Raw genomic sequence first — 57,671 nt, 5'->3', positions numbered from 1 at the left:
ATTTTCGCAGTCGCTATCCCAATGTGCGCCTGACAGAAGACAGGATCTTCGTCAAAGACGGTCACGTCTATACTTCGGGCGGTGCGACTGCGGGCATGGATCTTGCCATCGCCCTTGTCGAAGAAGATCTCGGCGCAGAACTCGCCCGCAAGGTCGCGCAGGCCATGGTCGTGTTCTTCAGGCGCCCGGGAGATCAGGCGCAGTTCAACGCTGCGCCAAACCCCGACCATGATGAGGCGCGATTGCATCCCATCGAGAGTCACATCAGAAAAAATCTGGACAAGGATCTTCGGCTTGAGACCCTTGCGCGGCAGTTCGGCTACAGCCTGCGCAGCTTCAATCGCACGTTTTCAAAGCTATTCGGCTTGCCTCCGGGCCAGTTCATCGAGCAATGCCGTCTTGACAATGCGCGCTACCTGCTCGAAGAAACAGACAAATCCATCTCATGTATTGCTGCCGAATGTGGCTACGCCTCGTCTGAAGGGCTGTATCTGGCCTTCGACAGGCGTCTCGGTGTCGGTCCACGAGATTATCGAAACCGTTTCGGCCAAGACCTGCGGGCAGTTGATCGGGGTTGAAACAAGCATAGGTTTCGCAACGACATTCGACTGAGACTGTTGCCCGTGGTCAGAAATCGATTCTGAACAAGGTGATCCTTCAGCCTGAGCGAGAGTATACACATCTCAACCTGTCGCAATGGGGACAGAACCGATCATCGCCCCATATGGTGCTCTCGAGGAAAAGCCGCGCTTGACGTTCAGTCGGCATCTTCGTCCAGACATCGCAGACGGACTTCAGTTCGGTGATCATGGTGCGGCCTCGCTTCGGAGGGAACCGAAAAGATTGGCCGATTTCTTCCAACCAAAAGCAGCTACGTTAATGGCTTAGCCGGGGCCTTTGCGAGGCAAGCAGGCTTAGCATTTCCAAAAAGCCTGCTTTTTCTTGTCGATAATTGGGAATAGTTTTGTTGGTCGAAGTCGTGGTTGGGTCACTGATGGCGCTGATCGCAACCCAAGTGAATGGCAACGCGGGAATATTTTACATGGAAATTCAGGCATCCTACACAAGCGTCTACCGGCTATCTTTCACACCTGTTCCTCATACCAAACAACTAGGTACACACGTGCGATGTGGCATCTGATACTTGATGCAGGGTCGTCCATTTGCGACTGGGCATTCACTTCACTCTTCTCAAAAAACGCTTCAACCGCTCATCTCTTGGCTGACCCAGCACTTTCTCGGGCGGACCTTGCTCTACAATACGCCCCCCATCAATGAATATGACGCGATCCGCAATCTCGCGCGCGAACTGCATTTCGTGGGTTACAATCAGCATGGTCTGACGACGCTCGGCCACCCGTCGAATGAGGTCGAGGACTTCTCCTACCCATTCGGGGTCAAGCGCAGAGGTAGGCTCGTCAAACAGCATCAGAGACGCATCAAGTGCCATGGCGCGGCCGATCCCGACGCGTTGCTGTTGCCCGCCTGAAAGGGCCGCCGGGTAGCTGTCTGCCTTCTCGGCCAGCCCTGTTTCGGCCAGCACCTCCATTGCGCGACGCTCGGCCTCGTCTCGGGGACGCTTCTGGACGGTTATCAGCGCCTCCATGATATTCTGCTTGGCGGTCTTGTTGGCAAAGAGGGCATAGTTCTGGAACACGAATGCCGTGCAGCGCCGAAGGGTAAGGATATCGGCGCGCGATGCACGTGCCGTATCCACCGTGAGGCCGCCGATCGAGATGGTGCCGGATTGCGGCCGGTCGAGAAAGTTGACGCAGCGCAACAATGTGGATTTGCCCGTGCCCGATGGTCCGATCACGACGACGCGCTCACCCTCTTCAATCGTCAAGTCGATGTTGTCCAGCACTGGTGTGCCATTGAAGCGCTTGGTCAGTCCCTCGATCTTGATCATCGCACGTATCCTTTGTTCAACCAGATCTCGAGCCGTTGCTGACCCTGATTCAGTATCTCGACGATGATCCAATAGATGATTGCCACCACGAGGAAGGCTTCGAAATAGAGGAAGCTCCCGGCCGCCTCCTTCTGTGCTGCGCCCATCATCTCGGTCACGCCCAGAGTGAAGGCAAGCGAGGTGCCCTTGATCATGTCGATGAAGTAGTTGACCAGCGTCGGCGCGGCGATCCGTGTTGCTTGCGGAAGAACAATTCTGCGCATCATCTGGCCCTGAGTCATACCGATGGATTGCGCGGCCTCCCATTGGCTGCGGTCGACGCCTGCAATGGCCGCGCGGATGCTCTCTGCCATGTAGGCGGAGAAGTGGAGCGTCAGCCCCATGATCGCCGCGGTCACGCCATTGATCTGGGTCAGGAAGGACAACACCTGAGGCAGCCCGTAATAGAACAGGAAGAGTTGAACGAGCAGCGGTGTGCCGCGAAAAAAGCTGATGAAAAGCATCACCAGCCAGTCCAGAACCGGCACCTTAAATACCCGTTCAACCGCCAGAAGCGACCCGAGGATGAGCGCCAGCACCATGCCGGCCCCGGCCATAATTAGGGTGAGCGGTACATAGCCCAGGATAACGGGCACCAGCCCGAGCATGTAGTCGAGGTCAAGTGCCCGCATGGTTCAGTTCACTCCGCCGATTTCGTGATATCGCTGTCGAACCACTTATGCGAGATCTCGGTCAGCGTGCCGTCTTCCTGCAAACTTGTCAGCGCGGCATCGACACGGTCGCGCATGGCCTGTCCCGCCTCGTCACTGCGAAAGGGGAGCGCATTGCGGATTTCGGAAAATGGCGCGCCCGCCAGTTCCAGCGGGAGAGGGCTCTCCGCGATCACTTGCGCCGAGGAAACGCGGTCCATCACAAAGGCATCAACACGCCCGAGCGCCGTATCCTGCTCTATATTGGACTCATACGTCCGTATGTCGATTTCATCGGCGTTCGGCAGATCGCGCAGCAATTGCTCGAAGTTCGAGCCGAGGTTGACGGCAACGGTCTTGCCAGAAAGATCCTCGATGCCTTCGATTTCCGAGTTGCCTTCACGCGTCACGACCTGGGCGCCATCAACCACGTAGGGCTGCGTGAAGATGAACTTGGCCTCTCGCTCGGGCGTGATCGTGATCTGGTTTGCGATCGTGTCGATCCGCTCAGCTTCAAGCGCTCCGATGAGGCCCGAAAAGGACATCGTCTCGAACTCGATCTCGAGCCCGGCTTCTTCTCCGACGGCATTCATCACATCGACTTCGAACCCTTGCAATTCGTCCTGGCGCACGAAGGTGAAGGGGAAGTAGCCGCCGGACATGCCAACGCGCAGCGTTTCGGTGTCTTGCGCCAAGACCGGCGCACCAGCGATGGTGGCTGCGACGGAGATGGCGGGGAGGATCTGTTTCAGCATTTTCTGGCTCCTTGTGGCCGTTTGAAGGGCATACGTGCCCATGCAATTGTCGACCCACAACCAAACTGGTGGAAAAAGGATGCTGTCCACGTGATAAATACCTCCGGCGCACTTTGGTTCCCTGAAAGATCTTAGGTAGGGTGTAATGTTCCATGCCCTTCGGAAAACCCAGAACGGAAGAAGTGCTGCATACCTGAACTTCACGTACCACTTAATTGAGCGTGAGCTGGTCCAGCGCACCTCGGCATTGGCAACGACCACTAAGCCCGGCACTCGCGCTGTTCATCGGGATCACGCGAAGCATTGATCTCGTAGGCGTGATTGAGCAAATTGCAGCGCGGCGAGCCTTTTGGGGGTTCTCGATCTAACGCGGGTGCGCGAAGAGCGCCGAAAGACTGGAAGCCTGCGAATAGCGATCATCTTCCAGACAACGACGTATAATTGCCGTTGGCCGCTCTCATCTACGCTTGCAATCGCGGAACCGAAGCTGTTGGGTTCGCCCGCGGATGCCTGGCCCAAGGGTCCGTGAACAGCCGCCCGAATGCCGCGAGGTCCGGAAATGACAGTCATCCTGCACGTCTGGGCCCTGCTTTTCGGCGTGTTTCTCATCATGATCGGCAATGGCATGCAATCCACACTGATGGGTGTGCGCGGCGGGCTGGAAGGGTTCTCGACATTCGAGCTGTCGATCGTGACCTCTGCCTATTTTGTCGGCTTCCTGATCGGCTCTCGGATGGCGTCGAGTTTTATCCGCAGTGTCGGTCACGTGCGGGTCTTCGCGGCTTTGGGCTCCTTCATGTCCGCGGGCCTGATTGCCTTTCCGATATTTGTGGAACCCTGGGCCTGGGCGCTCATCCGCCTGTTGCTGGGGTTCTGTCTGTCGGGGGTCTACGTCTCTGCCGAAAGCTGGCTGAACGACAAGGCGACGAACACGACGCGCGGGACCATCCTGTCGGCTTATATGCTGGCGCAGACCTTCGGTATGGTCGGCGCGCAGGTGTTGGTCGGCGTGATACCCGTCGAGACCTTCACGGTGTTCGCGGTCGCCTCCATCCTGGTGTCTCTCTCCTTCGCGCCGATCCTGCTGTCGGCAAGCCCCGTGCCATTCGCGGAAAACATCAAGCCGATGAGCCTCAAGCGGCTCTACTACACTTCGCCTCTCGCGACGGTAGGAACACTGCTGCTGGGCGGCGTGTTCGCGGCTCAGCTCGGCATGGCCTCGGTCTATGGCAGCGAGATCGGTCTTTCGACGGGCCGGATCACGCTCTTCGTGGCCTCCATCTTCGTTGGCTCCATCCTGTTCCAGGTCCCAGTGGGCTGGCTGTCGGACATCTTTGACCGGCGCCTGCTGATCCTCGGGGTCGCCGTGGTCGGCGGCGTCGCCAGCTTGATACCGTGGCTCTTTGGTCCGAGTTTTCCGGTCCTGCTGGGCACGGGGGTTATCATGGGCGGCATGGCCTCGCCGCTCTATTCGTTGCTGATCGCCTATTGCAACGACTATCTGGAGCTCGAGGACATGCCCGCGGCCTCGGGCGGAATGATCTTCATTTATGGCCTCGGCGCTATTGCCGGGCCACTTGTCACGGGCCAGATGATGGATTTCATCGGCGATGATGGGTTCTGGCTGTTCATCGCCGGCACCTTCCTCGCGATCGCTGCCTGGTGCGCCTATCGCATGACGGTCCGCTCTGCGCCCCCTGCGGACGAGGCGGGAGACTATGTTTCGCTTTCGCCGAACGCGTCGCAGGTGGCCGTGACCGCGGTAACCGAGTGGACGACCGAGCAGGAAGGGGAAGGGGAGAACGAGTGATGATCCCTCACGCAACTGGTCTATAGTCAGCCATGACGTCCGTCTGGCGTTTGGAACGCGATCTCCGCGCTTCGTTGTGAGGGTGTAAATCATGCTGTGAGCTCAACGAATGACTGAGATCTCGATAATTCAGTAAAGCGACATCTGTGTCCATCAACGGCCGGATCGGGCCGAGACCTTCACAACGGAGAGCGCGCTTCGCCCTTCCGACTATTCCTTCAAGGCGCTACGCAAGACCGATTGTCGAGGATGCACCGCAGCGTTGGCAATTTGAAGGTTCGTTAGTTGTGAGAAGAATTGCGCCTCAGGATGCAGAGTAGTCCTGCGGGGAAACGCCGAAAATGTCTCTGAACCTTCTTGAAAAATGGGATGCAGAGCTGAACCCGCAAGCGGCCGCTGCGTCGGTGACGCTTATGTTTGTATCGGACATGAGCGACCGTGCGCGATAGAGCCGTGACAAAATTACGAATTTCTTCGGCGTGGTCGCCATATACTTTCGGAAAAGCCTTTCCATCTGGCGACGAGATATCCCGAAACGATAAGCAACATCGTCCAGGCTTCCCAATTCGTCCAGATGCGTTTCCATAAACTCGGCGATCTCAATCAGCTTGCGGCTCTTAACGTTGAATGTAGCAGCCAAGCTGGATTTTTGCCTTTGCTGGCGGTGCCTGGCAACGTCGTGCAAACACATGCTGGAAATGGTGCCCGCTAGCAGGCTGCCGTAGCATCGGCGTATATGGCAAATCATCATATCCGTAGGGGCGCTGCCTCCGGCACATGTCCAAATCCGTCGGTCAAAGGTATAGATTTGATCTGACGCTTCGAGCTGAGGATACCGCTCCTGAAACGCGAGAAGGTTTTCCCAATGCAGTGTGAACGCGCTGCCTTGCAGGATGCCTGCTTGCGCCAATGTATAGGCGCCCGTGCATATGCCGCCAACTGTTTGGCCTTGCCGCCACAGGCGTCGGATGTGGTCGGCGACCTTTCTCGAAGCATTTTTTTCCGGGTTCACGCCCGAGCATACGAGAACGGCGTCGGTGGCGGAAATATCTTCCATGGTTCCGTTCACTCCGACGGTTACGCCATTGGAGCATTCTACCGGTTGTCCGTCCTCCGATACGCAACGCCAGTGAAATATTTCCTTGCCCGTTAGCTGGTTGGCGAGACGCAGTGGTTCGACGGCGGAACTGAAAGCGTTCATTGAGAATTCGGGCAACAACACGAAGGTGAAGCTTTCCGTTTGGAACTCCTGTTCGAATTCGCAGAATGCGATCCCGCGCGGTATCCAGTTCTTTGTCATATCGTGCTTCTGCTATTGTCTGCCTATTTTCTTCAAAGCCCGAGGGCTCGACGTTTTTCCGTTGCGAACCCCTGGACGAGCCTGTCGGCCACTATCGCAAGTACCGCCATCGCGGCACCGGCAGTAATGCCGAGACCGACATCCGCCTGACCAAGAGCCAAGTAGATCGACTGGCCCAGACCAGTCGTGCCGATAAGGGCTGCTATTACGAGCATTGCGAATGCGTACAGGATCGTCTGGTTCAGCCCCAAGAGGATTGTCGGGACAGCGTAGGGGAGGCGGATTTCGAAGAGTGTCTGCGATTGCGTTGCGCCAGAGGAAACGGCTGCCTCGACGAGTTCGTCCGGGGTACTGATCAAGCCGTGCCGCGTGTAGCGGATCATCGGAACAATCGCGTAAAGGCAGATCGCCAGGAATGCCGAAAACTCGCCGATCTGGAAAAACATGAGAACTGGAATGAGAAAGACGAAAAGCGGAATGGTCTGAAGCATGTCGCAAACCGGTCGCATCACGCGCCATGCCAAGGGACTGACAGCGCAGATCAGTCCGATGCCGCCGCCGAGCAGGGCGCACGTGAAAACGGACGCGCCCGAGAGGTAGATCGAAAGCAGAGCCTGGTCCCAAAGACCGCTGAATAGGATGAACGCAAGCATAAGTGCCGAGAAGACCGAGAGGCTTCGTCCGCCCGCGACCCAACCGATCATGGCCGCGGCGATCAGGACGAACGGCCAAGGGAGGTCGGTGATGCCGGTTTCCAAGACGCCTGCCAGGATGAAGATCACAAGACCGAGCGTTATTTTTCCGCGTAGGATGCCAAGGATCGCGAGGATGGCTGCGCCGGCGAAAAATGTCGCGCTCAACGGGGATGTCCATTGGAAGCCCCATGTAAATGGCAGGACAGCGCCGTCGAACCCGATGCGTAGAGGAAGCAGGACGTAGTACATCGCCCCGTTCTTGATGGTGTCGAGTGTCGCTGCATTTGCAGCGAGGACTTTCGACAGCGTGGTGTCAAGCCAGCCTGCAACTGGTTGCAGAACATTGATCGTGCCGCTTTCCGGAATGATCCCGCCGAATACAAGCGCGGCGCCGACGCCGAGCAGGAATAGCGCGAGGGCGACACGGATGTCGTGGCGTTGCTGGTCCTCGGCAAGCTTGCCGCTCATCCGGTCGATGATCACCGCGAAGACGACAATCACGAACCCGGCCAAAAGGCTGGGGCCAAACTGCGCTTTGCGCATGGTCAGCAGAACTTCCCAGCCGATATCGTCGAAGCCGCCAATGACTGCCGCGATGATGACCATGCTAAGGGCTGCCATGAGGCATTGGTTCACGCCCACCATGATCTGTGCTTTTGCCGAAGGGAGTTCGACGAGAAACAGTTGCTGAATGCGGTTGCCACCGCTCATGACTGCCGCTTCCTTGATGTCGGGCTCGACCCGCTCAAGGCCGAGTAGCACGTTTCGCGCCATGGGCGGTGCGGCATAGATTGCCGATGCGATCAGGCCGACGACCGGGCCGAAGCCGAAAAGAACGAGGAGCGGTGTGAGGTAGGCGAATGTCGGGACTGTCTGCATAACGTCGAGGGTCGCCTGAACCGCTGGTTTCAAACGGGGAATTTCGTTCGCCAAGATGCCGGTGGCCGCGCCGGCGATAAGCGCCAGTGGGACGGAAACAGTGACGAGTGCCAGCGTACGCATCCCCTCGACCCAGAAACCAGTCGCCAATACGAAGATCATTCCGATCAGGCCAAGGACGGCGTAGCCGGTGCCGCCAATGAACCATCCCAGGGCGGTAATCCCCGCCACGATGGTGAGCCAATGAGTCTGGGTCCAGAACGCGTTTGCCCAGTCCATCGGATAGGTCAAAAGTGATGAGAACACCCTGGCGAGTGGCTTGATCAGGTTGAGGAACCACCCGACGCCAGCATCCACCCATTCGGTGACGGGGAGTGTCCATGCCTCGGGAAACTTCACGAGCCACGAAAGGTAAGGTGTCAGCGCCATGCAAATCGCTCCGGTTGCAAGAACGATAAGCGCTGCAAGGGCACCACGACCGAGGCGTCGCGGACCATCGGGCACTGTGGCGATATCACTCTGGATTGTCATGGATCCTCGGCTTGAAGTGCAGATGCCAGATCGCTGGGATCGACCGTGCCAATAAGGTTGCCACCGGCATCGTGGACCGGAACGGGCGCATACTTGGCGATACAGGTTGCGAGTGCCGCTTCGAGTGTCATGTCCTGCCGCAGGGCCGGACCATCCGGAATGACTCCGTTGACGGGTCGCATGACCGATTGGACCCGGGCGTGCCGCCCCTTGGCCACATCCTTGGAGAATTCTCGGACGTAATCATCAACCGGGTTGAGCACGATTTCAGCGGGCGTACCGATCTGCACGATTTTGCCGTCGCGCATGATCGCGATCCGGTCGGCGATCTTGAGCGCTTCGGCTATATCGTGTGTGATAAACACGATGGATTTTTTCAGCCTGGCCTGGATTTCGACGAATTCGTCTTGAAGCTGACGGCGGATAAGCGGGTCGAGCGCGGAAAATGGCTCGTCCAAGAACCAGATATCGGGGTTGGCGGCGAGGGACCGCGCGATCCCGACACGTTGGCGCTGACCGCCCGAGAGCTCGCGGGGGTATGCTTTCTCGCGTCCGGCCAGTCCCACGAGCTCCAGGACTTCGTGGGCGCGCTCGACACGGTCCGCCTTGGCGCGGCCCTGCATCTTGAGCGGAAACGCAACATTTTCGGCGACTGTCATGTGCGGGAACAAGCCGAAATGCTGGAACACCATACCAAGCTTTCCCCGGCGCAGCTCGGTCATGCGGGATTTGCTGGCTTCCAAGATGTTGTCGCCGTCTATGAGGATTTCTCCGCCCGTCGCTTCAATCAGGCGGGAGATACAGCGTATCAATGTTGACTTTCCCGACCCCGAAAGCCCCATGATGACGAACAATTCACCACTCTGGACGTCGAAGGTTGCATCTTGTACGGCTGGAACGAGGCGCAGGCCGCGCAGGGACTGCGCGGCAGCTTCGGCATCATGGCCGGTTTGGGTCAGTGCCTTGTCCAGATGGTCTCGGGCTCCGGATCCGAAGACCTGCCAGACGGAGTTGCACCGAATGGCAGGCCGGGTGGCATCATTTTGGGTCATCACCACGTCCGAACCTTCAAGGTGTGGCCGCGTCGACGACGGGGCGCCATTGGTCTTCGTTGTCGGCCATCCATTTTGCAACGACGTCTTCGACGGCGACACCGTCGACGTCCACCTTTCCCATCAGCGGTTGCTGCACTTCGACCGAAAGCTGGAACTCGCTGAGAATCTCGTAGGCGGCGGGCCACTTGTCCTCGAAGCCCGCCCAGGTGGCCTTGAATATACGTGTCGGCGCGAAATCGCAGTCATGAGTGGCATTGGGGTTCACTCCCCAGGATGCATCTTCGAAACACTGCTCGTTGCCTTCGGGCAATTCAACGAATTCCACGTCGTAGGCGGCCATGGCCCAGTGAGGTTGCCAGAACGTAATCAGCAGTGGCGACTGTTTTTCGGTGGAGGCGCGAAGCTCTGCAATGAGCGCGCCTTCGGATCCCGCGGGCACGGCCTTGAACGGAAGACCAAAGCCGCTCATTCTGTCGGCGCCAGGTGTGCCCCAATCGGCAGGGTAGTCTACGAGACGTCCATTCGGAATCGTTTCGGCAGTTGCAAACCTCTGCGCGCAGTCGTTCAGTGCTTCCCAGGCTGGCAGGCCGGGACAGAGATCTGCCACGTGCGATGGGTATGCAATTCCTTCTTTCGCATCTAGTCCAAGATCGCCGATCTCGCTCAGGGTATTGGCTTCCAACTGTTTGGCATAGTCATCAGATACGTTCGAAGACCAAATCTCGAGCGCTGCGTGGATCTCGCCATCAGCCATTGCTTGGTACATGTTCATGTACCCCGCGGTTGTGTATTCGACCTCGTAGCCTGCTTCCTTAAGCATCTCACCGGCGATATGGGTCGTGATATGCTGTCCGGTCCACTCATTGATTGCCAGCTTGATCGGTTCGTCGGTTGCGCCAAGTTCGGCGGCGTTCGCCACGCCGGCGGCGGTCGAAAGGACGATACCTAGTGTCGTCGCGCGCATTGTTTTCTCCCTGTCGTGATGTTTTTGATTAATTGATTGTGGCGACGAACACCTTTTGGGTTTATGTATTTTCGACTGATTTTTAACATGAGTCGTCGTATGAAGCTGCTCTCCGACACAATGCTGAATGTGATTGTGGTCACGACTCCGCATTTTAACATGTCGGCGACCGCCGGTTTTCTAGACCCGTTTCGCGCCGCGAATTATTTGGAGGCAAAGGCGTTGGTCCGGTGGTCGATCCTGTCCGAACAGGGCGGTGCCTGTACCGCCAGTAACGGGATGACGATCAATACGCAGAAGTTATCGGAGGCGAGAGAAAGCCGGCCAGATATCGCGATTATATCGAGTAGTTGGACTCCGGAAGCCAACCGCAGCACGCAACTTCATACCATACTCTGGCGATGGGAACGCCAAGGTGCAACGCTGGGAGCCCTAGACACAGGTGCGTTCATTCTTGCCGAAGCCGGGCTTCTCGTGGGGCGGCGCGCCACGGTTCACTACGAACATATTGATGCGTTTGGCGAGATGTATCCCGACTGCGAGATATCGGAGGAACTTTTTGTATACGACGGCAATCGAGTCTCGTGCTGTGGAGGTAGCGCATCGGTAGATTTTGCTCTCAATCTGCTGCGCGGCACACATGGCGACGAGATCGCAAATGCGACCGCGCGATATATTTTTCATCAAAGTGTGCGGCCCGTGGGGACAAAGCAGCATGTCGGGGATCTTGAGCCGCTGGGCAATACCGCACCCTCGACAGTGAAGCGTGCCATTGCCTTGATGGAGACTCACCTCGAGACGCCTTTGTCTATCGAAAATATCAGCAAGCAACTTGGTGTCTCTCAACGTCAGCTAGAGCGGCTGTTTCGCGAGTATGTCCGTAAGACGCCATCTCTTTATTACAGAGACATCCGGCTGGATCGAGCGCGCGGACTTGTCACGCAGACGGAAATGCCGCTGTCGCAGGTGGCACTTGCGTCGGGCTTTGCCAGCCAGGTTCACTTCAGCCGGGCGTACCGTGAACGTTTCGGGCTGCCGCCGCGCACGGACCGAGTAGAGGGTCGTGTGCCGTTTGAATTCCGGGCTTGGCCGATGCACCGGCGCAGCGAATAGCAACACTGCTGCGCCACGGCGAATCGAGTTTTGTCTGTGTCGATCTGCGCACATTTCGATGCATTTTCTCGGGCGATGCTTCTACGCATATCACTTAACGCACGCCGTCCGCGCAGCGGACCTCGCTAGGGAGCACAAAGATGACGGAACTGCCTTCGAAAGCCGATTTCTCTCTCATCCGGCTGGGCTACTCGCAAGACTCCAGCCGGTCGATGTCGTTGCATGCTGATTGCTATACCAAGCCAGCCTGGTACGAAGCAGATTTGCAGGCGATAATCGCCAAGACCTGGCAGTGGGTTTGCCATGTCGAGAAGCTACGCGAGCCGGGATCCTATGTGACGGTGACCATAGCGGAGCGGCCTATTGCCGTGGTGCGCGACCGCGAGGGTGTCTTGCGCGCTTTCTACAATGTCTGCAAGCACCGGGCACATGAACTGCTGCGGGGCGAGGGCCAGACAAGCCGGATCATGTGTCCTTATCACGCTTGGGTCTACAAGTTGGACGGGCAACTGGTGCGCGCACCGGAGACTGATCACCTGGAGGGTTTCCAACCGAAAGAGATTTGCCTGGACACAGTGCAGGTGGAGGAGTTTTGTGGTTTTATCTTCGCTAATCTGGATCCGGAAGCAGCCTCGCTGCGGGAACAGTCGGGCAACCTGGAAACCGAAATCCGCCACTGGGCACCTGGTCTGGAGGACCTGACTTTCGGGCACCGGCTGACCTACGACATCAAGTCCAACTGGAAAAACGTGGTCGATAATTTTTTGGAGTGTTATCACTGCCCCACGGCCCACAAAGATTTCTGCGACCTGGTGGACATGGACACCTACAAGGTCACCACGCATGGTATCTATTCCAGCCACATGGCGGATGCAGGCCAAGGGGCGAATTCGGCCTATGATGTGTCAAATGCCACGGTCCGAACTCACGCCGTCTGGTGGCTTTGGCCGACGACCTGCCTGATGCGATATCCGGGTAGGTCGAGCATGATCATTCTAAACATCATTCCCGCCGGGCCGGACCGGACGCTGGAAACCTACGACTTCTTTCTGGAAACGCCAGAGCCGGATCCGATGGAGTTGGATGCGATCCGCTACCTCGACGAGGTGTTGCAAGTCGAGGACATCAGTCTTGTGGAAAGTGTGCAGAGGGGGATGAGCACCCCTGCCTTCACGCAGGGGCGTATCGTCAACGATCCGACGGGTTCAGGCAAGTCTGAGCATGCTGTTCACCATTTTCACGGCCTTATGCTGGATGGTTATGAAAAGGCATTCGGAGGATGATGCGCAAAATGAGCCGACCCAATATCGTCATCGTCATGGCGGATCAGTTGGCGCCACAGTTCACAGGCGCCTATGGTCACAAGGTGGCGAAAACCCCGCATATGGACGCGCTGGCAGCACGGGGCATGAGGTTTGACGCAGCCTACTGCAACTCTCCGCTCTGCGCACCGTCGCGATTTTCCTTTATGTCAGGGCAGCTTATCAGCCGGATTGCCGCATATGATAACGGGTCCGAGTTTCGCGCCTCGGTGCCGACTTTCGCGCATTACTTGGGAAGCCTTGGCTATCGGACTTGTCTATCGGGCAAGATGCACTTTGTGGGCCCCGACCAGAAGCACGGGTTCCGCGACCGGATCACGACGGATATCTACCCGGCCGATTTTGCCTGGACACCGGATTGGGAAGCCGCCGACGAGCGCATCGATAAGTGGTACCATAACATGCAGACCGTGAAAGAAAGCGGGCTCGCACAGGCCACTTTCCAAATCGACTATGACGAGGAGGTCGGTTTTGCGGCGCGGCGGTGGCTCTATGACCGCGCGCGGGACAAGGCGACAGGTGAAGATCAGCCATTCCTGATGGTGGCGAGCTTCATTCATCCGCATGATCCCTATGTGGCGCGGCCAGAGTGGTGGAACCTTTATTTCGACGACGAGATCGACCTGCCGACGCCTTTTGCAAAGGAAGACCACGACCCCTTCTCGCAGAGGTTGATGGACGGGATCGAGGCATCGACCGTGATGCTGACTGAGGAAGAAACGCGCCGGGCGCGGAGGGCCTATCTGGCCAATGTAAGTTATTTCGACAGCAAATTGGGTGAGGTGGTGCGGACCCTGGAAGAGATCGGTTTGCTGGAAGATACCATCGTGATCGTCACTGCCGATCACGGCGACATGCAAGGCGAGCGCGGCCTATGGTACAAGATGAATTTCTTCGAGCATTCCTCAAGAGTTCCGCTTATCGCCGCCGGGCCGGGCGTGTCGACGGGGAGTGCGCAGAACGCTTGCTCGCTCGTGGACATGCTGCCGACGCTAATCGAGATGGCGGGCGGCGACGAAAGTATTCTGGGTGAGCCGGTGGATGGTCGCAGCCTAGTGCCGATGATGCAGGGGCAGGCAGATGAGATCGACGAGGCGATTGGAGAATACTGCGCCGAAATGACACCGGCGCCGGTCTTTATGATCCGGCGAGGGGATCTGAAATACATTCATTGCGACATCGACCCACCGCAACTGTATGACCTTGCGAAAGATCCTGGTGAACGGGTGAATCGCGCAAGCGACCCAGATTACCGCGAGCGCGCGGCGAACTTTGCCGAAGAGGTCGCGCGCCGATGGGATGGCGAGGCCCTTCGGCAAAACGTCATCGCCACCCAGCGCGCTCGCCGTGCGCTCCATCGCGCGATGGAAGTGGTGCCCCAGGAAGGCTGGGACTACGCGCCGCGCCGCGATGCGACGCAGGAGTATGTGCGCAACCACATGGATTGGACGGTGGCTGCAGCACGTTACCGGTTCCCGCCGTTTGAGGAAGATATGCAATGAGAGCGGGAAGGTTTTGCTCGGAAGATGCGGGCGTGTTCTGGATCGGCAACTATTGCGCGAGCCGAAATGAAGCCAACAACCGCGGCAAATCCCCAAAAGACATCGAAGGTTAGACAACAGCATGAGCAAGCCCGTCATCATCACATGCGCGCCAACGGGCGGCATCCACACGCCGACCATGTCGGAGTATCTGCCGGTCACGCCAAACGAAATTGCCGAAGCAAGCATCGAGGCCGTCGAGGCAGGGGCCAGTATTGTGCATTTGCACGCGCGGAATCCCGAAGACGGGCGGCCCGATGCACGCCCTGAGACTTTCATGCAGTTTCTCCCACGCATCAAGCAGTCGACGGGTGCCGTGATGAACATCTCGACCGGTGGTGGGTTGGGAATGACCCGAGAAGAGCGGCTTCGGGCAGCGGTTCATGCGAGTCCGGAAATGGCCAGTATGAACATGGGAAGCATGAATTTCGGCATCTTCCCGATGAAGGACAAGTATTCCGACTGGAAGCATGAGTGGGAACCCGAGTTCCTCGACATGACGCGGGATTTCATTTTTCGCAACACGTTTGCCGACATCGAATACGCGATGAAGGAACTGGGTGAGGGGCACGGCACGAAGTTCGAATTCGAGTGTTACGATGTAGGGCATCTTTATAATCTGGCCTGGGTCATCGACCAGGGATGGGTCAAGCCGCCCTTTTTCGTTCAGATGGTGTTCGGAATCTTGGGCGGGATCGGGGCGGATTTGGACAACCTGATGCACATGCACCGGATCTCCGAGCGCCTGTTTGGCGGCGACTACGAGTGGTCGGTTCTGGCGGCGGGGCGCCACCAAATGCCCTTCGCGACCCAGGCGGCTTTGCTGGGCGGCAACCTGCGGGTCGGGCTTGAAGACAGCCTCTATATAGGTCCGGGTCAGAAGGCCAAGTCGAGCGCCGAGCAGGTGCGCAAGATCAGCAGTATCGTGGAAAACCTAGGTCTCGGTGTCGCCACGCCAGACGAGGCACGCAAAAGACTTGGACTTAAAGGCGGCGACAAGGTCGCGTTCTGAAATATGGGAGGGAGTACATGCAGACAAGCATGCTGATAAATGGTGAGCTTGTGCAGGGGGACGGCGAGGCCTTGCCGGTTCTGGACCCGGCCACGGGCGAGACTGTGATAAGCATCAAAGAGGCGAGCGCCGAACAGGTCGAGGCCGCGACACGCGCATCGGAAGAGGCCTTCGAGACCTATCGATTGACACCTCCGGGCGAACGCGCAGCGTACCTTCTGGCCATCGCCGACCTTATCGAAACCAATATCGAGGAGTTGGCCGAGCTTGAGACACTGGACGTGGGCAAGCCTTGGCCCATGGCGCGGGACGAAGAAATGCCATTGGTCATCGACGTCTTTCGCTTCATGGCAGGGGCGGCGCGAACGCAGACAGGATCGGCTGCCGGCGAATACGTTCGGGATCACACATCAATGATCCGCAAGGATCCGATTGGGCCGGTGGCGTCGATAGCGCCTTGGAACTATCCGTTGATGATGGCCTCTTGGAAAATCGCAGCACCACTGGCCGCCGGTTGTTCGATGGTATTGAAGCCTTCGGAGATCACGCCGCTGGCGACATTGCGGCTGGCGGAGCTGATGCAGGATGTTCTGCCGAAAGGCGTATTCAATGTGATCCACGGGCGTGGACCGACCATTGGTGATCAACTCATCAACGATCCGCGCATGGAGGGCATTTCGATCACTGGTTCTCCAGCAACGGGCATGGCCGCGTTCAGAGCGGCGTCCAACCAGGTCCGGCACGTGCACCTTGAGCTTGGCGGCAAAGCACCTGTCATCGTGTTCGATGATGCCGATGTGGAGGCTTTGGCTGAGACCATTCGTTTCGGTAGCTTCTTCAATGCCGGTCAGGATTGTGCCCAACCTTGCCGGATCATGGTTCAAGACAGTGTATATGACGCGGTGGTCAAGGCGGTCACGGACCAGGTCGGTAAAATTCAAATTGGCGCGCCGCGTGGGGAAGGGACTGAAATGGGTCCCATCGTTTCGGCAGCGCAACTGGAGCGCGTGGCGGAGTTCGTTGATCGGGCCCGTGGCAGCGCCGAGGTTTGTGTCGGAGGTGCCGCCGGCGGCGGGGCAGGTTTCTTCTACCAGCCAACGGTGGTGGCCAACGTCGAAAACGATGCGGAAATCGCGTGTAACGAGGTATTTGGGCCCGTTGTAACACTATCGCGTTTCGCGGACGCGGAGGAGGCGCTGCGGGTTGCGAATGCAGGACGGTACGGGTTGGCCTCGTCCGTCTGGACGCGAGATGTGTCTACAGCCATGAAGCTTTCCTCGCAGTTGCGCTATGGCATGACGTGGGTGAACACGCATGGGATGCCCACGGCGGAGATGCCTTGGGCAGCGATGAAGGGATCCGGGACGGGCTGTGACATGAGCGTCTATGCGCTCGACGCGTACACCTCGATACGGCATGTGATGGTGGCACACTGATGGCGGGTACATCTCATGCTGCGGTCCTGGGAGCGGGCGTTATCGGCGCAAGCTGGGCCGCGCTGTTCTTGGCCTCCGGGCGCTCTGTCACGGTATACGATCCGGCGACCGACGTCGAAGAGATGGTGCAGGACTATATTGAAACCGCGTGGCCCGCAATGACCGAGCTTGGTCTTACCTCACGCGGTGTGCCTGACAATCTGAGTTTTGCCGCGTCGGCCGCGGACGCGGTTGCAGGGGCTGGTTTCGTTCAGGAAAACGTGCCGGAACGCCTGCAGGTAAAACATGTGATCTTTTCCGAGATCGAACCGGTTCTCGAGAAGGGCACGGTTGTCGCAAGCTCTGCCTCCGGGTTGACGCTAGGGCAGATGCAGGAGGGTTGGCGCGATCCGTCGCCCTTGGTGTTGGGACACCCGTTCAATCCTCCGCACCTTATTCCGTTGGTTGAGATTATGGGGAACGAGAGGACCGGCGACGGCGTTCTGGCCGCTGCGGACGCATTCTATTCGGACCTCGGAAAGACAACGATCCGGCTACACAAGGAAGTGCCCGGTCACGTGGCCAACAGGTTGCAGGCGGCAGTCTGGCGCGAGGCAATTCACCTGGCCGCCTCGGGGGTGGCCAGCGTTGGTGATATCGACAAAGCGATGTCGGCGGGACCGGGTCTCAGGTGGGCTGCGATGGGTCCGACCACACTGTTCGGACTTGGCGCCGGCGCGGGCGGGCTTGCCGCGTTCTGCGATCACTTTACGGACACGTTTCACGGCTGGTGGGAAGACCTGGGCAAACCTCAGCTCGATGATGACACCAGAAGAATACTGGTCGAAGGCCTGTCGGAGGCAACAAATGGCCAGTCTTTAAAGCAATTGGCCCGCGAACGGGACGCAATGATAGTCGCCATGCAGAAGGCGTTGCTTGGAACTCGGAAAGGCTAGGCAACGGACGGTTAGGACGGGGCACGAGTGGCGGCGCAGAACAGGGTTTTGACGCTTCTCATGCTGACACCTCTCGAGAGAAGGACCATTCAAATGACGCTTGAAGGAAAAGTGGCTCTGATTACGGGCGGGCGCGGCGGTATCGGTCGCGCGATTGTGGCCCGGTTCCTGCGAGAGGGCGCAAGGGTCTATGCTGCCGATCTGTCCGAGGAAGGATCTTTAAAGACGCATGACGACGATGGCAGCGTTTTCGTAAAGTTGGACGTAAGCCAGGAGGCCGATGCCGTTGCCGCAATGGAGCGGGTCGGCGAAGAGGCGGGACGCCTCGATATCCTTGTTAATGCGGCGGGAATCGAGATCGAAAAAACCATCGAGCATACCACGCTGGAGGAATGGAACCGGTCCTTTGCGGTGAACGCGACCGGCACGTTCCTCACATCGAAATACGCGCTGCCGCTGCTGCGAAAGTCGGCGGAAAGTGGCACGAGCGCCAGCATCATCAATTTCGGATCCTATGACGGGTTCATCGCCGACCCGGGGCTTGCGGCCTATTGCGCCACGAAGGGCGCGGTGCACGCGCTGACCCGCGCCATGGCCTGCGATCATGGACCGGAGGGAATTCGGGTCAACGCGATATGTCCCGGATACATAGACACGCCCATGTTGCAGAGCTTCTTTTCCGGGGACGGTTCTGGCGGGGGCGGCAAGACAATAGATCAGTTGCAGCAGGCGGTGCGTGATGTGCATCCGATCCGACGCTACGGCACGCCGGACGACATCGCGAACCTCGTGAACTGGCTGGCGTCCGACGAAGCACGCTATGCCAGCGGTCAGCTTTGGGTGCTGGACGGAGGGCTGTCCGCGCAGGTGCAGCAGATGAAACTGTGAGCAAACCGATGCGACTTGAGAACAAGACGGCGTTGGTCACCGGGGGGCGTCAGGGCATCGGCCTTGGCATTGTGCAGGCCTTTCTGTCGGAGGGGGCGAAGGTCACGACCTGCGGACGCGGGCCACGGCCCGACAGCCTGCCGGACGCTTGTGATTGGGTTCAGTCGGATGTCTCCGATACCGAGCAGGTGGCGAAACTGGCAGACGCGTTCCCGACGTTGGACATCCTTGTGAACAACGCGGGAGTGCAGGTTGAAAAGACCGTCGTCGACAGCACGGACGCGGACTGGGACCTGGTGATCGGTGCCAATTGCCGGGGGGTGTTCAACCTTTGCCGTACCTTCATCCCGCGCATGTCCGAAGGCGGGTCAATCATCAATATCGGCTCGATTTCCGGCCATGTCGCCGACCCGTCGATGGCGTTGTACAATGCATCCAAGGCGTTTGTGCACGGATTGACCCGCTCGATTGCGGTGGATCACGGTCCAAAGGTCAGATGCAACGCGATCTGCCCGGGCTGGATAGAGACCGGCATGCTGGATGCCGGTTTCGAACTATCGAAGGATCCGGATGCTGCACGGCGCGACGCGCTGTCCCGCCACGCGGCACGTCGTTTCGGAAAGCCTTCTGACATAGCTGCGATGGCGGTATGGCTTGCTTCGGATGACGCCGGGTACGCCACCGGCCAGATGTTCACGATTGACGGGGGCATGACAGCCGCATCGCCAGTAAATCCAGGTTTGTATTAGTGGCGACACGTTATGCCTCGTCGCCAAAATTCAAGGCGGAGTACTATGCAAAAGCGCCGGGCCAAGGCTACCAGCATTAACATAAGATAAATTATGCGCCTTTCCTATGTACTCTGGGCACATTCTAAACTGGGTTGCGACAAATCCCCTATCTTGCTGAAAAGCAAGGAGAACGGACATGGCCCACACAGAGCTGGATTTGCGTGAAAGACGCGCGATTGAAGACATGCTGAATTCAAAAGTGCCTGTGAACAAGATCGCGACCGAGCTCGGCAGGCACCGCTCGACCATCTATCGCGAGATCCAACGGAACGGATTTCAAGACGACGAGTTGCCGGAGTTGAACGGCTACTACGGCATCGTCGCGCAGCGTGAAGCCTCCAAGCGCCGCGCTCGAAGACGCAAACTGGTTCGCCTTGAAGACTTGCGCGCGCATGTCGTCACTCAATTGAAGATCGGCTGGACACCGGAACAGATTGCGGGTCGCCTTGGCTTTGATGACCAGCCTGTGCGTGTCAGCCACGAGACGATCTATGCCTACGTCTACAGCGCCGAAGGCCAATCAGAACAACTCGCCCGCCATCTGCCCAGTCGAAGAAAAAAACGGCAGCCACGTTATGCCAAACGCCCCAGAGGACAAGTTTTTCCGCCGGATCGGTCAATCCATGAACGACCCGACTACGTGAAGGCGCGCGAGACTTTTGGCGAATGGGAAGGCGATTTGATGATCTTTGAGCGCTCGCAGGGCACGATGAATGTCGCCTCACTGGTTGAACGCAAAACCCGGTTTGCCGTCCTGTTCCGCAACAACGACCGCAGCTCGACCCACTTCATAAACAAGCTGATGGATGTGATGGAACCCCTGCCCCAGCCCGCCCTCAAGTCGATCACCTTCGACCGGGGCTTTGAATTCCGGGCCTGGCGCAGGCTGAGGTCGGGCATCGGCACGGAGAGTTGGTTCTGCGATCCGCAAGCGCCCTGGCAGAAAGGCTCCGTCGAGAACCTGAACAAACGTGCGCGCAGATATCTGCCACGAGACACCCAGCTCGCGGCGCTCTCAAATCGCAATATGAAGGCGATTCGTGACCGCCTGAACAGCACACCCAGAAAGTGCCTCGGCTGGCGAACCCCAACCGAAGCCTTCAGGGAAGAGATGATGAAACTGAGATAGCGGAAACCGTCGCAACGACCCTTGAGCCATCACCATTGAATTCACACCCCGAAATGATCGCCCTTCCGTCTCCCGTTGGGCGATCCTGTAGCGACACCGGCATCGCCTTTTCTAAGGGCGCCTTGTGAGAACAAAAATCAACGCGAAATCACGTAAGGCTTTGATAATTATGTAATATACTGGGTTTCTCTCAGAACTTTACAACTCTTTAAGATTTCGAGCCCAAATGCTTCTCATAACAATTATGGAGACGCATATGGCCTGCCACTTTACTCAATTTTCAAGCAGCCTGGTACTGAATTCGGAAGCTGAGGCTTCGTACGCTTTAACTCTTCTGGACGCGCTACGCGATGACGAAACAACGTGCACGGGTATGCACAGTTTCGATGTTTCTGTGCTCGAGGCAGAGGACGCATCGAATGTTCTGTGGTTGCGCGACGCCTATGGCGATGCGGATATCGAGGCGGTGATCGCGTTCGTGCGGCGACTTGCCGAAGAGCTCGGGTGCACCGGATACTGGGGATTTCCCTACAGCGAAAGCTGCAGCAAACCACGTCTCAATGAATTTGGTGGAGGGGCATTCCTTCTCAATCTGGGAACCGGGAAACTTGAAGACCGGGTCACGACGGCGGATTGGTTTGAAACGACTTTGCAAGATATCGTTTCAAAGTTGCGGTAGCACGCTGCCTTATCGATGAAAGTGCCTTCGCTCGAGCGTACATGATGGCCGAACGCAACCTAATTCTGGCTTGTTCGCACCGCGCTCCGTGCGAGCGCTGCGATCAAATCCGTTCGAGCATCATCTCCTCGACCTCTCGCAGGCTCAGATTGAAACGGACGTACAGCCAGACCGCGTGAGCAAGGATATCGGGCGGGTAGCGGTGGCGTTTGTGGCTGATCGAGGGTTGGGTCATGCACTTCGAATACGCTAATGTCGGCACACCGCAACCGACGCCGAGTTTACGTGACAACACCGTTGAGATATATGTAGAGGTGATCGCTGGCCGTGGTGCATCCCGAAATGCGCAGCTCGGCCATCGCAAGTTCCGTTGAGACGTTCACCATTTCGGGCGTAAGGCCCGACCACATGGGAAAAGGGGTTCGAGCCAGCCGAAAAACTCCTTGTCCTGCACCGATCCGACGACCCGTATCAGGGACTGGTAAATGCGGTGATGGGTACTCACGAGCCCGGGCAGAACCATGTGACCCGTCAGATCCGCAGTTTCATCCGCGGCAGACGGAGGGTCTTCGTTGAGGCCTACGGCCACGATGCGCCCATCCTCGATGTAGACACCGCCACCCGCGATCTCGCGCCGCTCCGCATCCATCGTGACCACGCAGTCGGCGTTTTTCAGCAACATGGAGGTCATTCCTGCAACCCGGTTCTATTTTGGCCCGGCTTCGACGATCTTGCAGAGCAATTCGAACATGATGGATGCGCCCAGGAAGGCCGTGTTGCCCGACGGGTCGAAAGGCGGCGATACTTCGACAACGTCAGCACCGACGATGCGCACTTCTTGCAAATGCTGAACCACCTGGATTGCCTGATAGCTGTTGGGCCCTCCGATTTCCGGGGTGCCCGTACCGGGGGCGAAAGCCGGATCGACGAAATCGATATCGTATGAGACGTAGGTGTCCCCGTCCCCCGCGATGTCGCAAGCCTCGCGCATGACATCAGTTACACCACGATCATGAAATTCTTCGATAGGAATTACACGGACGCCAGCTGTCTTGGCAAAATCGCGATCTTCATTGTCATAGGTGGTGCCGCGGATGCCGATCATACAAACTCGGGCCGGGTCCAGCAGCCCCTCCTCGACGGCCCGGCGGAAAGGGGTGCCATGAGTGTATTTCGTGCCGCCGAAATAGCCGTTGAAGAGGTCAGTGTGGCTGTCGAAATGGATCATGCCCACCGGTGACTTTTCCGCGACTGCCCGCAGGATCGGAAGCGAGGACAGGTGATCGCCCCCCGCCGTCAGCGGCACGACGCCGGCGGCGATAACCTTTCGGTAGAAACCTGTGATCCGCTCCATGGTGTCCAGGATGTCGGTGGGGTTGGGCGGCACATCGCCCAGATCGGCGCAGCGGGCCATTTCAAAGGGGCGAACACCCGTGATCCCGTTTTGCGCGCGGATCATCGTGGATAGGTCGCGCAGCTGGCGCGGCCCGTGCCGAGGGCCGGGGCGGTTAGTGGTGCCGCTGTCCCAGGGCACTCCGATCAGGCCAATCTGCACATCCCTGAGCTTGGCGTCATCGACTCCCACATGCGGCAAGCGCATGAAGGTGGGAATACCTGCGAAGCGCGGTAGGTCGAAACCCGAAACGGGTTGGTAGTCCAGATCGCTCATGACGGTCCCCTTCAGTCTTTCTTAGCGGAGTGGCGTTCAGGGCGTATCCTTACCGCCCTGCTCGCGCATAAGGCGCATGATCTCTTTTTCAAGGTCTGAGTATCCGTCGAGGTCAAGAACCTCTTCCTTACTTTTATAGCGCTGGCCCTTTTTGAATTCTGGCGTGATGATCTTGTGCACGCGGCCCGGGTGGCTCGACATGAATACGATCTTGTCACCGAGGAAGATGGCCTCTTCGATGTCATGGGTCACCATGACGGTGGTGGTGTTGGCCGCCTCGGCGATGCCGACGAGCAATTCCTGCATGTGCCAGCGAGTTTCGGCGTCCAGTGCGCCGAAGGGTTCGTCCATCAGCAACAGCGCCGGATCGTTGGCGAGGGTGCGCGCGATGGCGACGCGCTGTTTCATGCCACCCGAAAGTTGCGACGGGTAAGCATCCTCGAACCCGCCAAGATGCACAAGATCAATGAATTTTTGTGCTCGTGCCTTGCGCTCCTCGACCGGAACGCTGTTGATGCGCATTCCGTATTCCACGTTGCCGCGCACGCTCAGCCAATCGAAGGAGGTATAGGCTTGAAACACCATCCCGCGTTCGCGGTCCGGACCAAATATTTCCGTGCCGTCCAGCTTCAAAACGCCTGTGGAGGGCCGCTCCAGTCCGGCGATCATCCGCAGAACCGTAGACTTGCCGCAGCCCGAAGGGCCGAGGATGATGCAAATCTCGTTCTGCTCCACCGTGAAGGATGCCTCTTCGATCGCCAGGATCTCGCGCCCGCCGCCTAGGGGAAAGCGCTTGGAAATGCCCTCGATACGCAGCTTGGCAGCAGGGCCGCTTTCGGCGGTGCCGGCCGATTTCAATTTCAGATCGGCCACGTCAATGCCCCCTGTGATAGAGATATGGGAAAAGCCAGCGATGCAGCTTGCGGAACAAGATGTCGAAGCTGAGCCCCAGCACGCCGATTACCACGATGCCCGCCATGATCTCATCGGTGTGCAGGAACCGGCGGGCGCGCATCATCATCGCGCCGATACCGGTGGTGGAGGCCACGATCTCGGCGATGACCAGGTAGGTCCATGTCACGGCTAGCATCTGGCGCATGGCGATCAGGATATTGGGCATGACCGCCGGGAAGATGATCGTGCGCACGATGGTCAAGCGATTGCCGCCCAGTGTCAGACCGGTTTCGACAAGTTCGGCCCGCACCTGCCGCGTGTGATCCATGATCAGCGTGATCAGGAAGAAGACCACCCCGATCACTAGAAGCGCGATCTTGGGGGTCTCTCCGGTGCCGAACCACATCAACAGGATCGGAATGAAAGACGGCGCGGGCAGATAGCGCCAAGCCGAGACGAACGGGTTGAACACCGCTTCGATGGAAGGAAACGCACCCATCGCAACCCCCAGCGGAACAGCAACGGCGCAGGCGATGCCGAAGCTGAAAACCACGCGCCAGACGCTGATCAGGATGTCGGAAAGAAGATCGCGGTTGATCAACATATCCACCAGCGTCGTCAGCACCGTGTGGGGGGCGGGCACCAGAAGATCGTTCACCAATCCGGCCAAAGACACCCCCTCCCAGATCGCGAAGAACAGGGTCCAAATGAAGATGGCCGAGATCAGGGACTGGCTCTGAGAAACCGGTTCGCGCAATGCCAGCCAGCGCTTGCGCGGAGCGGCCTGTGAGGTGCGGGGCATGAGATAAGCCTGTGCTGTCTGGTGTGGGTCCTGTCGGAGGCCGGCGCGTGACCGCCCCCCGATTGAGATGTTGAGAGCGTTACTCGTTTGCCTCGATGGACTGGCGATAACCCGCCTCGACCAGATCGCCCATGAGCGAACAGTCGACGCCTTTGGATGCGTCCTGCACCTCCGACATCAGCCCGATCCGCACCCAGTACTCGTTGATCGTGGTAATCACATCCTCGATCGAGCCATTCCCGATGTTAAAGGGCGGCTCTCCGTCCAGAACGCCGCAAAGTTGCGCGGATTCGTCGAAGTCGTACATGTAAATCCCGCCTTCGAGATACTTGCCGTTTGTACCGATCACCGATTCTACATCGGCCAGCGGCCAACGCAGGAAATCCGACATAATCTGGTTGCCTTCTTCGGTGTTTTCGTTCCACCAACCAACGGCGTCGAAGCGCGCTTTCAGCATGTCGAGCGCAACCTGGCGGCGGTTTTTGATGAAATCACCGTTCATGTAGATCACGTCGGTGAAGATGCCCGTTTCCAGCATCCAGTCCTCGCCGGTGTCGACTGCCGAGCTGGAGCCGGGCAAATTTTCCATGACTCTGGTGATCCACGGTTCGTAGAGATAGGCCGCCGCCAGATCGCCTGACAGCATGGGGCCTACCGCCTCGTCTGCCAGAAGATTGACCCATTCGACCGAGTCGAATGGCACATCAGCGTTGTCGAGCCACACACCCATCTGCAACTGGCCGATATAGGCTTGCGGCGCACCGATGCTTTTACCTTGAATATTCTCGACCGTCAAACCTGGAGCCAGGATGATGTGATCGACACCGTAGGACGGGTTCGCGAAGCCCACGTTCACTACACCTGTGCCGCGCTCGATTGCCAGCGGTGTATAATCGCCAGTGCATTCGTAGATGTCTATCTGGCCCGCCGCCAGCGCCGCATGTCCGCCCAGCGGGTCGTCGAAGATGACCGAATTGATCTCGTACCCTTCGGCCAGCCCCTTTTGCTTGGCCAGTTCCAGCATAGCATAGCCCGGCCAAGACACGCACAGGCCGACATTTACTTGTTCCGCTACCGCTCCCCCGGCTGTGGCAGCCGCCACGGCCATCCCTGCGACCCAAGTCGCCTTCATTCGTCCAAGCATTCCGATCTCCCAGTCTATCGTTTAATTTTTAGTTGACTAAGAATTTATAGTAACTAAAAATAATTTCTGTCCAGAGTTTTTTTAACGCCTGCCGCGCCGGGTTCCTGAAACAGAACCAACAGCGTCAGAATCGAGGGAGGCGCAGCGCGCGTGGGACTGAGGAAGCAGCAGAAATTGGATCGTTCGATGCGCATTCTTGAAAGCGCGCGAACACGTTTTCAGAACGAAGGCTACGACGCGGTCACCATTGAAAGCATTGCCACCGATGCCGGCGTGTCCGCCGTGACCGTCTACAATTATTACGGAACCAAGGCGAACCTGCTTCTGGAACTCGTCCGCGAAAGCGACGTGCGCCTGATCGACCAACTGCGTGGCCTCACCGGCGATTTGCCGAACAGTATGGTCGACGCTGTGGCGCGGTTCGGCTCGATCATGCGCCATCACGCGATGAATTATCTGGCCAAGCCGACCTGGCGCGAGGTCGTGGCGGCCAGCATCCTGCAGGGCGGAAAGCAGTTCGGCGTCACCTATCGGAGTCTCGACAATGCGCTGACCGACATCATGACCGAACTGGTGGAAGCCTATCAGGCGCGCGGCACGCTCAACCGTGACCTCGACGCGCGCGCCTTTGCCGAGATGTTGTTCGAGATGCAGAACATCCGGTTTTTCCTCTTCGTCTCGGATGACAACCAGGATGAAGAAGGCGCCGACCGGCAGTTTCGCCGCGATCTGTCGGTCATATTTGCCGAGAAAACACCCCGCAAGGCGAAGGAAAATACTGCATGACCCAACACGGATACGAAACTGGCCGCCTGGATCTGCCTTTCGTCGGCATTTCCACCTTTGGCAAGAACCCCTATGTGCAGGATTGGGATGCCATCGACGCCGATGTGGCCATTCTGGGCGCGCCCTTTGATTTCGGCACGCAATGGCGCGCGGGTGCGCGATTTGGACCGCGCGGTATCCGCGAGGCCTCGACCCTGTTCTCCTTCGGTCATGGCGGCGCCTATGACCACGAGGATGACGTGACCTATCTGCCCGCGGACAAGGTGCGCGTCGTCGATATCGGAGACGCGGATATCGTGCATACCGACACCGAGACAAGCCATGCCAATATCGAACTCGGCGTGCGCAAGATCCTGGCCGCCCGCGCGCTACCCGTCACGTTGGGGGGCGATCATTCGATTAACATCCCCTGCATCAACGCCTTTGACGATCAGGAGCCGATTCACGTGGTGCAGATCGATGCGCATCTGGATTTTGTGGACGAACGGCACGGCGTCCGCTTCGGCCATGGCAACCCGATGCGCCGCGCGGCGGAAAAGGATTATGTGACCGGGCTGACTCAGCTTGGTATCCGCAATGTTTCGTCCACCGCGAAGGACGGCTATGACGTGGCGCGGGAGATGGGATCAGATATACTGTCGGTCCGCCAAGTCCGCGCGGCAGGCGTGTCCGCGGTGCTAGAGCGCATTCCCCAGGGCGCGCGTTATTACGTGACACTGGACATAGACGGGTTCGATCCCTCCATCGCGCCGGGTACCGGCACGCCCAGCCATGGCGGGTTTCTCTACTACGAGGTCCTCGAACTTCTGGACGGGCTGACCAAGCGGGGTGACATCGTAGGCATGGACCTGGTCGAGGTGGCGCCGGATTACGACCACACCGGCACCACCGCGATCCTCGCCGCGCAGGTGCTGATGAACACGATCGGCCGGATCATGCACAACCGAAAGGCTGGATAATGGGGAAGGTTTCTTATGATTTCTCGGGCAAATCCGTTCTGATTACCGGGGCCAGCCGGGGCATCGGGCTGGGCGTGGCGCGCGGCTTTGCCCGGGCGGGCGCCGATCTGAAAATCCTTGCCGATGACGCGGGGGTGTTCGAGGCGGCGGACAGACTTTCTTCAGAGACCGGGAATGCCGTCACCCCTATCCGTTGCGACATCACCGACACGGCCCAGATCGACGCGGCCCTAGACGGGATCGCGTCGCTCGACGTGCTGATCAACAATGCCGGGCTGGAGCGCACCACCCCACTGGAAGATCCCAATCAAGTGGTCGAAGACACCTTCCGCCGCATCATCGACATCAACGTGATGGGCACCTATCTGATGACCCGCCGCGCGCTACGCCGGATGGACAAGGGTGGGCGCATTATCCTGACTGCCTCGATCTGGGCCCGCACGGCGGTGGCGGAATTTTCGGCCTATTGCGCTTCGAAACACGCCAATCTGGGCTTCATGCGCTCCATTGCGCATGAACTGGGCCCGCGCGGCATCAACGTGAATGCCGTCTGCCCCGGCTGGGTCAAGACCGAGGCCGCCGTGCTGACGCTGGAGCGCATGGTCCAAAGCAGCGGCCGTTCCGAGCAGGAAGTGATGCAGGAAATCATCGACGGCCAGGTGCTTGACGGGTTGCTGGAGCCGGATGACATGGCGGCGATCTATCTTTTCCTCGCCTCGGACGGCGCGCGCGACATCACCGGGCAGGCCTATCATCTCGACCGGGGCGAGGTGATGGCATGAACTGGCTGGACCGGCAAACCGTGGTCATCACCGGCGCCGGGCGTGGCATCGGCGCAGCTTGCGCCCAGGCGTTCGGCGCGGCCGGAGCCGAGGTGATGTGCGCCGATCTGAACGATCCCGCGGACACCGTGCGCGCTATCCAGGATGCGGGAGGTCAGGCCAAGGCCGTCCAGTGCGACGTCTCGGACGAAGGCTCCGTACTGTCCCTGTTCGAAGAGGCCGCGAAAGCCGGGCCGCTGAATGCCGCGGTCAACTGCGCGGGCATCATCGACGAGCGCCCGCTGCTGAAAACCTCCGCCGCCGATTTCGACCGCATGATTGCCGTGAACCTGCGCGGGTCGTTCCTCGTGGGGCGCGAGGCCTTGCGCGCGATGCAGGGGCGGAAAGGCCGGCTGATCATGGTGGCATCGGACCTTGCCTATTACGGTCGCGAGACCTTCTCGCCCTATGTCGCGTCCAAGCACGGCGTGCTCGGCCTTGTCCGCTCCTGGGCTAAGGAGTTTGCGCCCGAGGTTCTCGTAAACGCGCTCTGCCCCGGTCCCATCGACACCGCGATGCTCGCGGCTGAGCACATGTCGCCGGAATGGCGCGAGAAAGAGCTGTCGATTCCGCTGGCCCGGTTCGGTCAACCCGAGGAAATCGCCCAGATGGCCCTGTTCCTGGCGGGGCCCAACGCAAATTACATCACCGGCCAGGGGATCGGTGTGAACGGTGGGAGTATAATGCCATGATCGCTAATCCAGTACCCTGGCCCAACGGCGCCAAGTGCGCGGCGTGCGTCACCTTCGACATGGATGCCGACAGCCTTGTACATATCAGCCATCCCAAGGATAGCCATCGAAAGGCGGCCACAACCTCGATGCTGCAATACGGCCCCGAAGTGGCCATTCCGCGGATCGTCGAGACATACAAGCGGCTGGGCATTCGCCAGTCCTTCTTCATCCCTGCGTGGTGCGTTGAGCGGTATCCGCAGGCCGTCGAGACCATCTTGGAGGGCGGAAACGAGATCGGCCATCACGGCTATATTCACGAGCATCCCAATGAATTGACGCCCGATGAGGAAGCCCATTGGCTGGACGTGGGGATAGACATTCTCAAATGCGCTACCGGTCAGGCGCCGCGCGGCTGGCGGGCGCCGCTCTACAACATGTCGGACGTGTCTTGCACCCTGTTGGCCGAGCGCGGATTTTCTTATGACGCCTCGCTGATGGGGGACGATCAGCCCTATATGCTGGACACGCCCAAGGGCAGCCTGGTGGAACTGCCGACGCATTGGGGGCTGGATGACTGGCCGCAGTTCGTGCAGTCCGAAGACTTGGGATACATGGGCAATATCATGGCCCCAACCATAGGGTTCGAACCCTACATTCAGGAATTCAACGCGATCCGGAAATATGGCGGGCTGTGGGTGGCAGTTGTGCATCCCTTTGCCACTGGACGATTGGCCCGGTGGGATGTGGTAGCGGGCTTTCTCGAAAAGGAGGTTGATGCAGGAGACGTCTGGTTCGCCCCGATGGAAGAGATCGCCGCCCATTTGCGTAAAGTCACCGAGTCCGGTGAATATGTCCCGCGCCGCGTCGTTATGCCTTCTTACGCAGGCCCGGTTTACGACGTGGCCGTAGCCAAACACGCCCCCTAGTGTAAAGATTGCTAAGAAATTCAAACTCATTATTCGGCGCTTATTTCGGCGCATGTTACAGTGTGCCGAAGAGATCAAGCGAAGTCGAAAAACCATTAGACTGGGTCTCGACGGCGGACTGGTCTGAGACGACTTTTCAAGAGATCAATTTCCGGCAGAGATCACCTTAGAGTGATCTCGTTCACCGCAGGTTTGCATGACGCGAAACCATGTCTTCGCCAAATCTAGGAAAGCACGTGAAATGTCCTTTGATCCCTCGATACCCGAAAGTACCGAGGTTTGTTCAACCGGTTCTTCAAAATGACTGTTTTTGAACGCGGACCAAACGTTCTCTGCGCAGGTGACAAGGAGGTCGGGAGCAGTGCTCAAGCCCGACCGCCCTACCCCAATTGCAGACATCGCACCGTGCCGAGACCAATATCCGGATTGGGAAACAACTCCGATTAATAAATCAGTCCTGGTTCCTGGTGGTCTGTTGCTCGTCCTTATGTCCGAGTTTACTCTCTTTGGCGGGCGTGGACACCGAAAATAAAGGCGCTGCCAGCTCGTGAGCGACAACGGAAGTACAGACGAATAGCAGGACCGATCCTTATTTGATTTGCTGCCCTATCCCCCGGTGATGCAATCCTGCGGTTCACTCTGTCTCTGGAGCATTGGGATTCCACTCGGGGATAGGTGGCGCGGAGGCCGGCCAACTTTGGAAGCTCTCTTGGCTTTCTGCATCCGGACGCCCTCGTTGGGCCAAGCGCCAGAGAACGAAAGCAGCAAAGAAGCTTGCTTCCGCCAAGAAGAATGCCCAAAGCCCCGACGTACCGGCAAACTCAAGAGCCGCAGTCGCCACCGCAGGACCAATTGTTGCTCCGCTCGCCCACATAATCAGAACCGTGGATGAAACCATCACGTGATCAGCCGGGTCCGTGTGGTCATTGGTGTGAGCGGTTGAGATCGTGTAAAGCGACTCCGCGAGCCCACCCCAAATTGCGAACAGTACGAGAAGTGCCCAAAAACCTTCACCGCTGAGTGCTGCGCCGCCACCCGCAATCACAATCGACACCGCCGAGATGCCAAGCCCTGCGCCAAGAATGACTTTACGTCGATCCATGCTGTCGCTGAGCCAGCCCAGTGGCCATTGTATAACCATGTTACCGCCCTGAAGGGCTGCAATCAGAAGAGCGATGTCGCCCGGCTCCAGTCCGACCTCGGTGCCATACATCGGGCCAACGCCCATCATCGTCATGCCAAGCCCGCCCGACACGAATGCCCCTACAAGGCCGACGGGAGAAATCCGGTAAACCGCAATCGGGCGGACCGCTATGCGCTCGGGCGGCGCTGGCTGCTGCAATCGCGTAAGCCCAACCGGGATCACGGCCGCTGCATAAAGACCCGCAAGCAACATCAGCGCCGCCGTTCCGTCGATATCCACCACCCGCATAAGAAGTGCGCCGCCGGCGAGTCCAAGCGTGTAGCTTATGTAAAACAGCGCCATGACCCGCCCGCGCCAATTCGTGATGGTCACGGCGTTCAGCCAGCTTTGAGCCACCATGAACATTCCTGTCGTGCAGAATCCGCCCAATACCCGCAGTCCGCCCCAGGAATACAAGCCTACGTCGAGGGCCAGAAGAAGCGCCGAAATCGTGCCGATGGCCGCCAGCGATGTGAATGCACGCACGTGACCGCTACGACGCACCATATGCCCCGACAGAAGGCATCCAAGCAACATGCCCGCAGCATACGCCGTCACCACGAGCCCAACGTTGCGCTGCCCGAGCCCCGCCTGATCGAGGCGTACCGGCACGTAAGTTGCCATCAGTCCGTTGCCAAGCGCAATTAACGCCATTCCGGCGACGAGCCCTCCAACCTGAATATAAGGCCTCGGCCACGCTCTCTTGGCTTCGGAAACGTCGCGCGTTTTACTCATCTCGCTCCTGATTTGACTGCAAGTTGGGCCAGTTCTACATAGACGCGGCCTCCGCCATCGCCCGATCTATTGAGTAGATCAAGTACTTTTGCCGCAACCGAACTCCGTAGCCGCACGTCTATCTAATTCGGGTTTGTTCGCACCACGTTTCTCGCCAGCGCCGCGACAAGGTCCGTTTGTGTAACGATGCCGATGATCTTGTCTCTTTCGAGAACCGGAACCGCATCCGTATCTCCGTCGGCCATCATCGGCAACAACGCCCCGATCGGCGTATGTGCCATCGCGCGCGGACCGGCAACACTCATGATGTCCCCGGCCTTCGTCGGATTTTCGCGATTTCCATCCAGCAGGCGCCGCAAGGCCGCAGCGTATCCGCGGTCAAGGCGCAAGGCATCCTGTCTTGCCTGGCTGATCAGGTGGATCTGGAAAATGACCCCCAGGAATCTCTCACCCTCCCCGGCGACGGGAAGGGATGTGAAACGGTGCTGCCGGAAAAGGTCCGCGACCTCGCTCAGGGACGTTTCGGGACGGATCGTGACAAGGTCGCGGGACATGATGTCCTGTGCCGTCACCGGAACGGCGTGATGTGCCGCGGCCTGCATCTCCGCTGCCCCGATCAGGCGCGCCAGGTCCTCGACCCCAAGGTTGAAGGACTGGCTGTAGCGCTCTAGGATGTTTGTCAGTTCTTCCTCGGACAGCCCTAGCCGTTCGGTCGGATTCCGGTCGCCAGTCCCGTGCTGGCTTGGGTCATCGAACTGCCGAAACGGGTAGTGCCGCCCCGTCAATCGCGCATAGATCGTCGCAAGAACCACAAGCGCCACGGTACCCACGCCAATCGGCGCAATCGCGAACCAGAACCCCAGATGCGCGATGGCATCGGGCGACAGGGCCGCCGTCATGGCCACCGCACCCGCCGGCGGGTGGACGGCGCGACACAGCATCGTCGCGGTTACGGCCAGTCCCACGGCAAGGCCGACCCTCAAGGCGGGATCGTCGACCCATAGGCAAACGGCGACTCCGACCAGTGCTGCTATCGTATTGCCGACAATCGCGGACCAGGGTTGCGCGAGCGGGCTGTTCGGAACCGCGAACAACAGAACGGACGTGGCGCCGAAGGGTGCGACAAGGTACAGCCCCAGTTCCAGGTCGACAGTCGGCGACAGCACGAAGAGACCGGTCAGCCCGAGCCCGATCAGGGCGCCAAGCCCTGCCCGAAAGGCCTCGACGCCGGAAACGCGTGCGACGGCTGGACCAAGTGATTTCAGAATGTGCACGTATGCGTCTCCAGGCAGGATGCGCACAAACTTTCATCACAGTGCCGCAGATTCAACACGGCAGTTGATCGAACCGTCAATCCGGCCGTCCCATCATCGGAATGCACGAAGCTGCTTGAGGATCGGGTCGATCACGTCAAAGTCGCGCTCCTCGCGGATCAGCACCCAGGCGGGAAGGTCGAAAACCGGCGCGCGCGCCACCGTTTGCAAGTTGCCTTTCCGGAGGTGTCGCTCGACCAGCCTCTCCGGGAAATAGCCGCAGCCACGGCGCACCAGCAGATGCTGCAACCCCAGCCAGCCGATATTGACGGACAGAACCGGGCTGGGAAAACCCGGGAACCCCGCACTAAACTGATCCGAGAATTCCGGCCCCCAATCGACGTGGATATACGCGTCGGGTGTCATCGCGCCCTCGGGGTCGGAGGTCACCATGACAAGGCGTTCGGTGAATAGCGGCAGCAGTTCCAGGTTTGGCCGCCGTTGCGGTGTATACATTGCCGCGATATCCAAACGACCATCGACGATCCCCTGCATCAGTTCCGGCTCGAATCCGATCTCCGCGCGAAAGGACAGATCGGGCCGGGCGACACTGATGTCCGCAATCCATGGGGTCAGGAACGACTCCCATAGACCGATGCGCGCGCCGATATTGATACGTGCGGAAAACCTCCGGGGCAGGCCGATCTCGCGCTGCGCCTGCTCCAGCGCGCGCACCATCTGCCCTGCGTGGACCAGGAACCGCTCGCCGTCATGCGTCAGAACCGCGCCGGCCTTGCTGCGGGTGAAAAGCCGTCGGCCCAGCAACTGCTCCAGCGCGTGGATCCGGGCACTGACCGTCGATTGCGTGATGTGCAGCAGGTCGGCGGCGGCAACAAAGCTGCCGCTGTCCGAAACCGCAAGGAACGTGCGTGCATGTTCAATGTTCAATGTTCGTACCTCACGATAGTATCTCGAATTCCGATTTGAAATATCAATTAAATTCGCTTTTCCGATTGCAATATGTGGCCGATAATTGCGTTGACGCTGCGACATTCGCATCATGCGGCCCACCACCCACGCGACCAAACGTTTTCAGTTCCCACAGCAGACGGAGACCGAAATGACCGACAGAGGATACGCATCCTCCCCCTGCTACATGCACGAGTGGGACGACAGTGCGCGTGCCGTGTCACCTCCAGATCCCGATAACTGGTCGGAAATCGCACGTTGGCGCAAGCTTCAGCGCGAGGATTTGATCGAGAAACGCCTCGAACTTTCGGTCAGCACCCGGCAGGCAACATCGCGTAGCATCGCCGCGGCGCTGTATAACGCCGTCGATGTCGACTCGAAACCTGTCATCGGCGTCTACTGGCCTTTCCGGGGCGAACCCGATCTGCGCGACTGGATGCGCCGCGTTACAGAGCGCGGCGGCCGCATCGCCCTACCCGAAGTCGCGGGTAAGGCAAAGCCGCTCGTGTTCCGGGAATGGACCCCGGGATGTTCCATGCGGCGCGGTGTCTGGAAAATCCCGGTTCCGGACAATAACACGTGCCTTCTGCCGGACATCGTTATCTCGCCAGTGGTCGGCGCCGATGCGGCAGGATTCCGGCTGGGATACGGTGGCGGCTTCTACGACCGGACGTTGGCCAGTCTCTCACCGCGAGTCCGCGCAATTGGTGTGGGGCACGTTGTCTCGACACTCCACACGATCTATCCGCAACCCCACGACATCGCGATGGACGACATGATCCTCGTCGACCCGGCCCGGGACCAAGCGCAATGACGCAGATCTGGACCAAGCGCGCCTATGCCGAGGCGCATGCGAATGACGGCACGCGCATTCTGGTCGACCGGGTCTGGCCGCGCGGCGTGTCCAAGCATGACCTGAATATCGCGGCATGGGAAAAGGACGTCGCGCCGAGCAAGGACCTGCGCCAGTGGTTCAACCACGACCCCGGCAAATGGGATGAGTTCCGCGACGCGTATTTCGCGGAACTCGACAAACGGCGCGACGCGGTCGAACGGATTGCCGGTCAGGTGCGCGAAGGCCGGGTCACGCTGATCTATGGCGCAAAGGACGAGCGTCACAACAACGCCGTCGCGCTCAAGGACTATCTCGAACGAAGATCCGTTACCTGATGCGCGGCATACTGCACCAACCGATCTGCGACATTCTTGGCTGCGATTACCCCGTCCTTCAGGCGGGCATGGGCGGCGTCGCACGCGCCGAACTGGCGGCGGCGGTCTCCGGTGCGGGCGGGTTCGGATGCCTCGGCATGGTGCGCGAGCCTTGCGACCTGATAAGGCGGGAAATCGCGGAGGTGCGACACCGAACCGACCGCGCCTTCGGGGTCAACCTCATTCCGGCTGCGACCGACCCCGACCTCTTCACCGAACAGCTGAAGACCTGCAAGGACGAAGGCATCGAAACTCTGGTCTTCTTCTGGGATGTCATGCCCGAGGCCGTCGCGCACGCCAACGACCTTGGCATGCAGGTCCTCTACCAGGTGGGCTCGGTCGACCAGGCCTGCGCCGCGGAAGCGGCCGGCGCGGTCGCGGTCATCGCCCAGGGCGTCGAGGCCGGCGGGCATGTTCACGGCACCGTATCCTCGCTGGTTCTGGTGCAGCAGGTGGCCGCCGCAACCGACTTGCCTGTCATCGCTTCGGGCGGTTTCGCAACCGGACGCAGCCTCGTCGCGGCCATGGCGCTGGGTGCGCAGGGCATCCACTGCGGCACGGCATTCCTGGCGACAACGGAATCCTTTGCGCACGATCTGCATAAACAACGCGTCGTACAGGCGGCGTCGGACGAGACGGTCCATACGGACGCCTTCGTCATCAACTGGCCCAAGGGCGCCGCGGTCCGCGTGCTGCGCTCTGAAGTCACCAACCTTTTGGGCGACCGACTCTTCGCCCACGACCCCAACACGATCCCCCGCCACCAGATCGCCGACGAGGAAGGCAAGCCGATCTATCGCTGGAGCACGGACTCCCCGCTGCGCTCAATGCAGGGCGATCTGGATCAACTCGCCCTCTTTGCCGGTCAGTGCGCAGGCTCGGTACACAGTATCCGACCGGCAAAGGAAATATTGCAATCTATCTTGGATGAAGCGCACGCATGTATAGAAAGGAATGGAATGGGCACGAAACTGTCATAGCGGACTCAGACCCCGCTATTGGAAAATTTTTGGATATTGTGTCATAAGGATGCGCTGAATTTTGGTGAAGCGGCTTCAAAGAAGAAACTATCTGCTGGAGTGATGAGAGGTGACAAACGAAGATCGTATCGTCGCCCTTGAGCGGGAAATTATCCATCTGCGTAAAGCAGCCGTCAAAGTCGTTTTGAGCCTGGTCGAAGGCGCGATCACGTCGCCCAAGGAGCGGGAGGTTCTGGCGCGCAGTCTCGAACTGGATGCCAAGGATGCCGACGAGGAAACGGCGCGTCTTTATAGGCTCATCGCCAGCGCTGTAAGGAACTGCAACGAAAATGCCTGACCTCAAGTTGTGCTTATTATTTTGTCTGGCGCCAGCACAAATGCCGGAAAGAATGGCCAGCCTTTAGGCCGACACAGCCCGTCAGGCGGCGGTGTCTTTCATCGACTATGCCTTAGAGCATCGGCACCTGACGCCGAGAACTGGCGGTCAAGGACAACGATGAGAAGCGTTACTCCGAATCTAGCGGAGCCGCGATATTCGTTAACGTCAATTTCATTAAGGGTTGCTATCCGACGTCATCGCGAACCTCGCCTGATCGCCAAATAAACCGAAACCAATGTGTGCGCCAACGCCCCCTGCCCTTACCGCGGTTGCAAAAGTACTTCTGCGTCTATGGTATTTCTTTCAGAGCGGCCATAGAGCGGTCGACATTTCAAACGGACCAGCGTTTCCTTCGCCGTGGTCAAGATGCATTCCACCGCTCGGGAGTAACGTTTTAGCAATATGTCTAACGTCAGCACCTACCGGACAGATTTAGGTGTTTGAGGAACGGAGGATTTCTGGTTCATCGAAGCCATAATGGAGCGAAGATGAACAAGAGATCCGGAACATCCAAGGATGCTGCTGACAAGCTTGTTAGGGGTATCAAGCGTAAGACCCGCAAGCACTACTCGGCGGAGGAGAAGATCCGCATCGTGCTTGCCGGGATGCGGGGCGAAGAAAGCATAGCGGCCCTGTGCCGTCGTGAAGGGATCGCTGAGAGCCTTTATTACAGCTGGTCGAAGGAGTTTCTTGAGGCTGGGAAGAACCGGCTGGCGGGTGACACAGCCCGTCAGGCGACAGCTCCCGAGGTCAAGGAACTGCGCTCTGAGGCAGCCGCGCTGAAAGAAGTGGTCGCGGAGCTGACACTGGAGAACAGGCTGCTCAAAAAAAGCACGTTCGGGGATGGGGAGGACGACGCATGAGATACCCAGCCTCGGAGAAGCTCGAGATCATTCGGACAGTCGAAGCCTCGCATTTGCCGGTCAGGCGGACCCTGACCATGCTCGGCATTCCCAGCAGCACCTATTACCAGTGGTATGCGCGGTGGGCCGATGGCGGCGTTGACGCTTTGCGTGACACGTCCCCGCGGCCTCGGGCGGTGTGGAACCGCATCCCGGACGAGATCCGCGACGCCTTCGTTGAGTTCGCGCTGGATCATGAGGATCTGACGCCACGGGAATTGGCGGTCAAATACACCGATGAGAAACGGTATTTTGTATCTGAGTCCTCGGCATACCGCATTCTCAAGGCCCAGGACCTGATCACGGCTCCGGCCCATGTGGTGATCCGTGCCGCCGATGAGTTCCGGGACAAGACAACTCGGCCCAACGAACTCTGGCAAACCGACTTCACCTATCTCAAGGTCATCGGTTGGGGCTGGTTCTATCTCAGCACGATCCTCGACGATTACAGCCGCTACATCATCGCGTGGAAGCTCTGCACGACAATGAAGGCCGTGGATGTGACGGACACGCTGGATCTGGCGCTGGAGGCCTCGGGCTGTGCTCATGCGACAGTCGTTCACAAGCCCCGGCTGCTCAGCGACAACGGCTCGTCCTACGTTGCGGCCGACCTGGCCGACTACCTCGATACCAAAGGTATGGATCACGTCCGCGGCGCGCCGAACCATCCCCAGACCCAAGGCAAGATCGAGCGTTGGCACCAGACCCTGAAGAACCGCATCCTGCTCGAGAACTACTACCTGCCCGGCGCGCTCGAGGAGTCCATCGGCGACTTTGTCGAGCACTACAACCACCAGCGCTACCACGAAAGCCTCGGGAACCTGATCCCGGCCGACGTCTACTTCGGCAGGGCAGACACCATCCTCAGACGACGAAAGGAGATCAAACAGAAGACAATCGAGAAGCGGCGCTTGCTTCATCGCCAGACAGCCGCGTAGCCTAAACCATGAAAGAACCAGAGCCTCCGCTAACCGTCAGGCCAACGTGTTCCAAATCATCTGACGTCGGACAAGCGGCGATGTGAAGCCGTATCGTCCCGAGCAACTTAGGTCGCGAACCGGTCTCAGTTCATTTTACGAACAGTGATGGTCAGCTCTGGTTACAGCAGAGGTTGCAGAAGTAATGGCCTTCTGATCAGGTTGCGACCGTTTGTTTCAAACTCGCGCCCTGAGCGGCTTCGCGCTTGTCTATCAGCACCGCTTTGGAAGACCATCTCATATCACCGTGGTTGTTGCGGTATGAGATCGGGATGATCGCCATCATCACCATCGCGATGATCGCCGCGCCAATGGCGTACGTAGATCGTCACTACGATGGTCCGCGTTAAAGTCTGCTCAGGATGGCACGCGTTTCAGGCATGCGGTCAAGTGAGTTTGCAATATGTTCCCGCCAGCGCGGACCGACGTCCTGTGCCGTGATATATGCTTGTGACAAATCGTCCGGCCGATCCTCGGCGAGCGTTTCTATGAGAAACTCAGCCTGTTCCCTATCCTTGACTGCCTTAAGGCTCCCTGCCCCGTCGCGCCGGCGATCCGCGATGATCAATTTGTGAATTGCGTAGCGCTCCGGACGCGGCACCTGGACCAGTATCCCTGACCGATAGATGGCCGCTGCATGAATCGGCTCTGCGATCAGGAAATTGAGATAGTTCAATGCCTGCGCGTTGACGCCAAGCGCAGGTAAGGCGCGAATGGTTTCCTCGCCAAACGCCGGTGTAAGGAATTCGACCAGCTGGCCACTACCCCCCTGCGCCCATCTCCAGGTGCGCCCCGGATCAAGTCCAGGCAAGGGATCGAATTTTAACACCGAAAACGTCTCCGCCAACCCCGGGTCAACTTTGTCCTGCAATGCGACGCTGAGCTTTTGGAACTGTGCGATGTCGATGTCGCCGGTGTTCGCCATCCCGCCCAATGGCAGCCGTACCCCAAGCTCGCCTTCAAAGAGCCGAAATGCATTGGTTCCGACGATGGTGCCGCCTAGCCGGAAGGTCCCGGCAGCGGCCATGGCCGACAGGATGGAGCCGGTGGCCCGGTCGGTGGGCGTCATGCCTTCGGCACGAAGCAGTCGGACCAGGCGAGATCGCTCGGCCTGCCGCTCTTTTGCAGTTTCTTGCAGTTCTTCAATGCGGTCGATGCGTCCACGCGTTTCCTCGTTATCTTCCCCGATATAGAAGAAACGCGTGTCATGTCCGACGCGGCGCGCGGCGTACCAATACGCCTTGTCGCCGCGTTGTTTCAGCGTCGGTTTGCCTTTTACGCCGGAGACTGCTTCGTCCCTCAAGAGACGTACCAGGTCGGTATATGCACTCATTGCGATACTGCTGAGAGAGGTCATGCCTATCACTTTCGTGTTTTGCTTGGCACATTATGCCTAACAAAAAATAAAAATGCTAGTCATGACTTCAAACTATCGTAGGTCGTAAAGGGTCATCCATTTTCGGATGGCCGGCACCGTCTCCGATCCTGTCCCAGGGGTAAGCAAGTAGACGCACTTGCATTTCAGAGCCCGCCAAAGCCTTTCGGCGAAGATGTTGCCCACTGCCCAGCCGTAGTCGGCTTGTAAACCATGAAATGGGGAGCCGACGCTTTCCGTACTTCGAGATGCGCACATCTTGAACATGCCGAAATCACTTACTCGAAAATGGTGAAATCAGCCTGTGTTATTAGAAAGCTAGCTCCTTTAAATTTTCTTAAATCAAAATCGGTTAAATGTGGGTTGTGAATAATTAAGGATAACACATGAAGATCATTTTCAATAAGAAGATCTACGATACCGACCAGGCCACCGAAATTACCTCTGTTCGCTATGCGACTCCGAATAACTTGGCGTGGTTTCGAGAGGACCTCTATCGTTCCAGGAATGGCGCTTGGTTCATCGTCGGCGTAGGTGGCCCCCTTTCGCACTATGCGGTTGAACTCGAGGACGGTATCAGGGAAGGGCGACGCAGACTCACGCCGATGTCGTCCGACGAGACGATCGCCTGGCTCGAAAAGCATGGCAAGTACTCGGTGATCGAGGACCACTTCTCAGATTGGTTGGAAATCGCCTGAAGTTCAGGTTCAAGTCGACAACGACATCAAGGGCAGCAGACTCATAAGTGAACGGGTGCGCGGGGTGATCAACGCGCGCCCGTTTAACATTGTAGTGTCACATCCGATCCACCTGCCGCAAATCTTCCCATTTCGGAAAATATATTAATTTCCAAAATAATATTTTCTCATAATTATACAGAATAGAAGAAAATTGGAGATACGTGGTGATTAAACATCAATTGGAGAGCCTCGAATTAGCAGAGCTCAAAGACATCAAAGTCTATGTGGAAAGGTTAATTCGGGAAAAAGAAGAAGAAGCACGCCAACGGGCAAAGGCGGAACTTGAGGAACGCGCTCGGGAGTTGGGCTTCAATGCATCGGAATTGTTTGGTGCGGAACCCCGAAAATCAAAAAAGCAGCCCACGCACCAAAACCCTGAGAATCCGAAAGAGAAATGGACCTATGGCCCCGGCCCAAAACCGCACTGGATTACCGAATACTTGAAGAAAGGTGGCAAACTGGAAGACCTAGAAATCAAAAGCTAGGAGACTGTCTGAATTGGCGACTTTCAGTCCCGAATGGGGATGTGCGCGATCCAATGCCTCTCCGGCCTGCCGGTTTGAGAATTGACCTGCGGCGCATGTGACGCCGCAGATCGGTGTTCGAATATTCCCGGACAGGCAACTTCCTGGCATAGGCTGCCCCAACCAAATTGGACGTGAGGGAAGTCCGATCCACAAGAGGCGTGATTCAATCGATGCCTGGCGTTCCGACACCAAGAGTTTCTAAAGTAACGCGTCGAATTCACCTATTGGATGGAGGCTTTTTTGTTCTGCCGGTGTATCTCGTTCCGGCTGGGACCTATTGACCCACTTCCAGGAATCAGACCGTGCCGGCCTGCCCCTCATTTCCTTGCCAATTGATTTGAATGCCGTAGCAGCGTTTCCAGGTGGGAACAGCGGCACGAACATGCTCTTCCTCAAGGACGAGATCGTAAAGACGGCCTTGCGCTGGAGAGACGTCATCACGCACGACGTTCACCAAGAACCAGCCGGAAGGCCCACGTTTAATCACGACAATCGAAGCAACAGCATCATACTTGTAGCTCTTGGCAGGTCCTCGCATACGGGCAGTAAGACAGGCGCCAGGTCTATTGGATTTTGCCAAGCCAAACTTCGCGAGATCGGCTTCCGCCTCCTCGACGAGCTCTTTCAGGTCACTCGACGTGTGTACAAAACGTTTGGCTTTGCCCATTACTCGCCCAATACTGGCTTCAATCTTTTGACGGTTATTTTCGTTAATTTTAATCTTCATATCAATTATCTCCTATAACTAAATTGATATAAAGTATTTAGGCTGCGCAATTAAACCGATCAATCGTTTTCTGGTTAACAAACTATTAAACGCGATTTTTCTTAATAGGTTTTAAATAGTTCCTCTAGGAAGGTGTTCGAATTCCAGAGGGTTCGACTGCTGTCGTTAACTTTCCATTCAATTTGGGTCAGCGTCTGGAGCTTTCCGACCTGTTCCGAATTTCTGGGGATAGCTGCGGGGACTGATAAGCAGAGCCATTATCGTTACCGTTTGGTCGGGCGATTTCAGAGCACTGAACGGCCCGTGCTGAACTGGCTGAACCCCAACAATGGAGTTCAGCATGCCCCGTTTCGATCACAATGCCTTCGTCAACGCCTGCCGCGATGAGCGCGGCGTCGGACATCACACCTTGCGGGCCTATGCCCAGGATCTGCGAACTTTCGCCCGTTTCGCTGAGGCCCACCGTCTCAGCGACCCGCTGTCGAAGGACGACATCCTCGCCTACCACCGGCATCTGCGTGATGAGTTGGGCGCCAAGCCCGCGACCATCGAGCGGCGGCTCGTGACGCTCAAGTCCTACTTTGCCTGGCGCGAAGATCGAAACAGCGCCCTGCCCTCCCCGTTCGCAGATGTCCGCATCTCTGTGAGGATCCCGCGTCGCCTGCCGCGTCCCATCGACCGAGACACCCTCAGAGCGGTTCTCAAAGAGGGTAAAGACACATTCGCTGTGCGGTCAAAGTCGGGCGCAGACGACGCTATGCCAACCTCACAAAACGATGTCACGATCCTGATCATCAAGCTGCTCATCGTGACCGGGCTGCGGATCAGCGAGCTGACCAATGTTAAGGTTCGCGACGTCTCGCATGACGGAGGCCAAATCCTCGTGAATGGCAAGGGAAGCAGGGAGCGCATCGTCTTTGTACCAAATCGCGAACTGCGGGAGGACTTCAGGCGACATTCCGAGGTACGTCGCAAGGAGGGCTCCGTCGCAGCACCCCTGTTCCTGAACACGGAAGGTCGTCGGCTGCGCTCGGCCACGTTCCGAAAACGGCTGCGGGCCATGTCTAGGCGCCTCGGGATCGAACCACACCTGACCCCGCACCGGTTCCGGCACTCGGCCGCAACACTGCTGATCGAAGAAGGTATCGACATCCGGATGGTCCAGGCCTTGCTCGGACATGCCAGCCTCAGGACCACCGAGATCTATGTGAGGCTATCAAACCACGCGCTGCGACGAGCGTTGGAGCGGGTAAACATTCTGGATGTGCTTTCGGTTTGACGGACCAATCGGGACACTCGCCCAATCAAGTCTGCGCTGCGGTGCCGCCCGCCAGACCCGATATTCGCTGCGTTTGCAATATGCTGGCACAGCTGGCGGTTGGTAGAGCGGACAGAGAGATTGAAGCAACCTGGACCTGTCGCGTATTTGTGCCGCCCCAAGTGCTCGTTTAGGCCACTTTCCGTTCGAAGGCGACCGGGCTTTTCCAGCCCAGTGCGGAGTGCCGCCGCCGCGGATTGTAGAAGCCATTGATGTATTCGAAGATTGCCATCTCAGCTTGCCGCCTTGTTGCCCATGACCGCCGCCAGATCATCTCGGCCTTGATGGTTTTGAAGAATGTCTCAACGGCCGCGTTGTCATAACAATTACCTTTACCGCTCATGGAGGCCCTGAAGCCATGCTGGCGCAGGATCTTCTGGTAGTCATGCGAACAGTATTGGCTGCCGCGATCACTGTGGAAGATGCAGCCCTTGGGCGGCGACCTGAAGGCAATGGCCATCTTCAAGGCCCGGATCGCCAGATCACGCTTCATACGGTTGCTGACAGCCCAGCCTATCACGCGGCGGGAATGCAGGTCCAAGATGACTGACAGATACAGCCAGCCCTCGCGGGTCCAGATGTAGCTGATGTCGCCTGCCCATTTCTGGTTCGGCCCGGCCGCACTGAAGTCGCGATTCAGCAGGTTCGGGGCGATGTTGAACGTGTGATCGCTGTCGGTTGTTGCCTTGAACTTGCGTGTTCTCTCAACGGTAATCCCGTTCGCACGCATCAAACGCCCAACCCGGCGGTGCCCCACATCGACGCCAACCTCCTTCAGTTCCTCGGTCATTCGTGGGCGGCCATAGCTGCCCAGGCTCAGCCGCGACTGCTCCTTGATGTGCGCTAAAACGACCATATCCATGCGCTGCCTGCGGCTGGCCGGACGGCTGCGGAAAGCCCGCAACCCGCGAGTGCTGACGTTTAGAACTTGACACAACCGGTCGATCGGGAAGGCCCCACGATGTTCTTCGACGAACCGAAACCTCATGGCTTTTGGCTCGCGAAGAACTGGGTGGCTTTTTTTAGGATGTCCCTCTCCTCCTTGAGGATGCGGTTCTCACGCCGAAGCCGTTCGTTCTCCCGCGCAAGCTCGCGGTCCTCGGGCGAGACAACATCTGTGTCGCGGTGTGCCGTCACCCATTTGTTCAAGGTCGAAAGCCCAACGCCCAAATCGTCGGCAACCTGACGCCTTGTTAGCCCGCTGGTCAGCGCAATTCGCACTGCATCCTTGCGGAATTCATCCGTTCTTCCTGTGCCCATAGTTCGTCTCCTTTGTTGCAGTAAATGCTATCAAAGGAGCGGCATCAAACCGTGACAGGTCCAACCCTTATGTGATCAGCCGATACGCTAAGGGAGAAACCGAAGTCACTTAACCAATGTGATATCGTGGATATTCGTAGATAATGATAAAAAGAACAAAAGAGACGACGCAACTTAAAGGGTGACACAATGCGATTTGTAAGCCGCGAGACTATTGCCCCGCCGGCAGCATTCTCGCGTCCATCGGCGCAGGAGGGGCGTCGCACTTTGCTGGAGTTGTTCTCTCGAGACACTCAGAAGCTTGCTCAGTCGCGCGGGACCGTCTTTCTGGACGAGGAAGCTCCCAGCAAGAGTGAAGAGGTGCGCAAAGCACTGTCGGAGCTTTTCACGGGAAGATGCGCCTTCTGCGAAAGCCCGACAAAAGATCCTATTGTCTACCGCTTCCGACCCGACGGTAATGCCGAGCCGGTGGAAGACTACAGCGTATCGCATCTCTACTACGTTTGGCTCGCGGAGGCTTGGCAGAACCTATATCCGATTTGCCGGGGCTGCATGCCAAGCGATCCTTCCTACTTCCCGGTGAAAGGTCGACGCGCGCGGCTACCCGACGTCGCGCTTCTCGAACGCTTCGCCGATCGCAACGATGGGCGGTGGCCGGACTTCCCTCTCGAGGAATCTGCAGAGTTTTTGGACCCATGTTGGAACGAGCAGTTCTGGCGTAGCCTGTACTTTCGGTCCACTGGAGAGGTTGTTGGCACCAGTCGACGCGGCCGAGAGACCGTCCAGCATTTCAATCTCAACAGAGAAGAATTGTGGGAGAGTCGGCGGCGTGCGATTGAAGAAGCGGTTAGCCGGACAGAAAGCGAGATCTTGCGCGATCCGTTAAAGCCCCCGCGCGTTGATCTTGGCCACGAGGGCGCATGCGAGCTTTTCTTGCGTGAGGTCCTCTTTGAAGCCCTTGGCCGAACGGGCCCGAGAGATCGGAGCCGTCAGATCGCCCGGTTGGCGCGGATGGACGATGGGGCAAATCGGCTCCGCGCCGCAATCAAAGAAGTCGATGCGCGTATCATTGAGGACTTGCCCGACGCCGCGAGCGCCAGGCCATCGCAGGGACGCACTGTGCTCACATCGTTCTCAGTTCGGAACTTCAAGTCCCTTGAGGCAATCGAACTTGATCTGGATGTACCGGAGCCCGGCAAGCCAGCCCCGGCCCTTTTGATCCTGGGTGAGAACGCTACCGGAAAAAGCACGATATTGGAGGCGATCGCGCTCGCGGTGATGCCTGAGACCGCGCGGGCGAAGTTGCGCCTAGAGCCCGCGAAGATGGTGCTTGACCCGCGCTTCCTCGGTGCACCCGATCAGTTGGCTCCTGTGGAAGCCAAGCTACAGGCCAGGTTCGGCGATGACACCGCCATCTCTGTCACGCTATCGCGCGACGGGCTCGGTCAGTTCTCCCAAATTGGTGAGGCTGTACTTCCCGTCTTCGCTTATGGCGCCTATCGCCAATACTTGAAGGGCGACCGCAGATTTGTTGCCCACATACATGTGAGATCGCTGTTTCATCCCGATGAACTGCTGCCGAATCCGGAACGCTGGCTCTTGAAGCTGGATAGGCCCGAATTCAACATGGTGGTACGCGCCCTACGTGAGGTCTTTAACATCGAGGGCTCGTTTGAAGTCCTGGAACGCGACGGTGACAGGATCTACGTGGTGGTCAGTCCCGAAAATACCACGGACGGCCCATTGCTTCGCACCCCGATTGAACTTGTATCCTCCGGCTTTCGCGCGGTCTTGGCCATGCTTTGCGACATCATGCAGGGCCTTATGGACAAGCGTGTCAATCATGGTTTCACCTCGCTCGAGAATGCCACGGCGCTTGTGCTTATCGACGAGGTGGAGGCACATTTGCACCCGCGCTGGAAAATGTCGATCATGACCGGGTTGCGAAAAGCGCTGCCGGGGGTGACCTTTATCGCTACGTCGCACGATCCTTTGTGTCTGCGCGGCATGAAGAAGGGTGAAGTAATGGTCCTCGAGAGGATCTCGGGCGATCAGGCAAGCACAAGTCTGCCAGTCTTCACCCACAGCCTCGTCGATCTGCCCGACAACGACAACTGGACAGTAGAGCAGCTTCTCACAGCGGACTTCTTTCAGATGCGATCGACCGAGAGCCTTGAGGCGGAGCGGCGAGCAGCGCGGATGGAGGACCGCTTGGCGCAAGGAGCAAACCCTGCAGAAGACCCCGAGCTTCGGGATTACTTGGCGGAGCTCTCGGCCGACCTGCCTATCGGCCACACCGAAGTGCACAGGCTTGTGCAGCAGGCAATAGCCGATTTCCTGCGCGAACGTCGGCAAGCAAGCGACGAAAAGCTACGTGGTCTCAGGGAGCAAACCCGACGATCTATCCTCAACGCGCTCAGGAGCGTGGGATGAGACGGGTCGAACGCAGTGAGGCAATTCCGGAGGACCTCAATGAGAAAGGGGCGGCGGAACTTGAGAAAGCCATCCAGCACTTCGAAAGCAACCCTCCCAATCCGGATAGTTTTTCGTTCCAGCGTTACAAACTGAAGTCGGTGAAAGACGCGCTTGAACGGATTTTCCACGGCAAGTGCGCCTATTGCGAAACGTTCTACGCCAGTACGCAGCCACTCGATGTCGAGCATTTCCGTCCAAAAGGTGCGGTTGCCGGAGAAACCGGGCACCGTGGCTATTGGTGGCTTGCGGCGGACTGGGACAATCTTCTACCCAGCTGCATCGATTGCAATAGGAAGCGGAATCAGATCACACCTAAGGGCGAGACGTCGCAAGTTCGGCTACTCGAGGACACCGTCGGCTTCTCTGCCGCCGTCACTGTCGGATCTGGGAAGAAGGACAGCTTTCCAATAGCGCCAACCGGTGTACGCGCCAGGAGCCGCACCGATCCAATCGCCGCGGAGAAGCCGCTATTGCTCAATCCGTGCGAGGACGAACCTGAGCGGCACCTGACGTACTTCTTTGATAGAGAGCACCCGGTTTCCTTCGTTCTCGCAAAACATCTCGCCGGGGATCCGGATTTTTCGGGCGACGACGGGTTAAGCCTGAAGGGCGCTACGTCAGTACATGTCTACGGACTGAACCGGCTTAGGCTGGTGCAAGCGCGGACCCGGCTTCTGCGGCGGCTCGAGTTTCTGGCCGATCTGGCGATAGACCTCAAACAGCTGGCGGAAAACCTGAAACAGAAGGCGGACCCGGAGGTCGTTCGCGCTGGTCAACAGGTGGACGCATTCGGCGACCGTACACTGGCGGAGCTTGTCGGCATGTGCGCTGAAGACCAGCCGTACTCGGCGATGGCTAAGGCATGGATGCGCGATTTTCAAAACCGTCTCGAAGCGGCATAGCAGCCCATCTGTCGTTCGCGAAGTCATGTGAACGGCTATCTGGCCACACTGCAGTTTTTCACTAAGGGTGCACCGCCGCCTGTCGGTTCAGTCGACGAAGTCAAACGTGTCCGGCAAATTCGGAGGGCGATGCTGCGCCTGCTCGACTGATCGGTGGATCTTTGCACCTGGTGGAATCCATCGCCTTTCTTTGAGTGGAACGCTCAGGCCGAAAAGTCTAAGGCGCTTCGAATGGGAACGAAGCCTGCGTGGTAGAAACTCCACAAAGCTCCAGCCAAGGGTCATTGAGTCATGATGCTTCGCATGGGCGTTCGGAGCGACGTACTTCTCCGCACGGCCCAGCACCAGATCGTTGACAGTCCGTGTCACGAATTGAAGCTCCGTTTCCTTCGCTTCGGTGATCATCCAGGCAAGCGGGACCTTCGCAAGCGCCGACGAGGCTTCAGGGTAACCGCCTCCTATGTCACCATGAACGCCCCGAAACCAAACTTCCTTCGCGTCCTGTGGTTCGGACTTCGAAGCGTCGAAGCGGTTCGCACTGTAGTCTTGTGTTTCAGGCCAGAGCATCGGTTCGAACATCGTTCGGCGTTCGTCAATCGCAACCGCATGGCGGATCGATTGAACCGATGAATTGGTCGAGGTGTGGGCATTGCTTCTCAGTCGAAGCCCGAACCTACCGGTCTCTATGACCGACGCGACTGTATCGAAGAGACCAAGCATTCTGATTGGCGGTCTGTCCGCTCGGAGGGCCCGCTCGAACAAACGCATTTCGGCAAATGCGTTTTCCCTGCCGCCCTCCCCGATCCGCTTGTAAGCGCGATAGACGTAGTCGAGTAGATTGAGGTTCCGATTCTCCATAAGGCCAAAGGCGTGGATGAAACCTGCGAGGACCCGCGCGGAGTAGGCTCCTCTCGAAAACCCAAAGATGAAGATCCTGTCGCGGTTGCCGTCTTCATCCCGCTGATAGTTCTCAACCAGAAACCGATAGGCTTCCTTGACGTTCTTATCGAGACCATAGCCCGTCGCCAAACCGAAAATCTCCATGAACTTTCGCCAGATTCCGAGCCAGGCAAGACCAATCGTGCCTACGCCTGGATCATACCAGACGATTTGATCCTCCGATTTCTTGAGTGTCCCGTACAACCGAAGGACATTTGTTCTGTCGGCTGAAATCTCATTGGAGGTCCCGTCGAAGAGGATCACAATGTTCTTTGCCATTCAATATCCCCACTACTCTGAGCAGATAAGCTCAAACGGAATGCTCCACGTCTCCATTAGCAAGCTCGAGGTTGCAGCGAGAAGCTCCATGTGATCCTTCTTGGCGAGCTTCTTTGAATAGCCCGGTTGCACGGCGCTCACCTCGAAACGGTAGGTCAGCTCCGACCAGCGGCCAAGCCAGTTGTTGACGATAGACGCATCACCGAGTTCGTATCGGGAATTCCCACCCTTTCGGAGCCGATCACCCTCGCGCTTGCGGAGATGTTGAAAGAAGACCCTAGGGTTCTCTCGCCAACGAAGCGATTTCTGGGATTGACCGCACACTTCGTAGAGATCATCGATCCGGGATCCCGGCGTGTCTTCGCTCGAATACTTGCAGTGGAAGAGATGCACGAAAATAGTATCACCGTCTTCCTTTATGCACACGATATCCGCAGCTTCACCGGTTCCGTCGTCATCAAATACGACGTCGAACCGCCCAGATGAGATCAACTCATCTATCATCGAGCGTTGGATGGAATTCTCGATCTTCAGCTTGCCCTGTGACTCCACGCGAATGTCGACGCCGCCCCAATCTCGTTCGATCATTTTCCCAGGGTCAAACGGCTCAATGCTTTCGCGATCAGGCAACTTGAACAACTCGGAATCCACGAGCATGTCGCCATTTCCGTAGTAGATGTGTGGTGGGTCTTCCTTGAACCACTCCTGGATTGTCAAGCTTCTTCGACCCAATGAAACTGAGATCGGAACGGTATCAACTTGGCGATAGACGGCAAATCCATCCTCGATTGTCATCTCGAACTCACAGGAACTATCATCAATAGAAATCAAGATACGGACGGGCCCTTCATCAGAAAAGCGACCAACTCCAATGTCGCAGTTTAAGATTGGGTGCCGTCTGCCATTCACCGTTAGTTCGACCCGTTCCTCATCCTGATCGAGTATTCGTTCTGGCCACACGATGGCGACCGGCGTAAGGCTTGGCATTCTCTTTTGTCGTACCGGGCGGATCAGATTTTTCAGAAACGCGTCCGTCGGGATGCTGTCATCGAGCACCTTTCGCCCAAGATCGTGGCACCAATCGATCCACTCTCCAAAGTTGTTGGTGGCATCGTAGGACCAGAACTTGCCTTTGCGGGAGCACCCGATAGTGACTTTGCCTTGGTCGGTGTAGCCTTGCCCGAACAAATTGGTTTTCGACCTGTTCCGGTTGCCCGGAAGCGTATCGATATGCTCAGTGATATCGGTACCCATGAATTGCGAGTACCTCACGGGACGCCGTTGGGTCTCACTCAATCCGAGCGTATTGAGACAGAGCCTGCGAACACCGTTCAAGCACCTGTAGACTTCTTCCCCACCAATCCTTGAGACACCATCGCCGCAAAGCTTCTTGGCCAGCGGCTCATGCATGTCTTTGAGACGCGAAGAGTGGATAAAGAGCAGGTCTCGCTCTCCATCCCAATGAACCATGTAGAGATTGTATTCGGTGTTATGGACGGCACGCGAAGTTGTCCACTTCGGCTGATCCTGATCTCTCTTGACGAAGATTGCTAGGTTTTCGTGCGGGTTGATGTGCGGGCCCTCCACGATAGAGGTCGGAGGGAACACTTCCTCGATCAGTTCTGGCTGCCAGACAACCCCGCTAGTCTTGTAGATTACGGTGCTCATGCGAGGACTAAGCGTTTCGAGCGGAAACCGCTCTGGCGCAGCCGTGAACCCCTCAAAAACAGCCTCTCGGCGAACTTCGCGCTCCGTCCTTGACTGGCCGATGTTGCTAATCAGACGGTTCCAGTCAGCATCCTCCGCATAAAGCGCTTTCAGCGGTTCGTTGATGTCACCTAGCGCCACGTTCGCAATGACGGTCGCGTCACCGAGGTCACTGCGCGCGCGCGTGAAGCGACCAATGAACTGGAGCGTCACAGCTTCAGACCTGTGTTTATCATGAAGCGCGGCGATCTTAAGGTCCGGTAGATCGAAGCCTTCACCTAGCATGTTTACACACAGTACGATCCTCGACTGTCGGGTCCGTAATCGTTCGATCGCGTCCCTTCTCTCTGAATCAGAAAGTCCGCTGTGTAACACCATGGGCTCATGCTGCGGGTACTTGGCTCGATACAGGTGTATCAACTCTTCTGCTCGAGCCTGCCGAGCGCAACGAGCCATCACTAGGTGATCAAAACCATTCTGTCTGTCTTCTTCCAGCACTTGACCGACCAAGTCGACGATCTGCTCGTCAGTATCGATGTCGTCAGCGCCGCTGACTGGGAGGTACTTGATGCGCTTGAAGTAGCCTTCCTCCTGAGCCTTCCATAGCGGGTAGACATAAATGTGGCGGCCATCCACTCGCACCTTGTCCCGCCGAAAGGGAGTAGCAGTGAACTGCAGCACTTTTGTCTTTGAAAAGTAGGACCTGAAACGTCGCCAGGTCTTGGCGCCGATGTGATGAGCTTCATCCACGAAGAGGTGGCTCGCGAGCTCGGCCATTCTTTGCTGAACAGCGCTTGCTGCCTGTCCGGCCACGTTCATCGTAGTCACAACTACGTTGGCTGCATGAAAGACTTGGTCGACCTCTTCGACTGACTTTGGCCTTCTGGTGAGAGTAGCGACGACTGGTCTCGCAACAAACTCCGGCAAGCATCCACAGGCCGGGAGGATTCCGAGACTCATGAACTTTTCGGAAATCTGAGTTCGGAGGGCGTCGTTGGGTACGACGATCAGCAAACGCGGGGCCACAACCGCTGTGGCCAATGCGATCATGGTCTCTGTCTTTCCGGTCCCTGTCGGCATGACAATTGTACCGGGATTATCCGATACACTCCAATGAGCGAGCGATGCATGAACAGCACCTACTTGAGGAAGACGAAGGCCGGCGGACATTACCGCGTCAGACGCGAGCTTCTCTTCGCGCAACTCGAATTTGCCGTCCCAAGCGGCTTGGACTGCCTTGGTTGTTTTAGCGAGGAGTTCCGGTTCGCACCGCGTAGGGTTGAGAGGTTTTGGTGTTAGTCTATCGGCAGTTCCTCTCGAAAGGCTCGAGATGCAGGCGTCGACCGATGAGGCATCTTCGATGATGAAGACCTCATCGGCTTCAATCGATGCGTTGGTACGTCGGTCGACAAAAGCAATTCGATAACCGTCATCAGCCTCACCAAGCACGCCTTTCAACTGTCGTTGGCGCAACTCGCTCAAAAAGAGCTTCCGCTGGCGAGGCGGCATCGCAACCTGCTTTACAAGAGCGCCACCTATGCGTCCGTGAACCCCAATGAGTTCCGGAACCGCGAAAAGGATGCTCTGGGCAAAAAGGTCAACCATATGATCCCAACAAATAGTGTGAAAATGCTGACTTTGCCACAACAAGTAGCAATGGCAACGGTTGGTGTACGAAGGACAGGCGCTGCTTTCAGATCTGAGTTTGAGCTGTCGCCTACGGTGGCTCGGGCCGTCAGTCCTGTCGGGTAGATAGCCTATGCAAACCAATTGCATTTCTAATGCATCACAAAAGGTCTCATTGAAAAAATGCCATGTTTCTGAATCGGAATGGGATTAATGTCGTCGAGTATCGTACTTTGGAAGATAGAGGGGGACCGATACTGCATCGCTTCCCCGATCTCGACGCCGTTCCTCTTCGTACATCGCCAACGACAAGAGAATAAGGGCTTCGTGCGCCAACTGTAGCATTCGAACGGTGTGACGTTGGAACACGGTCAGCTCCTCCCGATCAATTGGGCTGTCGTCGTGCAAGGCGAATTCACTGCATAAAACAAGACAACGGTGTTCGAGCAAATTTCGAAGGCTGCTTAGATGGGCAGCAGTCGGTTCGATCGAGTCATCGTGTGAGCCTCTTGATCCCAGGATGTCGAAGGAGAGCCAATAAAGACCGCGCAGCGCAAGGTTGGGACGATCATGAAATGGAACCGCGAGGGCATCTCTTCTCCTTGGGTCCGTATACCATATGCCTCTGAGGTCGACTTGGTTCGGTCGCCTCCCCAACTTGAAAAATGTGTTCAAGAATCCCGCTATCTTATCTAGCAGCCCATAAGCTGTTCTAAAGGACAACCGCAGTTTTTCTGCACCTATGGAGAACTCCGGGTAATCCAACGTATAAATTAAATGGGTGCCGTCATCGGCAAAGTGCCTTCCGCGATCCTCGAATGGCGGACCCTCCACCGCTTCGTGGAATAGTAAACGCGCGGCTACAAACTCCTGCTTTAGCTGGTTATACCAACTTAGATAATGCGGCGGCTCTTCGAGTCCGTAGGTGTGCGACGGCAAGTGAAGCGGATCTAACGCCGCGATGGGATATGGACCAATCACAACCAAAGGGTTGAGGAAGAGGCCCATCTCTAGCATACGCTCTCGATAGATGCGCTCTTCTCCCTGTCCAACTTGCCAAGCGTGCATATCGGTTTCAGCAAGTACTGCGTCCACATCGACTGCGTCTCGAACTTGTGCGGCCTGCTCTGAGACAGCCGCACGCATTTCAGGGTAATCACCGTCCCACTCTACATCCCCGTTCAGGACGCGTTCGAAGTCCTGCCAAGCATGTGCAGCGAGAACGGCTCGATGACCGTCATCGTAGATCATGCGCGCCAGCGTCAGACGTGCAAGACCTCGATTGGCGATCGCCATGGCGAAGTTGGGGCTCTCTCTCAGAACGGTTTCATAGATCCTGAGTGCCTCGACCGGCCGACCGAAGGTGTTCATGTTGTTTGCCAGGTTCGTCCCGATCTGGGCCCGTCGCGTCAGCGATATCTGAGCAAAGGTCCGTGCGGTCCGTGCGCGTCGGAGGTACAGGATTTGCCTTTCCCTGTTTGGTTGCCGCCAGGCCCAACTCCGCGGCTCCTCCGCATCTTGTAAAGCCGCGTAGATATTGGCTCGAAAGTAATGGAGCAATGCGTCCAAGTCTGTTGAAGCTGCCAGCTTCTTCTTGCAAATGGCGTCGAGACGTCGAAGCTCTTCTGATCGTCCCTCTAACGCCGCGTCATCAATTCGGAGCGCGAGTTCGTCGAGTTCAATGTTCATTTCATCTTGCATACACCGCAGTCCCTATATTCTGTCGGCTTCGGTCGACGTGCCCAATCATTGACTGCGTGGAACTTGTGAAAGAAGGCAGGATTGTTGCGACAGCTCAGCGAATGCTGCCGTATCCCCGTCACGCGCTTCTGTTGAGAGTATCCTCGATCTCTCTGATCGACGACAGGATCTCCCCGAAATCGGGGGCATCACCAAAGATCATCGCTTGCGTGTTGTCATAGTCCCTGGCCAAGCGATCGATCATGTCGCCGATCGGTCGAAGAGCGAATGTTCCAGGTACCGCGGCAGTAAGATTGTAGTCCGGTCTGTTGAAGAAGGTTCGGGCGTGCTCGATACAGTCCATACCGAGCGGCAAATCCGCGACAGCCGAGGCGCCAACATCCGAGGTCAAGAGCGAGTGCAGGTCGTAGTAGTGCCGCGAAATCCGCTGACCGTCCTGACGAAGCTCACCGCGCCGCTCGAACCAGCTGCGAAGACCGTGAACAATCACGATCTTGTCCCAGAAAGTTCGCTCGGCGTGGATCGTCGTGACATCCGGTACCCTGAGATCCAGTGCGTCGAGATCAGCATCGATGTAGGGCGCAATGGTGACAGGACGATTCGGATCGAGGGCGGATTTCGCGCCTGACTCGATCTTGACCGCGGCCTGCACATATCCGGTCTCAGATGCATCCACCCGCGGATACCAGACCAGCAAGGTCTGAGAAGTTGGATCGCAATCGTCGATCTCGACGCGACCCGCCCCACCCGTGTCGGTCGCCAGAATTTCGGAGACGGCCACCAAAAGCTCTGTGGTGATATATTGGCTGCAATCCGCGGCAATCGCGTCAAGAGCAGCCTTCCGCTTCTTGTTAGAAAGCGCCGCGATCTCAGCAGTGCTCCCAGGGTGACCGAGGTCATCCCTGAAGACGGTGACATCAATGTCCTCCGAGAACCGGTTGATCAGACCATAGGCCTTTGAAAGCGAGGTGCCGCCTTTGAAGAGTAGACGCGGGCCGCCCTTCTCCAGCCGATGGTAGAGGGTGTTGAGTGTCCAGCACACCCAGAAGTCCTTCTCGATGTTGATCAGGGGGGCACCGAGCCGCCGGGCCGTCGTGAGGAAGAGGTCAGCGCGGTCAGCGGGCTCCGCGCGGATGACCTCCAAGAACGCCTCTGTCGTCATGTGTTTCTCTCCGCACCTGCCGACATGATCGGTTTGCGCAGGATGTCCTGCATCCAGATCGGCATGGCCGAGAGCCCGATGCGAAGGTCCTCGGTGAGTTTTGGCCCCTCATTACTATCGGTCAGGAGCTTTCGAATGATCCGATCGATCTTCGAGCGCTCGGTCTCTCCCTGCATGGCATCGTGGACCCAGTGCAGTGCCTGAACAAGATACATACCAGGACGTCCCGCCCAGTAGAGTCGGCTGGGCGCAGCATGCTTGAAGACGATCTTATGGTTGCCCAGTTCGATGGGTTTCAGGCGGGCATCGACCAGGACTTCAATCTTGGCTGGAACGGCATTTGTCAGGCCGAGAGTGTTGGCCGCGGTCATTCCGTCTACGACAAAGCGCGCCTTGTCCCGCCGTGCGACAGCTTCTATGACAGCGCGATAGTCCGGTGCCGATGGTTTCCCGGTCAGCTTGTTGAGTCGCGGCTTGTCGTAGAGGCCGCGTTCGATACGACGGAGTTCGCCGGACTTGGCAAGCCGTTGGAGGGCCTTGTCGACGGCCTCGCGCGAACCGGCATCCGCAAAATCTCCTGGCGTCCAAACCTTGGCAGGTTCGGCACTGATCCGATCGAGGATCTGAGTCGGCAAAGCAGCATGTGATCTAGCATCCATCATGTCCGAAGATTACCGCATATTTCGGACACAAGCGAGTCCGAAGTTTGCTACATATTTCGGACATGCAGACCGTGAACTCACTCTTCAAAATTGGCTTTCGACGAAGTGAGGTTCAGACGACGCCGAGATTGGAAGAGGGGACAATAAATAATGAGGCTATCGCGAACCGAGAATCGCCTTATAGTTGAACCACATTGCCACACTGCGATTGAACCCGAAACCAGTCACATTTTGGAGCAATTTCATGCAACTATTTCGGCTTTGCCACACGAGTCTACTGCTTACATGCATGACCATCTTCCAAGCGTCCGCCCAGGACCTCGCCGAGTGCCCCAACCCGTTGTTCGAGTGCATTGGCCCTGGATCGGGTGGAAGTCCTCCAGGCAATCCACCCGATCCAATTTTCAAACCAGTCGCACCTTTCACGGACAGCTATGTTGATTTCAATCGGTCTTTTGGGGTCATCCGAAATGGCGCGCTTACCGTTTCCCCAGGATCGCCGGAGCTCCAGTCCGACTTGGCTGACTTTCTGACGCGCAATCGCACTTTGATCGATCCGAATACCGCCTACCTGCTTTCTCCTGGCTCGGTCATCGATGCCGATGCCGCAATCGATGGTTTGATCGTAGGCGGTGGGGCACTAACACAATGAGCTTCGTTGGATCGATTGCGGGGTATTTCTTCGTTTCGGCCGGTGTCGGATTCTTGCTTCCGTTTCTGGGGGCGTTGGCATTTCAGCGCGAATCCTGGCGAACCGTCGGTCCGCTCCTACTTGCACTGGCCCTCGTGGGGGCCTGTGCGGGGTTTGCGGGAGGTATGAGCCGGGCTTCGGCTGTTGGCGATGTTATCCCTGCATTTCTTGGGCTGTTGGGTGTCGTTGGAGTCTACCTTTTCGGTGTGGACCAGTCGCGCGGAATAATTGCTTCCTTTGGCGCCGCTGCGCTTTCGATTGCGTTGCTCATCGGTTACGCGTCCGGCTCCCAATATCGGGCCAAGCCCGAAGATCACAGGGATATCCGAGCGCATTGCGCACGTGCATACACGGACGCCGACCTCTTGGGGAATGAGGCCGCCTTTGAAAGATTCCGGCAACAAATGGGAAACCTGTGCGATGCTTCAATGTTTTGGCGGGTGACCACAAGTGAGAAGGAAGAACAGTAAGATGAGTATTCGCTTGATGCCTGGGGTCCTAGGTGCGTTTCTGGCCGGTGCATGGCCAGCTACCGCGGAAGACTTCACATTCGCCTCATGGAACATCGCAAATCTACATCATGAGACGGGCATTCCGCTTCGTGAAGGCTCCCTACCGCGCGAAGATGTAGACTATGAAAGGCTTGCGGCCGTAGCCAACGAGCTTGATGCCGACATTATCGGTCTTCAGGAGATCGGATCTCTGGCCGCTCTGGAGAGAATTTTCTCTCCCGATGCTTACCATCTTGTCATGTCGGACCGTTACCAAGTTGGTGACGAGGAAAAACCGCCGGAAGAGCGAGATATCTTCACGGCTGTCGCCCTGTCCAGAGAGGCCTTCCCTGACTTGCCGTCGATCGAGACTGTTAGCGCGTTTTCTATTCAG

53 protein-coding genes and 3 pseudogenes (2 of these 56 cut by a window edge) are annotated in these 57,671 nt (G+C 57.7%); 30 read left to right on the top strand and 26 right to left on the bottom strand.

The features are described from left to right. Positions 1–578, top strand: the 3' portion of a protein-coding gene (locus FIU86_RS21450; protein WP_172977606.1) for a GlxA family transcriptional regulator. It extends 463 nt beyond the left edge of the window; 578 of the gene's 1,041 nt are visible here — the last part of the coding sequence; its start codon lies off the left edge, out of view; the stop codon is at positions 576–578. Positions 579–693: 115 nt separating this feature from the next. Here the strand turns inward: FIU86_RS21450 and FIU86_RS21445 are convergent. The 4 genes and pseudogenes from FIU86_RS21445 to FIU86_RS21430 all read right to left on the bottom strand — a co-directional run. Beyond that, positions 694–810: pseudogene (locus FIU86_RS21445) on the bottom strand (transposase); the annotation flags it as partial. Between the two features lie 367 nt (positions 811–1,177). After that, positions 1,178–1,909: an amino acid ABC transporter ATP-binding protein gene (locus tag FIU86_RS21440; protein WP_152477407.1), complete on the bottom strand. Its 732-nt coding sequence runs from the start codon at positions 1,907–1,909 to the stop codon at positions 1,178–1,180. Continuing rightward, the gene (locus FIU86_RS21435; RefSeq protein ID WP_152477406.1) at positions 1,906–2,580 is read right to left on the bottom strand and encodes an amino acid ABC transporter permease; all 675 of its coding nucleotides are present in this window, start codon (positions 2,578–2,580) and stop codon (positions 1,906–1,908) included. The genes FIU86_RS21440 and FIU86_RS21435 overlap by 4 nt, the downstream gene beginning before the upstream one ends. A gap of 8 nt (positions 2,581–2,588) precedes the next feature. Further along, positions 2,589–3,353, bottom strand: a complete 765-nt coding sequence (locus FIU86_RS21430) for an amino acid ABC transporter substrate-binding protein (RefSeq protein WP_152477405.1) — start codon at positions 3,351–3,353, stop codon at positions 2,589–2,591. A gap of 559 nt (positions 3,354–3,912) precedes the next feature. Here FIU86_RS21430 and FIU86_RS21425 point away from each other — a divergent pair. Next, positions 3,913–5,163 (top strand): MFS transporter, encoded by a 1,251-nt coding sequence (locus tag FIU86_RS21425; protein ID WP_152477404.1) that lies wholly within the window; start codon positions 3,913–3,915, stop codon positions 5,161–5,163. 304 nt (positions 5,164–5,467) lie between these two features. Here the strand turns inward: FIU86_RS21425 and FIU86_RS21420 are convergent, their stop codons facing one another. From FIU86_RS21420 to FIU86_RS21405, 4 genes are read right to left on the bottom strand one after another with little or no spacing between them, the layout of a single operon-like run. Next, entirely contained in the window at positions 5,468–6,463 is a 996-nt protein-coding gene (locus tag FIU86_RS21420; RefSeq protein ID WP_152477403.1) for a GlxA family transcriptional regulator, read from the bottom strand. 32 nt (positions 6,464–6,495) lie between these two features. Next, complete coding sequence (locus FIU86_RS21415) at positions 6,496–8,568, bottom strand: proline/glycine betaine ABC transporter permease (RefSeq protein ID WP_152477402.1); 2,073 nt, start codon at positions 8,566–8,568, stop codon at positions 6,496–6,498. Continuing rightward, positions 8,565–9,620, bottom strand: a complete 1,056-nt coding sequence (locus FIU86_RS21410) for a glycine betaine/L-proline ABC transporter ATP-binding protein (protein ID WP_152477401.1) — start codon at positions 9,618–9,620, stop codon at positions 8,565–8,567. Before FIU86_RS21410 ends, FIU86_RS21415 begins: the two co-directional genes overlap by 4 nt. 16 nt (positions 9,621–9,636) lie before the next feature. Next, positions 9,637–10,587 (bottom strand): ABC transporter substrate-binding protein, encoded by a 951-nt coding sequence (locus FIU86_RS21405; protein WP_152477400.1) that lies wholly within the window; start codon positions 10,585–10,587, stop codon positions 9,637–9,639. Between the two features lie 99 nt (positions 10,588–10,686). On the opposite strand from FIU86_RS21405, the gene FIU86_RS21400 reads away from it, so the two are divergent. From FIU86_RS21400 to FIU86_RS21355, 10 genes are all read left to right on the top strand, one after another. Further along, a complete protein-coding gene (locus FIU86_RS21400) occupies positions 10,687–11,700 on the top strand; it encodes a GlxA family transcriptional regulator (RefSeq protein ID WP_152477399.1) in 1,014 nt (337 codons plus the stop codon). A 140-nt stretch (positions 11,701–11,840) separates the two neighbouring features. Then, a complete protein-coding gene (locus FIU86_RS21395; RefSeq protein ID WP_152477398.1) occupies positions 11,841–12,983 on the top strand; it encodes an SRPBCC family protein in 1,143 nt (380 codons plus the stop codon). A gap of 8 nt (positions 12,984–12,991) precedes the next feature. Continuing rightward, positions 12,992–14,524, top strand: coding sequence for a choline-sulfatase (gene betC / locus FIU86_RS21390; RefSeq protein WP_152477397.1), 1,533 nt, complete (start codon positions 12,992–12,994; stop codon positions 14,522–14,524). A gap of 121 nt (positions 14,525–14,645) precedes the next feature. Next, a complete protein-coding gene (locus tag FIU86_RS21385; RefSeq protein ID WP_152477396.1) occupies positions 14,646–15,575 on the top strand; it encodes a 3-keto-5-aminohexanoate cleavage protein in 930 nt (309 codons plus the stop codon). A gap of 17 nt (positions 15,576–15,592) precedes the next feature. Continuing rightward, complete coding sequence (locus FIU86_RS21380) at positions 15,593–17,011, top strand: gamma-aminobutyraldehyde dehydrogenase (protein ID WP_152477395.1); 1,419 nt, start codon at positions 15,593–15,595, stop codon at positions 17,009–17,011. Then, positions 17,011–17,946, top strand: coding sequence for a 3-hydroxyacyl-CoA dehydrogenase NAD-binding domain-containing protein (locus tag FIU86_RS21375; RefSeq protein ID WP_152477394.1), 936 nt, complete (start codon positions 17,011–17,013; stop codon positions 17,944–17,946). Before FIU86_RS21380 ends, FIU86_RS21375 begins: the two co-directional genes overlap by 1 nt. A 93-nt stretch (positions 17,947–18,039) precedes the next feature. After that, entirely contained in the window at positions 18,040–18,834 is a 795-nt protein-coding gene (locus FIU86_RS21370) for an SDR family NAD(P)-dependent oxidoreductase (RefSeq protein ID WP_152477393.1), read from the top strand. Positions 18,835–18,842: 8 nt separating this feature from the next. Then, entirely contained in the window at positions 18,843–19,583 is a 741-nt protein-coding gene (locus FIU86_RS21365; RefSeq protein ID WP_152477392.1) for an SDR family NAD(P)-dependent oxidoreductase, read from the top strand. 178 nt (positions 19,584–19,761) lie between these two features. Next, positions 19,762–20,754 carry an IS30 family transposase gene (locus FIU86_RS21360; RefSeq protein ID WP_152477391.1) on the top strand — a complete coding sequence of 331 codons (993 nt, stop codon included), beginning with the start codon at positions 19,762–19,764 and terminating at the stop codon, positions 20,752–20,754. Between the two features lie 256 nt (positions 20,755–21,010). Then, positions 21,011–21,433, top strand: a complete 423-nt coding sequence (locus tag FIU86_RS21355; RefSeq protein WP_152477390.1) for a hypothetical protein — start codon at positions 21,011–21,013, stop codon at positions 21,431–21,433. A 109-nt stretch (positions 21,434–21,542) separates the two neighbouring features. Here FIU86_RS21355 and FIU86_RS21350 read toward each other — a convergent pair. The 6 genes and pseudogenes from FIU86_RS21350 to FIU86_RS21325 form a co-directional block, all read right to left on the bottom strand. Continuing rightward, positions 21,543–21,668: pseudogene (locus FIU86_RS21350) on the bottom strand (IS6 family transposase); the annotation flags it as partial. A gap of 58 nt (positions 21,669–21,726) precedes the next feature. Next, positions 21,727–22,124: pseudogene (locus FIU86_RS21345) on the bottom strand (8-oxoguanine deaminase); the annotation flags it as partial. 15 nt (positions 22,125–22,139) lie between these two features. Beyond that, positions 22,140–23,102 (bottom strand): agmatinase, encoded by a 963-nt coding sequence (gene speB, locus FIU86_RS21340; RefSeq protein WP_152477388.1) that lies wholly within the window; start codon positions 23,100–23,102, stop codon positions 22,140–22,142. Between the two features lie 36 nt (positions 23,103–23,138). Continuing rightward, complete coding sequence (locus FIU86_RS21335; protein ID WP_254704047.1) at positions 23,139–23,975, bottom strand: ABC transporter ATP-binding protein; 837 nt, start codon at positions 23,973–23,975, stop codon at positions 23,139–23,141. A 1-nt stretch (position 23,976) separates the two neighbouring features. Next, complete coding sequence (locus tag FIU86_RS21330) at positions 23,977–24,798, bottom strand: ABC transporter permease (protein WP_152477387.1); 822 nt, start codon at positions 24,796–24,798, stop codon at positions 23,977–23,979. Positions 24,799–24,877: 79 nt separating this feature from the next. Beyond that, positions 24,878–25,942 carry an ABC transporter substrate-binding protein gene (locus FIU86_RS21325; RefSeq protein WP_152477386.1) on the bottom strand — a complete coding sequence of 355 codons (1,065 nt, stop codon included), beginning with the start codon at positions 25,940–25,942 and terminating at the stop codon, positions 24,878–24,880. A gap of 186 nt (positions 25,943–26,128) precedes the next feature. Here FIU86_RS21325 and FIU86_RS21320 point away from each other — a divergent pair, with 186 nt between their 5' ends. Genes FIU86_RS21320 through FIU86_RS21300 form a run of 5 tightly spaced genes read left to right on the top strand, consistent with a single transcriptional unit; the run spans position 26,129 to position 30,108 of the window. Next, positions 26,129–26,728, top strand: a complete 600-nt coding sequence (locus FIU86_RS21320; RefSeq protein WP_152477385.1) for a TetR/AcrR family transcriptional regulator — start codon at positions 26,129–26,131, stop codon at positions 26,726–26,728. Next, positions 26,725–27,687 carry an agmatinase gene (gene speB, locus FIU86_RS21315; RefSeq protein WP_152477384.1) on the top strand — a complete coding sequence of 321 codons (963 nt, stop codon included), beginning with the start codon at positions 26,725–26,727 and terminating at the stop codon, positions 27,685–27,687. The genes FIU86_RS21320 and speB (FIU86_RS21315) overlap by 4 nt, the downstream gene beginning before the upstream one ends. Continuing rightward, positions 27,687–28,469, top strand: a complete 783-nt coding sequence (locus FIU86_RS21310) for an SDR family NAD(P)-dependent oxidoreductase (RefSeq protein WP_152477383.1) — start codon at positions 27,687–27,689, stop codon at positions 28,467–28,469. The genes speB (FIU86_RS21315) and FIU86_RS21310 overlap by 1 nt, the downstream gene beginning before the upstream one ends. Next, positions 28,466–29,200 carry an SDR family NAD(P)-dependent oxidoreductase gene (locus FIU86_RS21305; RefSeq protein ID WP_152477382.1) on the top strand — a complete coding sequence of 245 codons (735 nt, stop codon included), beginning with the start codon at positions 28,466–28,468 and terminating at the stop codon, positions 29,198–29,200. The genes FIU86_RS21310 and FIU86_RS21305 overlap by 4 nt, the downstream gene beginning before the upstream one ends. Then, positions 29,197–30,108, top strand: a complete 912-nt coding sequence (locus tag FIU86_RS21300) for a polysaccharide deacetylase (protein WP_152477381.1) — start codon at positions 29,197–29,199, stop codon at positions 30,106–30,108. The genes FIU86_RS21305 and FIU86_RS21300 overlap by 4 nt, the downstream gene beginning before the upstream one ends. A 634-nt stretch (positions 30,109–30,742) precedes the next feature. Here FIU86_RS21300 and FIU86_RS21295 read toward each other — a convergent pair. From FIU86_RS21295 to FIU86_RS21285, 3 genes are all read right to left on the bottom strand, one after another. After that, a complete protein-coding gene (locus FIU86_RS21295) occupies positions 30,743–32,026 on the bottom strand; it encodes an MFS transporter (protein WP_152477380.1) in 1,284 nt (427 codons plus the stop codon). Between the two features lie 122 nt (positions 32,027–32,148). Next, a complete protein-coding gene (locus FIU86_RS21290) occupies positions 32,149–33,300 on the bottom strand; it encodes an HPP family protein (protein ID WP_152477379.1) in 1,152 nt (383 codons plus the stop codon). A 93-nt stretch (positions 33,301–33,393) separates the two neighbouring features. Next, positions 33,394–34,341 carry a LysR family transcriptional regulator gene (locus FIU86_RS21285; protein WP_254704046.1) on the bottom strand — a complete coding sequence of 316 codons (948 nt, stop codon included), beginning with the start codon at positions 34,339–34,341 and terminating at the stop codon, positions 33,394–33,396. Between the two features lie 58 nt (positions 34,342–34,399). Between FIU86_RS21285 and FIU86_RS21280 the strand changes: the two genes are divergently transcribed. The 5 genes from FIU86_RS21280 to FIU86_RS21260 all read left to right on the top strand — a co-directional run bounded on the left by FIU86_RS21280 (position 34,400) and on the right by FIU86_RS21260 (position 38,656). Then, positions 34,400–35,062, top strand: coding sequence for a 5-formyltetrahydrofolate cyclo-ligase (locus FIU86_RS21280; protein WP_152477378.1), 663 nt, complete (start codon positions 34,400–34,402; stop codon positions 35,060–35,062). Then, positions 35,059–35,418, top strand: coding sequence for a DUF488 domain-containing protein (locus tag FIU86_RS21275; protein ID WP_152477377.1), 360 nt, complete (start codon positions 35,059–35,061; stop codon positions 35,416–35,418). Before FIU86_RS21280 ends, FIU86_RS21275 begins: the two co-directional genes overlap by 4 nt. After that, on the top strand, positions 35,418–36,437 hold the full coding sequence (locus FIU86_RS21270) for a nitronate monooxygenase family protein (RefSeq protein ID WP_152477376.1): 1,020 nt from the start codon (positions 35,418–35,420) through the stop codon (positions 36,435–36,437). Before FIU86_RS21275 ends, FIU86_RS21270 begins: the two co-directional genes overlap by 1 nt. Before the next feature lie 109 nt (positions 36,438–36,546). Then, positions 36,547–36,774 (top strand): hypothetical protein, encoded by a 228-nt coding sequence (locus FIU86_RS21265; RefSeq protein WP_152477375.1) that lies wholly within the window; start codon positions 36,547–36,549, stop codon positions 36,772–36,774. Positions 36,775–37,304: 530 nt separating this feature from the next. Then, positions 37,305–38,656, top strand: a protein-coding gene (locus FIU86_RS21260) for an IS3 family transposase (protein ID WP_152477374.1) whose coding sequence is annotated in 2 segments (ribosomal slippage) — positions 37,305–37,641 and positions 37,641–38,656 — 1,353 coding nt in all. Because the reading frame shifts where the segments join, the coding sequence is not laid out codon by codon here. A gap of 196 nt (positions 38,657–38,852) precedes the next feature. Here the strand turns inward: FIU86_RS21260 and FIU86_RS23070 are convergent. Beyond that, positions 38,853–38,981: a hypothetical protein gene (locus tag FIU86_RS23070; RefSeq protein WP_302848773.1), complete on the bottom strand. Its 129-nt coding sequence runs from the start codon at positions 38,979–38,981 to the stop codon at positions 38,853–38,855. 60 nt (positions 38,982–39,041) lie between these two features. After that, entirely contained in the window at positions 39,042–40,052 is a 1,011-nt protein-coding gene (locus FIU86_RS21255) for a GSU2403 family nucleotidyltransferase fold protein (RefSeq protein WP_172977605.1), read from the bottom strand. A 404-nt stretch (positions 40,053–40,456) separates the two neighbouring features. Between FIU86_RS21255 and FIU86_RS21250 the strand changes: the two genes are divergently transcribed. After that, positions 40,457–40,768 carry a hypothetical protein gene (locus FIU86_RS21250; RefSeq protein ID WP_152477372.1) on the top strand — a complete coding sequence of 104 codons (312 nt, stop codon included), beginning with the start codon at positions 40,457–40,459 and terminating at the stop codon, positions 40,766–40,768. A 206-nt stretch (positions 40,769–40,974) separates the two neighbouring features. Further along, entirely contained in the window at positions 40,975–41,295 is a 321-nt protein-coding gene (locus FIU86_RS21245; protein WP_172977604.1) for an H-NS family nucleoid-associated regulatory protein, read from the top strand. A gap of 337 nt (positions 41,296–41,632) precedes the next feature. Here FIU86_RS21245 and FIU86_RS21240 read toward each other — a convergent pair whose 3' ends face one another. Then, positions 41,633–42,064 (bottom strand): hypothetical protein, encoded by a 432-nt coding sequence (locus FIU86_RS21240; protein ID WP_152477370.1) that lies wholly within the window; start codon positions 42,062–42,064, stop codon positions 41,633–41,635. A gap of 340 nt (positions 42,065–42,404) precedes the next feature. Here FIU86_RS21240 and FIU86_RS21235 point away from each other — a divergent pair, with 340 nt between their 5' ends. Next, entirely contained in the window at positions 42,405–43,343 is a 939-nt protein-coding gene (locus FIU86_RS21235) for a tyrosine-type recombinase/integrase (RefSeq protein ID WP_152477369.1), read from the top strand. Between the two features lie 169 nt (positions 43,344–43,512). On the opposite strand, the gene FIU86_RS21230 is transcribed toward FIU86_RS21235, so the two are convergent. Beyond that, positions 43,513–44,642 (bottom strand): IS3 family transposase gene (locus tag FIU86_RS21230; protein WP_152477368.1). Its coding sequence is split into 2 segments (ribosomal slippage): positions 43,513–44,408 and positions 44,408–44,642, totalling 1,131 coding nucleotides; the frame shifts between segments, so codons are not numbered across the junction. Positions 44,643–44,831: 189 nt separating this feature from the next. Here FIU86_RS21230 and FIU86_RS21220 point away from each other — a divergent pair. After that, the gene (locus tag FIU86_RS21220) at positions 44,832–47,075 is read left to right on the top strand and encodes an AAA family ATPase (RefSeq protein ID WP_152477367.1); all 2,244 of its coding nucleotides are present in this window, start codon (positions 44,832–44,834) and stop codon (positions 47,073–47,075) included. Next, positions 47,072–48,019, top strand: a complete 948-nt coding sequence (locus tag FIU86_RS21215) for an HNH endonuclease (RefSeq protein WP_152477366.1) — start codon at positions 47,072–47,074, stop codon at positions 48,017–48,019. Before FIU86_RS21220 ends, FIU86_RS21215 begins: the two co-directional genes overlap by 4 nt. Before the next feature lie 87 nt (positions 48,020–48,106). Here FIU86_RS21215 and FIU86_RS21210 read toward each other — a convergent pair whose 3' ends face one another. From FIU86_RS21210 to FIU86_RS21190, 5 genes are all read right to left on the bottom strand, one after another. Beyond that, entirely contained in the window at positions 48,107–49,237 is a 1,131-nt protein-coding gene (locus FIU86_RS21210) for a DUF2235 domain-containing protein (protein WP_057795715.1), read from the bottom strand. A gap of 12 nt (positions 49,238–49,249) precedes the next feature. Continuing rightward, a complete protein-coding gene (locus FIU86_RS21205) occupies positions 49,250–52,549 on the bottom strand; it encodes a DEAD/DEAH box helicase (RefSeq protein WP_172977603.1) in 3,300 nt (1,099 codons plus the stop codon). A gap of 231 nt (positions 52,550–52,780) precedes the next feature. Next, a complete protein-coding gene (locus FIU86_RS21200) occupies positions 52,781–54,271 on the bottom strand; it encodes an LA2681 family HEPN domain-containing protein (protein ID WP_152477364.1) in 1,491 nt (496 codons plus the stop codon). Between the two features lie 118 nt (positions 54,272–54,389). Beyond that, positions 54,390–55,433: a nucleotidyl transferase AbiEii/AbiGii toxin family protein gene (locus FIU86_RS21195; RefSeq protein ID WP_152477363.1), complete on the bottom strand. Its 1,044-nt coding sequence runs from the start codon at positions 55,431–55,433 to the stop codon at positions 54,390–54,392. Further along, positions 55,430–56,092, bottom strand: coding sequence for a DUF6088 family protein (locus FIU86_RS21190; protein WP_152477430.1), 663 nt, complete (start codon positions 56,090–56,092; stop codon positions 55,430–55,432). The genes FIU86_RS21195 and FIU86_RS21190 overlap by 4 nt, the downstream gene beginning before the upstream one ends. A gap of 292 nt (positions 56,093–56,384) precedes the next feature. Between FIU86_RS21190 and FIU86_RS21185 the strand changes: the two genes are divergently transcribed. The 3 genes in view from FIU86_RS21185 to FIU86_RS21175 are tightly spaced (at most 1 nt apart) and all read left to right on the top strand, a layout consistent with a single transcriptional unit that may run on beyond the window. Further along, the gene (locus FIU86_RS21185; RefSeq protein ID WP_152477362.1) at positions 56,385–56,747 is read left to right on the top strand and encodes a hypothetical protein; all 363 of its coding nucleotides are present in this window, start codon (positions 56,385–56,387) and stop codon (positions 56,745–56,747) included. Next, positions 56,744–57,256: a hypothetical protein gene (locus FIU86_RS21180; RefSeq protein WP_152477361.1), complete on the top strand. Its 513-nt coding sequence runs from the start codon at positions 56,744–56,746 to the stop codon at positions 57,254–57,256. The genes FIU86_RS21185 and FIU86_RS21180 overlap by 4 nt, the downstream gene beginning before the upstream one ends. 1 nt (position 57,257) lies before the next feature. Next, positions 57,258–57,671: the beginning of an endonuclease/exonuclease/phosphatase family protein gene (locus FIU86_RS21175; protein ID WP_152477360.1), read on the top strand. The gene runs 609 nt beyond the window's last position; the window shows 414 of its 1,023 coding nt (coding positions 1–414); it begins with the start codon at positions 57,258–57,260; the stop codon falls past the right edge of the window.

The sequence above is a fragment of the Roseovarius sp. THAF9 genome, assembly GCF_009363715.1.
GTDB lineage: Bacteria > Pseudomonadota > Alphaproteobacteria > Rhodobacterales > Rhodobacteraceae > Roseovarius.
The sequence above is the reverse complement of the archived record's forward strand: the minus strand, read 5'-3'. Positions and strand labels throughout refer to the sequence as shown.

Coding starts and splice junctions, on each gene's coding strand:
- FIU86_RS21295 (WP_152477380.1), bottom strand. CDS start 32,026: ATGAGTAAAACGCGCGACGTTTCCGAAGCCAAGAGAGCGTGGCCGAGG.
- FIU86_RS21360 (WP_152477391.1), top strand. CDS start 19,762: ATGGCCCACACAGAGCTGGATTTGCGTGAAAGACGCGCGATTGAAGAC.
- betC (WP_152477397.1), top strand. CDS start 12,992: ATGAGCCGACCCAATATCGTCATCGTCATGGCGGATCAGTTGGCGCCA.
- FIU86_RS21365 (WP_152477392.1), top strand. CDS start 18,843: ATGCGACTTGAGAACAAGACGGCGTTGGTCACCGGGGGGCGTCAGGGC.
- FIU86_RS21270 (WP_152477376.1), top strand. CDS start 35,418: ATGCGCGGCATACTGCACCAACCGATCTGCGACATTCTTGGCTGCGAT.
- FIU86_RS21285 (WP_254704046.1), bottom strand. CDS start 34,341: ATGATGCGAATGTCGCAGCGTCAACGCAATTATCGGCCACATATTGCA.
- FIU86_RS21280 (WP_152477378.1), top strand. CDS start 34,400: ATGACCGACAGAGGATACGCATCCTCCCCCTGCTACATGCACGAGTGG.
- FIU86_RS21305 (WP_152477382.1), top strand. CDS start 28,466: ATGAACTGGCTGGACCGGCAAACCGTGGTCATCACCGGCGCCGGGCGT.
- FIU86_RS21430 (WP_152477405.1), bottom strand. CDS start 3,353: ATGCTGAAACAGATCCTCCCCGCCATCTCCGTCGCAGCCACCATCGCT.
- FIU86_RS21440 (WP_152477407.1), bottom strand. CDS start 1,909: ATGATCAAGATCGAGGGACTGACCAAGCGCTTCAATGGCACACCAGTG.
- FIU86_RS21180 (WP_152477361.1), top strand. CDS start 56,744: ATGAGCTTCGTTGGATCGATTGCGGGGTATTTCTTCGTTTCGGCCGGT.
- FIU86_RS21385 (WP_152477396.1), top strand. CDS start 14,646: ATGAGCAAGCCCGTCATCATCACATGCGCGCCAACGGGCGGCATCCAC.
- FIU86_RS21310 (WP_152477383.1), top strand. CDS start 27,687: ATGGGGAAGGTTTCTTATGATTTCTCGGGCAAATCCGTTCTGATTACC.
- FIU86_RS21380 (WP_152477395.1), top strand. CDS start 15,593: ATGCAGACAAGCATGCTGATAAATGGTGAGCTTGTGCAGGGGGACGGC.
- speB (WP_152477384.1), top strand. CDS start 26,725: ATGACCCAACACGGATACGAAACTGGCCGCCTGGATCTGCCTTTCGTC.
- speB (WP_152477388.1), bottom strand. CDS start 23,102: ATGAGCGATCTGGACTACCAACCCGTTTCGGGTTTCGACCTACCGCGC.
- FIU86_RS21330 (WP_152477387.1), bottom strand. CDS start 24,798: ATGCCCCGCACCTCACAGGCCGCTCCGCGCAAGCGCTGGCTGGCATTG.
- FIU86_RS21220 (WP_152477367.1), top strand. CDS start 44,832: ATGCGATTTGTAAGCCGCGAGACTATTGCCCCGCCGGCAGCATTCTCG.
- FIU86_RS21210 (WP_057795715.1), bottom strand. CDS start 49,237: ATGGCAAAGAACATTGTGATCCTCTTCGACGGGACCTCCAATGAGATT.
- FIU86_RS21320 (WP_152477385.1), top strand. CDS start 26,129: ATGCGCATTCTTGAAAGCGCGCGAACACGTTTTCAGAACGAAGGCTAC.
- FIU86_RS21240 (WP_152477370.1), bottom strand. CDS start 42,064: ATGAAGATTAAAATTAACGAAAATAACCGTCAAAAGATTGAAGCCAGT.
- FIU86_RS21200 (WP_152477364.1), bottom strand. CDS start 54,271: ATGCAAGATGAAATGAACATTGAACTCGACGAACTCGCGCTCCGAATT.
- FIU86_RS21275 (WP_152477377.1), top strand. CDS start 35,059: ATGACGCAGATCTGGACCAAGCGCGCCTATGCCGAGGCGCATGCGAAT.
- FIU86_RS21405 (WP_152477400.1), bottom strand. CDS start 10,587: ATGCGCGCGACGACACTAGGTATCGTCCTTTCGACCGCCGCCGGCGTG.
- FIU86_RS21325 (WP_152477386.1), bottom strand. CDS start 25,942: ATGCTTGGACGAATGAAGGCGACTTGGGTCGCAGGGATGGCCGTGGCG.
- FIU86_RS21235 (WP_152477369.1), top strand. CDS start 42,405: ATGCCCCGTTTCGATCACAATGCCTTCGTCAACGCCTGCCGCGATGAG.
- FIU86_RS21300 (WP_152477381.1), top strand. CDS start 29,197: ATGATCGCTAATCCAGTACCCTGGCCCAACGGCGCCAAGTGCGCGGCG.
- FIU86_RS21195 (WP_152477363.1), bottom strand. CDS start 55,433: ATGACGACAGAGGCGTTCTTGGAGGTCATCCGCGCGGAGCCCGCTGAC.
- FIU86_RS21425 (WP_152477404.1), top strand. CDS start 3,913: ATGACAGTCATCCTGCACGTCTGGGCCCTGCTTTTCGGCGTGTTTCTC.
- FIU86_RS21205 (WP_172977603.1), bottom strand. CDS start 52,549: ATGGTTGACCTTTTTGCCCAGAGCATCCTTTTCGCGGTTCCGGAACTC.
- FIU86_RS21420 (WP_152477403.1), bottom strand. CDS start 6,463: ATGACAAAGAACTGGATACCGCGCGGGATCGCATTCTGCGAATTCGAA.
- FIU86_RS21410 (WP_152477401.1), bottom strand. CDS start 9,620: ATGACCCAAAATGATGCCACCCGGCCTGCCATTCGGTGCAACTCCGTC.
- FIU86_RS21395 (WP_152477398.1), top strand. CDS start 11,841: ATGACGGAACTGCCTTCGAAAGCCGATTTCTCTCTCATCCGGCTGGGC.
- FIU86_RS21355 (WP_152477390.1), top strand. CDS start 21,011: ATGGCCTGCCACTTTACTCAATTTTCAAGCAGCCTGGTACTGAATTCG.
- FIU86_RS21215 (WP_152477366.1), top strand. CDS start 47,072: ATGAGACGGGTCGAACGCAGTGAGGCAATTCCGGAGGACCTCAATGAG.
- FIU86_RS21400 (WP_152477399.1), top strand. CDS start 10,687: ATGAAGCTGCTCTCCGACACAATGCTGAATGTGATTGTGGTCACGACT.
- FIU86_RS21185 (WP_152477362.1), top strand. CDS start 56,385: ATGACCATCTTCCAAGCGTCCGCCCAGGACCTCGCCGAGTGCCCCAAC.
- FIU86_RS23070 (WP_302848773.1), bottom strand. CDS start 38,981: ATGATGGCGATCATCCCGATCTCATACCGCAACAACCACGGTGATATG.
- FIU86_RS21190 (WP_152477430.1), bottom strand. CDS start 56,092: ATGGATGCTAGATCACATGCTGCTTTGCCGACTCAGATCCTCGATCGG.
- FIU86_RS21255 (WP_172977605.1), bottom strand. CDS start 40,052: ATGACCTCTCTCAGCAGTATCGCAATGAGTGCATATACCGACCTGGTA.
- FIU86_RS21250 (WP_152477372.1), top strand. CDS start 40,457: ATGAAGATCATTTTCAATAAGAAGATCTACGATACCGACCAGGCCACC.
- FIU86_RS21435 (WP_152477406.1), bottom strand. CDS start 2,580: ATGCGGGCACTTGACCTCGACTACATGCTCGGGCTGGTGCCCGTTATC.
- FIU86_RS21415 (WP_152477402.1), bottom strand. CDS start 8,568: ATGACAATCCAGAGTGATATCGCCACAGTGCCCGATGGTCCGCGACGC.
- FIU86_RS21375 (WP_152477394.1), top strand. CDS start 17,011: ATGGCGGGTACATCTCATGCTGCGGTCCTGGGAGCGGGCGTTATCGGC.
- FIU86_RS21370 (WP_152477393.1), top strand. CDS start 18,040: ATGACGCTTGAAGGAAAAGTGGCTCTGATTACGGGCGGGCGCGGCGGT.